The organism is Candidatus Stygibacter australis (genome assembly GCA_030765845.1).
Lineage (GTDB): Bacteria > Cloacimonadota > Cloacimonadia > Cloacimonadales > TCS61 > Stygibacter > Stygibacter australis.
On record JAVCDJ010000028.1, the window covers coordinates 1 to 57,671 of the forward strand.

Annotated in this window: 64 protein-coding genes and 1 pseudogene (1 of these 65 running past the window's edge); 31 read left to right on the forward strand and 34 right to left on the reverse strand. The window is 38.1% G+C overall.

Annotated elements, in window-relative coordinates:
• From RAO94_01310 to RAO94_01370, 13 genes and pseudogenes are all read left to right on the forward strand, one after another.
• A partial coding sequence (locus RAO94_01310; GenBank protein MDP8320966.1) for a DUF2232 domain-containing protein occupies positions 1 to 779 on the forward strand: 779 nt, incomplete at its 5' end.
• A gap of 28 nt (positions 780 to 807) precedes the next feature.
• Complete coding sequence (gene rplI / locus RAO94_01315; GenBank protein ID MDP8320967.1) at positions 808 to 1,254, forward strand: 50S ribosomal protein L9; 447 nt, start codon at positions 808 to 810, stop codon at positions 1,252 to 1,254.
• Between the two features lie 12 nt (positions 1,255 to 1,266).
• Positions 1,267 to 1,836: a hypothetical protein gene (locus RAO94_01320; GenBank protein MDP8320968.1), complete on the forward strand. Its 570-nt coding sequence runs from the start codon at positions 1,267 to 1,269 to the stop codon at positions 1,834 to 1,836.
• A 2-nt stretch (positions 1,837 to 1,838) separates the two neighbouring features.
• Positions 1,839 to 2,126 (forward strand): DUF721 domain-containing protein, encoded by a 288-nt coding sequence (locus RAO94_01325; protein ID MDP8320969.1) that lies wholly within the window; start codon positions 1,839 to 1,841, stop codon positions 2,124 to 2,126.
• Between the two features lie 51 nt (positions 2,127 to 2,177).
• On the forward strand, positions 2,178 to 2,822 hold the full coding sequence (rpe, locus tag RAO94_01330) for a ribulose-phosphate 3-epimerase (protein MDP8320970.1): 645 nt from the start codon (positions 2,178 to 2,180) through the stop codon (positions 2,820 to 2,822).
• An 8-nt stretch (positions 2,823 to 2,830) separates the two neighbouring features.
• Positions 2,831 to 4,156, forward strand: coding sequence for a signal recognition particle protein (gene ffh, locus RAO94_01335; protein ID MDP8320971.1), 1,326 nt, complete (start codon positions 2,831 to 2,833; stop codon positions 4,154 to 4,156).
• Positions 4,157 to 4,228: 72 nt separating this feature from the next.
• Positions 4,229 to 4,453, forward strand: a pseudogene (gene rpsP, locus RAO94_01340) (30S ribosomal protein S16).
• A 143-nt stretch (positions 4,454 to 4,596) separates the two neighbouring features.
• Complete coding sequence (locus RAO94_01345) at positions 4,597 to 4,827, forward strand: KH domain-containing protein (GenBank protein ID MDP8320972.1); 231 nt, start codon at positions 4,597 to 4,599, stop codon at positions 4,825 to 4,827.
• On the forward strand, positions 4,827 to 5,342 hold the full coding sequence (locus RAO94_01350; protein ID MDP8320973.1) for a hypothetical protein: 516 nt from the start codon (positions 4,827 to 4,829) through the stop codon (positions 5,340 to 5,342). The genes RAO94_01345 and RAO94_01350 overlap by 1 nt, the downstream gene beginning before the upstream one ends.
• Positions 5,339 to 6,016, forward strand: a complete 678-nt coding sequence (gene trmD / locus RAO94_01355; protein MDP8320974.1) for a tRNA (guanosine(37)-N1)-methyltransferase TrmD — start codon at positions 5,339 to 5,341, stop codon at positions 6,014 to 6,016. The genes RAO94_01350 and trmD overlap by 4 nt, the downstream gene beginning before the upstream one ends.
• Positions 6,009 to 6,575, forward strand: coding sequence for an RNA methyltransferase (locus RAO94_01360; protein MDP8320975.1), 567 nt, complete (start codon positions 6,009 to 6,011; stop codon positions 6,573 to 6,575). Before trmD ends, RAO94_01360 begins: the two co-directional genes overlap by 8 nt.
• Before the next feature lie 10 nt (positions 6,576 to 6,585).
• Positions 6,586 to 6,933, forward strand: a complete 348-nt coding sequence (gene rplS, locus RAO94_01365) for a 50S ribosomal protein L19 (protein MDP8320976.1) — start codon at positions 6,586 to 6,588, stop codon at positions 6,931 to 6,933.
• 48 nt (positions 6,934 to 6,981) lie between these two features.
• Positions 6,982 to 7,617 carry a hypothetical protein gene (locus RAO94_01370; GenBank protein ID MDP8320977.1) on the forward strand — a complete coding sequence of 212 codons (636 nt, stop codon included), beginning with the start codon at positions 6,982 to 6,984 and terminating at the stop codon, positions 7,615 to 7,617.
• A 67-nt stretch (positions 7,618 to 7,684) separates the two neighbouring features.
• Here RAO94_01370 and RAO94_01375 read toward each other — a convergent pair whose 3' ends face one another.
• The 4 genes from RAO94_01375 to RAO94_01390 form a co-directional block, all read right to left on the reverse strand.
• Positions 7,685 to 7,888, reverse strand: coding sequence for a hypothetical protein (locus tag RAO94_01375; protein ID MDP8320978.1), 204 nt, complete (start codon positions 7,886 to 7,888; stop codon positions 7,685 to 7,687).
• 16 nt (positions 7,889 to 7,904) lie between these two features.
• The gene (efp, locus tag RAO94_01380) at positions 7,905 to 8,465 is read right to left on the reverse strand and encodes an elongation factor P (GenBank protein MDP8320979.1); all 561 of its coding nucleotides are present in this window, start codon (positions 8,463 to 8,465) and stop codon (positions 7,905 to 7,907) included.
• Between the two features lie 107 nt (positions 8,466 to 8,572).
• Entirely contained in the window at positions 8,573 to 9,550 is a 978-nt protein-coding gene (locus RAO94_01385; GenBank protein ID MDP8320980.1) for a porin family protein, read from the reverse strand.
• Between the two features lie 39 nt (positions 9,551 to 9,589).
• Positions 9,590 to 10,258, reverse strand: coding sequence for a gamma-glutamyl-gamma-aminobutyrate hydrolase family protein (locus RAO94_01390; GenBank protein ID MDP8320981.1), 669 nt, complete (start codon positions 10,256 to 10,258; stop codon positions 9,590 to 9,592).
• 613 nt (positions 10,259 to 10,871) lie between these two features.
• On the opposite strand from RAO94_01390, the gene RAO94_01395 reads away from it, so the two are divergent.
• Complete coding sequence (locus RAO94_01395; protein MDP8320982.1) at positions 10,872 to 11,777, forward strand: phosphate acyltransferase; 906 nt, start codon at positions 10,872 to 10,874, stop codon at positions 11,775 to 11,777.
• Complete coding sequence (locus RAO94_01400) at positions 11,767 to 12,225, forward strand: 23S rRNA (pseudouridine(1915)-N(3))-methyltransferase RlmH (protein MDP8320983.1); 459 nt, start codon at positions 11,767 to 11,769, stop codon at positions 12,223 to 12,225. The genes RAO94_01395 and RAO94_01400 overlap by 11 nt, the downstream gene beginning before the upstream one ends.
• Before the next feature lie 20 nt (positions 12,226 to 12,245).
• Here the strand turns inward: RAO94_01400 and RAO94_01405 are convergent, their stop codons facing one another.
• Genes RAO94_01405 through rsmG form a run of 16 tightly spaced genes read right to left on the reverse strand, consistent with a single transcriptional unit; the run spans position 12,246 to position 24,459 of the window.
• Complete coding sequence (locus RAO94_01405; protein MDP8320984.1) at positions 12,246 to 13,337, reverse strand: putative glycoside hydrolase; 1,092 nt, start codon at positions 13,335 to 13,337, stop codon at positions 12,246 to 12,248.
• 21 nt (positions 13,338 to 13,358) lie between these two features.
• The gene (locus RAO94_01410) at positions 13,359 to 13,751 is read right to left on the reverse strand and encodes a F0F1 ATP synthase subunit epsilon (GenBank protein MDP8320985.1); all 393 of its coding nucleotides are present in this window, start codon (positions 13,749 to 13,751) and stop codon (positions 13,359 to 13,361) included.
• A 1-nt stretch (position 13,752) separates the two neighbouring features.
• On the reverse strand, positions 13,753 to 15,144 hold the full coding sequence (atpD, locus tag RAO94_01415) for a F0F1 ATP synthase subunit beta (GenBank protein ID MDP8320986.1): 1,392 nt from the start codon (positions 15,142 to 15,144) through the stop codon (positions 13,753 to 13,755).
• Positions 15,145 to 15,158: 14 nt separating this feature from the next.
• On the reverse strand, positions 15,159 to 16,016 hold the full coding sequence (gene atpG / locus RAO94_01420; protein MDP8320987.1) for an ATP synthase F1 subunit gamma: 858 nt from the start codon (positions 16,014 to 16,016) through the stop codon (positions 15,159 to 15,161).
• 8 nt (positions 16,017 to 16,024) lie between these two features.
• Complete coding sequence (atpA, locus tag RAO94_01425; GenBank protein MDP8320988.1) at positions 16,025 to 17,524, reverse strand: F0F1 ATP synthase subunit alpha; 1,500 nt, start codon at positions 17,522 to 17,524, stop codon at positions 16,025 to 16,027.
• 11 nt (positions 17,525 to 17,535) lie between these two features.
• Entirely contained in the window at positions 17,536 to 18,081 is a 546-nt protein-coding gene (locus tag RAO94_01430) for a F0F1 ATP synthase subunit delta (protein MDP8320989.1), read from the reverse strand.
• Positions 18,082 to 18,558 carry a F0F1 ATP synthase subunit B gene (gene atpF, locus RAO94_01435; GenBank protein ID MDP8320990.1) on the reverse strand — a complete coding sequence of 159 codons (477 nt, stop codon included), beginning with the start codon at positions 18,556 to 18,558 and terminating at the stop codon, positions 18,082 to 18,084.
• 41 nt (positions 18,559 to 18,599) lie between these two features.
• A complete protein-coding gene (gene atpE, locus RAO94_01440) occupies positions 18,600 to 18,836 on the reverse strand; it encodes an ATP synthase F0 subunit C (GenBank protein MDP8320991.1) in 237 nt (78 codons plus the stop codon).
• Positions 18,837 to 18,861: 25 nt separating this feature from the next.
• Positions 18,862 to 19,611, reverse strand: coding sequence for an ATP synthase F0 subunit C (gene atpE / locus RAO94_01445; GenBank protein MDP8320992.1), 750 nt, complete (start codon positions 19,609 to 19,611; stop codon positions 18,862 to 18,864).
• A 19-nt stretch (positions 19,612 to 19,630) separates the two neighbouring features.
• On the reverse strand, positions 19,631 to 20,914 hold the full coding sequence (gene atpB / locus RAO94_01450; protein ID MDP8320993.1) for a F0F1 ATP synthase subunit A: 1,284 nt from the start codon (positions 20,912 to 20,914) through the stop codon (positions 19,631 to 19,633).
• Between the two features lie 2 nt (positions 20,915 to 20,916).
• Complete coding sequence (locus tag RAO94_01455; GenBank protein ID MDP8320994.1) at positions 20,917 to 21,294, reverse strand: ATP synthase subunit I; 378 nt, start codon at positions 21,292 to 21,294, stop codon at positions 20,917 to 20,919.
• Entirely contained in the window at positions 21,281 to 21,562 is a 282-nt protein-coding gene (locus RAO94_01460; GenBank protein ID MDP8320995.1) for an AtpZ/AtpI family protein, read from the reverse strand. The genes RAO94_01455 and RAO94_01460 overlap by 14 nt, the downstream gene beginning before the upstream one ends.
• Positions 21,552 to 22,199: a M23 family metallopeptidase gene (locus tag RAO94_01465; protein ID MDP8320996.1), complete on the reverse strand. Its 648-nt coding sequence runs from the start codon at positions 22,197 to 22,199 to the stop codon at positions 21,552 to 21,554. The genes RAO94_01460 and RAO94_01465 overlap by 11 nt, the downstream gene beginning before the upstream one ends.
• Complete coding sequence (locus RAO94_01470) at positions 22,199 to 23,059, reverse strand: ParB/RepB/Spo0J family partition protein (GenBank protein ID MDP8320997.1); 861 nt, start codon at positions 23,057 to 23,059, stop codon at positions 22,199 to 22,201. The genes RAO94_01465 and RAO94_01470 overlap by 1 nt, the downstream gene beginning before the upstream one ends.
• Positions 23,041 to 23,811 carry a ParA family protein gene (locus tag RAO94_01475; protein MDP8320998.1) on the reverse strand — a complete coding sequence of 257 codons (771 nt, stop codon included), beginning with the start codon at positions 23,809 to 23,811 and terminating at the stop codon, positions 23,041 to 23,043. The genes RAO94_01470 and RAO94_01475 overlap by 19 nt, the downstream gene beginning before the upstream one ends.
• A 9-nt stretch (positions 23,812 to 23,820) precedes the next feature.
• Complete coding sequence (rsmG, locus tag RAO94_01480; protein ID MDP8320999.1) at positions 23,821 to 24,459, reverse strand: 16S rRNA (guanine(527)-N(7))-methyltransferase RsmG; 639 nt, start codon at positions 24,457 to 24,459, stop codon at positions 23,821 to 23,823.
• Positions 24,460 to 24,693: 234 nt separating this feature from the next.
• Here rsmG and RAO94_01485 point away from each other — a divergent pair, with 234 nt between their 5' ends.
• Both RAO94_01485 and RAO94_01490 read left to right on the forward strand, forming a co-directional pair.
• Positions 24,694 to 26,340: a response regulator gene (locus RAO94_01485; GenBank protein MDP8321000.1), complete on the forward strand. Its 1,647-nt coding sequence runs from the start codon at positions 24,694 to 24,696 to the stop codon at positions 26,338 to 26,340.
• On the forward strand, positions 26,334 to 26,675 hold the full coding sequence (locus RAO94_01490) for an STAS domain-containing protein (GenBank protein ID MDP8321001.1): 342 nt from the start codon (positions 26,334 to 26,336) through the stop codon (positions 26,673 to 26,675). Before RAO94_01485 ends, RAO94_01490 begins: the two co-directional genes overlap by 7 nt.
• Positions 26,676 to 26,750: 75 nt before the next feature.
• Here RAO94_01490 and RAO94_01495 read toward each other — a convergent pair whose 3' ends face one another.
• From RAO94_01495 to hrcA, 5 genes are all read right to left on the reverse strand, one after another.
• Positions 26,751 to 27,491, reverse strand: a complete 741-nt coding sequence (locus RAO94_01495) for an RsmE family RNA methyltransferase (GenBank protein MDP8321002.1) — start codon at positions 27,489 to 27,491, stop codon at positions 26,751 to 26,753.
• A 15-nt stretch (positions 27,492 to 27,506) separates the two neighbouring features.
• Complete coding sequence (gene dnaJ / locus RAO94_01500) at positions 27,507 to 28,667, reverse strand: molecular chaperone DnaJ (protein MDP8321003.1); 1,161 nt, start codon at positions 28,665 to 28,667, stop codon at positions 27,507 to 27,509.
• Positions 28,668 to 28,791: 124 nt separating this feature from the next.
• The gene (gene dnaK / locus RAO94_01505) at positions 28,792 to 30,759 is read right to left on the reverse strand and encodes a molecular chaperone DnaK (GenBank protein ID MDP8321004.1); all 1,968 of its coding nucleotides are present in this window, start codon (positions 30,757 to 30,759) and stop codon (positions 28,792 to 28,794) included.
• Complete coding sequence (locus tag RAO94_01510; GenBank protein MDP8321005.1) at positions 30,756 to 31,406, reverse strand: nucleotide exchange factor GrpE; 651 nt, start codon at positions 31,404 to 31,406, stop codon at positions 30,756 to 30,758. Before RAO94_01510 ends, dnaK begins: the two co-directional genes overlap by 4 nt.
• A complete protein-coding gene (gene hrcA / locus RAO94_01515) occupies positions 31,393 to 32,451 on the reverse strand; it encodes a heat-inducible transcriptional repressor HrcA (GenBank protein ID MDP8321006.1) in 1,059 nt (352 codons plus the stop codon). Before hrcA ends, RAO94_01510 begins: the two co-directional genes overlap by 14 nt.
• Before the next feature lie 435 nt (positions 32,452 to 32,886).
• Between hrcA and RAO94_01520 the strand changes: the two genes are divergently transcribed.
• The 13 genes from RAO94_01520 (at position 32,887) to RAO94_01580 (ending at position 46,558) form a co-directional block, all read left to right on the forward strand.
• A complete protein-coding gene (locus RAO94_01520) occupies positions 32,887 to 33,174 on the forward strand; it encodes an acylphosphatase (protein ID MDP8321007.1) in 288 nt (95 codons plus the stop codon).
• The gene (locus RAO94_01525; GenBank protein MDP8321008.1) at positions 33,152 to 34,099 is read left to right on the forward strand and encodes a M23 family metallopeptidase; all 948 of its coding nucleotides are present in this window, start codon (positions 33,152 to 33,154) and stop codon (positions 34,097 to 34,099) included. Before RAO94_01520 ends, RAO94_01525 begins: the two co-directional genes overlap by 23 nt.
• 1 nt (position 34,100) lies before the next feature.
• The gene (locus RAO94_01530; protein MDP8321009.1) at positions 34,101 to 34,421 is read left to right on the forward strand and encodes a MerR family transcriptional regulator; all 321 of its coding nucleotides are present in this window, start codon (positions 34,101 to 34,103) and stop codon (positions 34,419 to 34,421) included.
• Between the two features lie 99 nt (positions 34,422 to 34,520).
• The gene (locus RAO94_01535; GenBank protein ID MDP8321010.1) at positions 34,521 to 35,393 is read left to right on the forward strand and encodes an RNA polymerase sigma factor RpoD/SigA; all 873 of its coding nucleotides are present in this window, start codon (positions 34,521 to 34,523) and stop codon (positions 35,391 to 35,393) included.
• A 91-nt stretch (positions 35,394 to 35,484) separates the two neighbouring features.
• Positions 35,485 to 35,853, forward strand: a complete 369-nt coding sequence (gene queD, locus RAO94_01540) for a 6-carboxytetrahydropterin synthase QueD (GenBank protein MDP8321011.1) — start codon at positions 35,485 to 35,487, stop codon at positions 35,851 to 35,853.
• Positions 35,850 to 36,455: a ribosome biogenesis GTP-binding protein YihA/YsxC gene (gene yihA / locus RAO94_01545; protein MDP8321012.1), complete on the forward strand. Its 606-nt coding sequence runs from the start codon at positions 35,850 to 35,852 to the stop codon at positions 36,453 to 36,455. The genes queD and yihA overlap by 4 nt, the downstream gene beginning before the upstream one ends.
• Positions 36,456 to 36,472: 17 nt before the next feature.
• The gene (dxs, locus tag RAO94_01550; GenBank protein ID MDP8321013.1) at positions 36,473 to 38,341 is read left to right on the forward strand and encodes a 1-deoxy-D-xylulose-5-phosphate synthase; all 1,869 of its coding nucleotides are present in this window, start codon (positions 36,473 to 36,475) and stop codon (positions 38,339 to 38,341) included.
• Between the two features lies 1 nt (position 38,342).
• Complete coding sequence (gene mnmE / locus RAO94_01555; GenBank protein MDP8321014.1) at positions 38,343 to 39,698, forward strand: tRNA uridine-5-carboxymethylaminomethyl(34) synthesis GTPase MnmE; 1,356 nt, start codon at positions 38,343 to 38,345, stop codon at positions 39,696 to 39,698.
• Positions 39,699 to 39,832: 134 nt separating this feature from the next.
• Positions 39,833 to 40,912, forward strand: a complete 1,080-nt coding sequence (ychF, locus tag RAO94_01560) for a redox-regulated ATPase YchF (GenBank protein MDP8321015.1) — start codon at positions 39,833 to 39,835, stop codon at positions 40,910 to 40,912.
• Between the two features lie 2 nt (positions 40,913 to 40,914).
• The gene (locus RAO94_01565; GenBank protein MDP8321016.1) at positions 40,915 to 43,233 is read left to right on the forward strand and encodes a DNA translocase FtsK 4TM domain-containing protein; all 2,319 of its coding nucleotides are present in this window, start codon (positions 40,915 to 40,917) and stop codon (positions 43,231 to 43,233) included.
• On the forward strand, positions 43,230 to 43,835 hold the full coding sequence (locus RAO94_01570) for an outer-membrane lipoprotein carrier protein LolA (protein ID MDP8321017.1): 606 nt from the start codon (positions 43,230 to 43,232) through the stop codon (positions 43,833 to 43,835). Before RAO94_01565 ends, RAO94_01570 begins: the two co-directional genes overlap by 4 nt.
• A 2-nt stretch (positions 43,836 to 43,837) precedes the next feature.
• Positions 43,838 to 44,893, forward strand: coding sequence for a mannose-1-phosphate guanylyltransferase (locus RAO94_01575; protein ID MDP8321018.1), 1,056 nt, complete (start codon positions 43,838 to 43,840; stop codon positions 44,891 to 44,893).
• Positions 44,894 to 44,896: 3 nt separating this feature from the next.
• Positions 44,897 to 46,558, forward strand: a complete 1,662-nt coding sequence (locus tag RAO94_01580) for a SpoIIE family protein phosphatase (GenBank protein ID MDP8321019.1) — start codon at positions 44,897 to 44,899, stop codon at positions 46,556 to 46,558.
• On the opposite strand, the gene RAO94_01585 is transcribed toward RAO94_01580, so the two are convergent.
• The 7 genes from RAO94_01585 to RAO94_01615 form a co-directional block, all read right to left on the reverse strand.
• Entirely contained in the window at positions 46,559 to 47,452 is an 894-nt protein-coding gene (locus RAO94_01585) for a DUF58 domain-containing protein (GenBank protein ID MDP8321020.1), read from the reverse strand.
• Positions 47,453 to 47,665 carry a hypothetical protein gene (locus RAO94_01590; GenBank protein ID MDP8321021.1) on the reverse strand — a complete coding sequence of 71 codons (213 nt, stop codon included), beginning with the start codon at positions 47,663 to 47,665 and terminating at the stop codon, positions 47,453 to 47,455.
• 8 nt (positions 47,666 to 47,673) lie between these two features.
• Positions 47,674 to 49,569, reverse strand: a complete 1,896-nt coding sequence (locus tag RAO94_01595; GenBank protein MDP8321022.1) for a hypothetical protein — start codon at positions 49,567 to 49,569, stop codon at positions 47,674 to 47,676.
• The gene (locus RAO94_01600; GenBank protein ID MDP8321023.1) at positions 49,569 to 50,345 is read right to left on the reverse strand and encodes a hypothetical protein; all 777 of its coding nucleotides are present in this window, start codon (positions 50,343 to 50,345) and stop codon (positions 49,569 to 49,571) included. The genes RAO94_01595 and RAO94_01600 overlap by 1 nt, the downstream gene beginning before the upstream one ends.
• Before the next feature lie 85 nt (positions 50,346 to 50,430).
• Entirely contained in the window at positions 50,431 to 51,204 is a 774-nt protein-coding gene (locus tag RAO94_01605) for an HD domain-containing protein (GenBank protein MDP8321024.1), read from the reverse strand.
• 694 nt (positions 51,205 to 51,898) lie between these two features.
• A complete protein-coding gene (locus RAO94_01610; protein ID MDP8321025.1) occupies positions 51,899 to 53,254 on the reverse strand; it encodes an ATP-binding protein in 1,356 nt (451 codons plus the stop codon).
• Entirely contained in the window at positions 53,244 to 54,620 is a 1,377-nt protein-coding gene (locus tag RAO94_01615) for a sigma-54 dependent transcriptional regulator (GenBank protein MDP8321026.1), read from the reverse strand. The genes RAO94_01610 and RAO94_01615 overlap by 11 nt, the downstream gene beginning before the upstream one ends.
• A gap of 560 nt (positions 54,621 to 55,180) precedes the next feature.
• On the opposite strand from RAO94_01615, the gene RAO94_01620 reads away from it, so the two are divergent.
• Entirely contained in the window at positions 55,181 to 56,578 is a 1,398-nt protein-coding gene (locus RAO94_01620; GenBank protein MDP8321027.1) for a PAS domain S-box protein, read from the forward strand.
• On the opposite strand, the gene RAO94_01625 is transcribed toward RAO94_01620, so the two are convergent.
• Positions 56,575 to 57,078, reverse strand: a complete 504-nt coding sequence (locus RAO94_01625) for an HAD-IIIA family hydrolase (protein MDP8321028.1) — start codon at positions 57,076 to 57,078, stop codon at positions 56,575 to 56,577. The two genes, RAO94_01620 and RAO94_01625, sit on opposite strands and share 4 nt — an antisense overlap.
• Positions 57,079 to 57,088: 10 nt before the next feature.
• Positions 57,089 to 57,671, reverse strand: partial view of an HD domain-containing protein gene (locus RAO94_01630; protein MDP8321029.1) — the 3' portion only. 221 nt of this gene lie beyond the right edge of the window; the window shows 583 of its 804 coding nt (coding positions 222-804); its start codon lies off the right edge, out of view; the stop codon is at positions 57,089 to 57,091.

A 57,671-nucleotide genomic window follows, 5' to 3' on the forward strand; every position in this document is an offset into this window, starting at 1 on the left:
ATTATCAAAAACAGAATATTGCCTATTTTGCAACCTTTGCAGTTTCATCACTGCTATCGGTATTTTTGATTGCTGCGGGAAAGACATCACTTGCTTTGATGGATACTGTGTGGGGAATTGGTCTTACTGCCCTGATATTTTTTTATTATCTTAAAAGTACTCACAATTACCACACAGCTTTTATGTATAGCTCAGGAAATGGTGTCTTATATGGATTTGTCAGACAATTGCTGTATGGGCAGTTCATAAATGATCAAATCAGTGAAAGTAGTTATCAAAGTCTGGAAATGATGAAAGAGATGTTCAAGGACAATCCAGAGTTCTTAACCCTGGCGGAACAATCTACCCAAACCAGTGTCACATTTTTTCATAATCACGGAACAGCTATCTGGTTTATGGTGATTTTCTTTGCTCTTTATCTGGGCTCACTCTGGCTTTCTGCCAGAACAAAAACTAACTGGAATCATGCTGCATTTGCTCTGCCATACTGGTCTGCTTATCTGCTTATTTCAGCTATGCTTTTCTTTTTGATACCTGCAACGAGAACAACAGGAGCAAATCTTTTACTCATAATATTGCCATGTTTCTTGATTCAGGGTATTGCAGTTTCCTTTTATTTCTGGAAATTTACAACAACCAGCAATCGATTTGTGCTTTTCTTAATAATTTCAGTTATATTACTGAATTATATTCTTATTCTCTTACTGATTTTGCTTGGTATTGCTGATCTCTGGTTACAATTCCGGCAAAAGCATCAGCAAAAATTGAAGTCGATGTAAAAAAAAATATTCATATCTGGAGGTATAGATGAAAGTAATATTAAAACAAGATATAAACAAAAAGGGACAGGCGGGTGACGTTATCAAAGTCGCTGACGGCTTTGCGCGTAATTATCTGCTTCCCAGAGGTATTGCCATTGTAGCAAATACCTATAATCTCTCAAAAGTGGAAGCCATTCGCAAAGATGCTGAATTGGCTCGCCTGGAACTGGAGAACAAATATAAAGCTATAGCTGCTCAAGTGGCTGATGTCATTCTCACATTTAAAAGAAAAGCCGATGAACAAGAACATTTATTTGGCTCAGTTTCTGAAAACGACATTGCTGATGTTTTAGCAGAAAAAGGTCTTGAAGTTCATAGGTCTAATATCAAAATGGAAAATCACCTGAAAAGTATTGGTGAATTCCAGGTTGCAATTTCTTTCCCTGGAGATATTAATTCTTCTCTGAAAGTTGTAGTAGAAAAAGACCAATAACTGGAGGTTATAGTGAAGAAGATCCTCAATAAGGTAGTGAATGTTATAGGCTGGCTTGTTCTGCTTTTAGCTTTTTCATCCATAGGCTTTGCTACCAGTAAACCTGCTCAGGGTGTTCCCCTGTATATGCTTTTTTTCCTTCTCGTTTTTGCTGGGGTATATTACTTTGTATCCAAGCAGAAGCATGATCAAAAGAAAGTAGCGGAAAAGAATAGTATTTTTCCCAGAATTATAGGTGGTGTTATATTAGTTATCGCCTTATTAATGCCCTGGTTTGTTTTTGCCAAGATCAATCTCGCACCCTCTACCTATATTATCATTATAGCATTTACTGCTGTAATGATTTTTTTAGCACTTCTGGCAATAAGAATAATTAATCGGGCAGGGGAAAATACTAAACTTCGTCTTGCGGGTTATCTCATCCTCGTTGCTTTGGCTGCGATTCCGGCGATAGCTGCTATATATTTCTTTTTGCAGTATTTCAATAGACCCTATGATGCATTGGGTACAGCTTACTGGTGCACTGTTGCTATTGCGGTTTTCGCCTGGTGGGGATTTTCTTTAGTCGGTAAAAAATCATAGTTATGGCTTTTCGGGCTACCGGTGATTTTCTATATGATCTGATTATCAGAATTGCCGGAGAAGACAACAAAGATTATACCACTATTCTGATGGGATGGAAGAAAATAGTTGGTAAATCTGTTGCTGAAAAAGCAAAACCTGTTAAATATGAAAATAATGTCCTGAAAGTTACTGTATCCAATAATATCTGGTTACAGGAAATGATTCTGTACAAGCATAAGATCCGGGCTAAATACCGGAAAAAATATGGTTTAGATATTCAGGATATTATCTTTTTCGTTAAAACTTAGGTAAATTATGCCGGGGATAATATTATCTCCGGCAAAAAATATGGTATTCTTATGAAAATAGCTCCTTCAATACTCTCGGCTGATTTCCTCAATCTTGAGCGTGAGCTCAAAAAGGTGATCAAAGCTGGAGCAGACATATTACATCTTGATGTTATGGATGGGCATTTTGTTCCCAATCTTACATTTGGATACCCCTTGATCAAAAAGCTCAGACAAAATTTTGATATTCCACTGGATGCTCATTTAATGATCACAAATCCTGAAAGCTATATTCCGCTTCTGGCTGAAATCGGAGTGGATTTCATTTCTATTCATCAGGAAACAGTATATCACCTGCATCGCTATATTCAAATGATCAAGGATTATGGAATCAAAGCCGGGATTGCCTTAAATCCCTCTACCCCGGTTTCTACTATATTCCCAATCATCGAGCATCTTGATTTTGTGCTCATTATGAGCGTAAATCCTGGGTTTGGAGGTCAAAAATTCCTTCCCCTGGTTCTAAGAAAAATCTCTGAACTTAGGAATAAAGCTGAACAATTGAATCCAGATCTGTTAATTGAAGTTGATGGTGGAGTTAATCATATAAATGCTGCTGAACTAAAGAAAGCAGGGGCAGATATTCTGGTTGCCGGGTCATATATATTCGACTCGGAAGATCCATCTATCCCCATTAACCTGCTTAAAAATCTATAGGATAATATATGTTTAATAGTCTCCAGGAAAGATTTGATGTGATTTTCCGAAAACTGAAAGGTAAAGGAAAACTCAATGAAGATAACATCAAAGATGCAATGCGCGAAATAAGACGGGCTTTACTGGAAGCTGATGTTAATTTTAAAATAGTAAAAAACTTTGTTGCTCAGGTTTCTGAAAAGGCAGTGGGACAGGAAGTTATGAAAAGTCTCACTCCTGGTCACCAAGTTGTGAAGATTGTTCACGAGCAATTGATACATCTGATGGGTACTGAGAATTTTAAATTTACTCTTAATGACAATAAGATCAATAAAATTATGATGGTTGGTTTGCAGGGTTCTGGTAAAACCACAACAGCTGCTAAGCTTGCAAATCTCGGCAGAAAAAAGTTCAAAGGTATAGAACCCACTCTTGTGGCTTGTGATGTTTATCGTCCTGCAGCTATTGAGCAATTAACTGTTTTAGGAAAACAACTGGATATCCCCACTTTCACCATAGATACCAAAAATGTTGTTAAAATTGCCAAGAAAGCCTTGAAACAGGCCGAAAACGATAATCATAATCTCATGATCTTTGATACTGCCGGAAGACTTCATATCGATCAAGTGCTTATGAAAGAGCTTAGAGACCTGAAACAGGCTATCCAGCCAGATTATATCTTTTTTGTGGCTGACGCAATGACCGGACAGGATGCTGTTAATATCGCTCGAGAGTTCAATCAGCAACTGGAATTTGATGGAGTGATCCTCACCAAAATGGATAGTGATGCCAGAGGTGGAGCAGCTCTTTCCATAAAAGCAGTTACTGGGAAACCAGTTGTTTTTATTGGAGCAGGAGAAAAGGTCAGTGATCTGGAAGAATTCTATCCCAAGCGGATGGCTGATCGTATTCTTGGTATGGGAGATGTGTTATCTCTCATAGAAAAGGCTGAAACAGCCATTGATGAAGAAGAAGCCCTTAAATTAGCTGATAAAATGAAGAAAAATCAGTTCAATTTAACTGATTTTCTCAACCAGTTAGCTCAAATTAAAAAAATGGGTCCCATGGATCAGCTTCTGGGTATGCTGCCCGGAATGAATAATAATGCCATGAAAAACATTAAAGTTGATGATAATGAAATGGGGAAAATTGAAGCAATTATCCTCTCGATGACTCCTCGTGAGAGAGATAAACCAGCCCTGATAAACGGCAGCAGAAGATTACGCATTGCCAACGGCAGTGGAACTACAGTACAACATGTGAATCGCCTGCTTAAGCAATTTGAGCAAATGAAGAAGATGATGAAAAAATTTAGCAGCCCTAAGTTTATGAAAAGTGGTATGTTGCCTTTTTAATTTTTACTTGACGAGATTAAGACTTAAAAAAAATTTCCTTAATATTCTGGAAATGTAAATAAAGGAGTGTGAATGGTAAAACTGAGACTGAAAAGAATGGGCACTGTAGATAAGCCCTTCTATCGTATTGTTGCTGTTGACTCAAGAAAGAAAAGAGATGGAAAGTACCTGGAATGTGTGGGATATTATGATCCCAAGACAGATCCACTTACACTCAAGGTTGAAGCTGACCGGGTTATATATTGGTTAGGTGTTGGTGCTCAACCTTCTGACACTGTCCGTTCTCTTTTCAGAAAAGCAGGTGTAATGGAAAAATGGCATAACCTGCGCTTTACAGCAAAAACTGATCAAGAAACTGAAATTGTGGATGAAATTGTAGAAGAAATAGTACCTGTTACTGTTGAAACTGAAATTGCCGCTGAAACTGAAGGAGATATCTAATGAAAGAACTGATCGAATTTGTCGTGAAAGCTCTGGTAGACGATCCAGCTACTATCGAAGTTACTGAAGTAGCCGGAGATAAAGTGACAATCTTCGAACTTAGAGCAGATAAAGCAGATATCGGTAAGATCATTGGTAAAAAAGGACGCACCGCTGGTGCTATTCGTACCATCCTCAACGCCGTTTCTGCAAGACAAGGAAAGCGTGCTGTTCTCGAAATTATCGAGTAATGACATTTGATGACCTTGTTCAAATAGGTAAATTAGGAAATTCCAATCGTGCCCCTGAGGGCTTCCTCAGATTTCAGCCTAATTGGAATTTCCATACTTATTTTCTCGATATTAAAGATATTTTTTTGGTCTTTACAGATCATAGAGTGCGTTATGTGACAATAGAAGATATTCGTCAGGATAAATTCTTTTGGATCAAGATTAAGGAAAGTGATGTTATTGAAGAAGTGATTGCTTGTAAATCTGTGCAATACTGTCTCCCGAAATCTTTGGTCAAATCTTCCCAATATCAGAATGATGATGATTTTCTCACTGGTATGACAGTGATGGTCGATAACCTCACTATAGGACAGGTAGTGGAGTCATTCTACAATGGTGCTCATAATACTCTGGTCGTGAATACTACTGATCAGAAAGAAATTATGATACCTATTGTGGATAGATATATTATCTCCATTGACAAATCAAATCATCTTATCATGGCAAAAAACGTTAAGGAACTTCTTGAACTATGATTATTGATGTCATCACTCTCTTTCCTGAAATGTTTTCCTCATTTCTGCAAAGCAGCATCGTTAATCGAGCTATCAAAGCCAAAGCTGTTGAAGTGAGATTCACTCAACTCAGGGATTTTGGTATTGGAAATTATAACCAGGTGGATGATTATCCCTATGGGGGTGGTGCTGGTATGGTGTTGAAACCAGAACCGGTCTATCAGGCACTGCAAGCATTAAAGTTTCAGCAGAATAAGCGCCCTGTTATTTTCTTTACACCACAGGCACCTTTGCTCAAACAAACTGACGTGAACCGGCTTTGCCAGACTGAACAGCTTATCATCATCTGTGGACATTATAAAGGTATTGATCAACGGGTTAGAGACGCATATGTAACCGAAGAATTCTCTATAGGTGATTATGTACTCACAGGCGGAGAACTTCCAGCCATGGTCTTTATAGATGCCGTAGCGAGGTTGCAGGATGAAGTGCTGGGTGATATGGAATCTGCTCTTACGGATTCACATCAGGACGGATTACTGGGTTGCCCCCAATATACAAGACCTGCTGTGTTCAATCAGATGACTGTTCCCGATGTTCTTACCAGTGGAGATCATAAAAAAATCTCTCAGTGGAGACAGGATAAAGCCTGGGAACTTACAAAAAAGATCAGACCAGATTTAATCGATGAATAAACCTAATATCTATCTGGCTTTGATACATCATCCAGTAATTAATAAATTTGGTGATATTATCACTACCTCAATCACCAACCTGGATATTCACGATATATCTCGATCCTGCCTTACTTTTGAGGTTAAGAATTTCTTTATTGTCACTCCGCTTTCCAGTCAGAAAGAGATGATCAGCAGAATTATGAAATTCTGGCAGACTGAAGCTGCAAGTAATTACAATGCTTTCCGCTCTCAGGCTTTAAATATTGTCAGACATGCTGATACTTTTGATGACGTGATTAAGTATATACAAAAACAGGAAAGCAACGATCCAGTAGTCGTCGGCACAACCGCTATTGAAAGAAATGACCAGATCAATTATGGTGATTTCTGTAAAAATTACTTAGCAGGCTCATCTCCCGTTTTACTGCTTTTTGGTACCGGGAATGGCTTGGCTCAATCAATATTGTCCGAGTGTGACCTGATTTTGAAACCTGTTTATGGTTCTGGTCAATATAATCACCTCTCGGTGAGAAGTGCTGCTGCTATTATCCTGGACCGTTTGACTTCCGAAAAATAAAGGAGGTAACATGAATATTATTCATGAAGCTACTGCTGATCAGCTGAGAACTGATCACCCCGAATTCCGAGTCGGTGATACTATCAAGGTTCACTATCTAATCAAAGAAGGCTCAAAAGAAAGAATTCAGGTTTTCCAAGGTATCGTGATGCAAAGAAGAGGTGAAAAAGTCTCTCAATCATTTACGGTGCGTAAGATAAGCAATGGCGTTGCTGTAGAAAGGGTTTTCCCCTTTCATTCCCCACACGTAAGCAAAATTGAAGTGATCAGATTTGGTCGCGTTAGACGTGCAAAACTTTTCTATCTCAGAAGAGTGAAAGGTAAAGCTGCTCGTGTGAAGGAAAAGAAACGCTATTAATCCATATTAGGGAGCGTCAGCTCCCTTTTTTTTATCCTGGAGTTATAAATGAAAATTATTGCCATACTCACATTGATACTGATCATCACCTCTTCCCTATACGCTGTTTCTGATCAGCAGAATAAGTTAAATATTTCCTACCTTGATGATCTTGATCTTAAGCTGGTTGATTCTATAGATCTCATTATTGCTTTTAATAAAACCGCTGAGAATATGAAAGGATATATTGAAGGGGCTGAAGATTTCAGTGAATATCTTTTGGCTCTCACAATGGAGATATCAACTCTCAGAAAAATGATCCAGCAGTCACAAGACCTTGATCCTGATCAAAGAGAAATTACTATCCGAAAAATTATGGAAGAAATGCAACCGGAAAGAATTAAAGTTAAAGAAAATATCGATAATGACCTGGATAAACAGAATTCCAAATATCTTGAGCAAAGACTCGTTAAATTAAGTCAACAGCTTATTTCCTATAAAACTGAGATAATGAAAGAGGAAAACATCATCTCGGAATCTCAAAAGATATCTCAAAATTATCTGGGTACTCATAATAGACATTTTGTTTATCATTTGCTTTATTGCTTCGCTTTGGATTATTCAATTCTTTCAAAAACTAATCGTCAGTTTCTCGTAGATCTCATTACTGCCGTGGATATGAATATCTACAAGCAAAAATTATAATAAAATTATATCAGATATAAAAAAATCCCTCTACATTAGCAGAGGGATTTTTTTTTAAGCTATTGCTTTATTTGCCCTGAAATAAATCTTCTTCATTACATTTGCAAACTTTAATAAATTCATAACGAGGCATCCAGGTACCTGCTTTGGAAGCCCGGTTCCTGATCAGCTTCACTTTCTTGATCTCTGTATTACACTTGGGACACATTACTTTCCCTTCTGTACTTAACTCATGCGCCAGTTTGGCTGCAAATGATCTTCCCTTTGCCATATTATTACTCCTTGAGTTATACTCTTTCTATGTATTCTCCCGTCCTGGTGTCTATACGTACCTTATCGCCCACTTCTATGAAAAAGGGGACTGTCAGGTCTAAACCACGGTCGGTCGTCGCTTTCTTGCCACTTACGGAAGCCGAATTACCCCTCACATTGGGCTCGCATTCCTCAATGGCCTGCTCCACCACTATCGGTAACTCGATGCCTAAAATCTCGCCTGTCGGTCCAAGCTTCATCGCTACTTCCATATTATCTACTAAAAATTTTTCTGCATTCCCTATCGTTTCAGGGGGTACATTCAATTGCTCATAAGTGGTGCTGTCCATAAATACGTAAAAAGTACCATCAAAATATAAATATTCCTTCTTGTGCTTTTCCACCCGAACTTCGTCCAGCTTCTCACTTGTCCGAAATGTATTATCTATAACTTTACCAGTTCTGATATTTTTCAGCTTTGTGCGTACAAAAGCTGCACCTTTACCTGGCTTTACATGCTGAAATTCAACTATCTCATAAAGACCATTTTTAAAATCGATGATCATTCCGTTTCTGATATCTGATGTAGTTGCCATCAGCACTCCTTTTTCCTTCTTACAATTAACTTTAACTCAATTTTTTCCTAAAAAAGCAATAAAATTTTTAACTCTATATCTGGCAAGCAAATTATTCAAATATACCCTTAGCGATATCTTCTTAAACGCTTGTGTTCTGTCTGATGTTTGCTTCCAGAAAATTTGTAGCCCAGGGTAAAGGTCAAATTATGCTGCTTATATTCCCAGGATTTCCGTAGAAAATCCTCAAGCATGTTACCTGATATAAATATTTCATTACTGAAATGCGGTGCATTGATACTTGTAATGCCATATATATAATTCAAATCGAGTATGAACCTTCTTCCTTCCAGACCCGCACCTGATATCAAATTAAATGAAAATCTATTTAATTCATCAAGGTCTATTTTGCCTGAGGTTTCCATAGGCGACTCATAATACGATGCATTTTCCCAATAACTCCATTTTGAGGTTCCCTGCAGGTAGATATTTACTGCTATTCCCAATGAAATATGATGCCGTAAGTTCTTGGATACCTTCAGTTTATACTTTAATACCAGAGGAACCTCCAGGTAATGCAAATGATAATCTATTGAAAGTTTGTTATTGATCTTAGATATCCCCAAGTCGACTTTAAGTATATTTTTCCAGTCTTTGCTGCTGTTATTGACTTTATAGTTAATTTCTGGCTGAAAGCCCAAGTGCTCAGTCAACCGCCAGGACAAAAACCAGCCACCTCTGAATCCAAATAGCGAACCCATGAAAGTTTCCAGATCATCATTTAATTGCTCTCCCTCAACCGCTGAATGCAATCCATCAACCCTTCTGCGCATAGATTTAATATTATTCCAGCTAAGCTTGATCCCATAAGAAAATAGTTCATCGCTTAAAAACCGGCTTGCCAGCCATTTATAGAACTCTTTTTTTTGCTTGAATTCCCTGCCGCTTGGAGCATCCATCAACCTGTCATTCAGATAAAAACTCTCTCCTGGTATGTCATTTACATCATATTTACCTGGAAGATTGATCATTTTATCCTCTTCCTGGGCAAGCATATTCATAGTCAGTATTACAGCTATAAATATCCCTAATAATTTAATGTTCATCTGCGTATTAACACTCTTCTACTTTATAAATTAATTCTTTTATAATTTAATGAAATTTTCAAAAATTACTTTGTTATTAAGTGCTGACATAAATGAAGGTACGGTATTCTTATAATATCTGATCCATTCAGGATTATTTCTGATCTTGCGCTCCCAGGATGCCAATCCATTAAAATAATCATATTCAGGATGAAATTGAAGTCCCCATATCCGGCTATCACGATACTGAAAGCCCTGGATTACACCTTCATCATCTTCTGCAATTATTTCAAAAGCTTTACCCAGATTTGTTACTTCATCAAAATGTGCCACCATGCTGTATACACTCTGAATGTCTCTAAAAAGCTCATTAGAGCTTGTAATGATGCGCCTGAACCCAAACTGCGGGTTAGGCGATCTGCGCACGCAGGATGGACCTTCCAGATACTTGGCCAATAACTGATGCCCATAGCAGATGCCTAATATCGCTTTATGATTATCTACAAAATGACTTATTACTTCAAAAAATCTCGACTCCCACTCGCTACCATTTACGGTTGATAAACCCGAACCACTGATTAATAGATGACTATAGTCTTGCAGATTGCCTGTTTCAGCACTCAGATTCAAATCCCTTACGGGTAGATCAGGATATATATAATCTCTCACACAGCTTTCGAATCGCTGCCGATATTCCTCATTAGTTATAGTATTCAAAATTAAAATCATCTAAGTCCTCCAGTTTCACCTTTATCATACTACTTTTATTGGTCAAGCTCTTACTATTCCTCTTATAAGTCCTATAAGTCCTATACGATCTATAAATCTATCTCAAATTAAACAAAATAATCTTATAACAACTCACCAAAAACAGAATATGAAACGGCAAACAGGTGTAACAACAAAGCACAATCTAACAAAAAAATGTCACTATGTGCTTTGTTGTTCCATCTGATAGCTACTTATTGACATTAGACAAGCTTAAGAGATTCTAATGATATGATATAAACCATATTATAACAAGTTTACATAATATTTAGTTAAAATTAATGGAAAACTTAGTAGAAACAGTTTGATTCAGAAAGAACGTATTATGATAAGGGACAGTTTAATTGTGAAATTTAACCATTATGAGTAAACGAGCTGGATAAGATAGAAATATATAGATTCAACATGAAGATCATCTGGTTGATTAATTGAGATAATTATATCAGAAGTAATGAGTGCCTAAATTAATTCAATCATCTTTCTTAATAGTGCTTAAGACCCTGTATAAAATAAATATCTTGACCGTACTGAAAAGGCAAAAATAATGAAAAAAAAAAATTAATATGGGGGAAACATGATCCAAAATTTTGATGAGATGCTGGATAGAGTGAAAAGCAGTCCTTTAAAAACGATTGTGATCGCTGCTGCTCATACTGCTTCTGCAATGGATGCTGCAATTATGGCATATGATCTTAAGCTGGCTAAATGTATCCTGGTAGGAGAACTGAATATCATCAAGAACTATCTCCAGGAAAAAGTACCAGAGACTGCTTCTGAATATGAAGTTATTGACTGTGGGGAAGATTTGAATGCCGCAGCGGAAACTTCAGTAAGGCTGGTTCATGAGCAAAGAGCGGATTTGATCATGAAGGGTTTGTGCGATTCAGGAACTTTATTGAAAGCAATCCTTGATAAAGATAAGGGACTGAGGACAAATAAGATAATGAGTGATGTACTTGCCTATGAAACTCCAGATAAAATCATGCTGATGGGTGATGGCGGATTTATTCCTCTGCCGGATATTACTGATAAACTTTCCATAATTGCAAATTGTGTTCAGGTTGCACATGCTCTGGGAAACAAATTACCACGGGTAGCAATTCTTACCCATAGTGAAATGGTAAGTTTAAAAAATCAGTCAACTGTGGATGCAGCGATACTTAATGTAATGAACAAACGTGGTCAGATCAAAGGTTGTATTGTTGATGGACCCCTTGCTTTTGATAATGCCATTTCCAGAGAAGCTGCACAGATCAAGGGTATTGATTCTGAAGTTGCTGGAGATGCTGATATTTTAATTGTACCCAACATTGAGGCAGGTAATATTTTCGGTAAAAGTATCACCTATTATTGCAAGTACAGGGTGGCTCATGTAGTATTAGGAGCAAAAGTCCCCGTACTGATCGCATCAAGAGCGGATAGCGCTGAAATTAAGATGCTGACTATGGCTCTAGGGATCATTACCTGCGGTGTCTGTTAGTATTCTGGCTATTGGTAAAACAAAGCAGGACTATCTGATACAGGGGATAGATGAATTTCAAAAGAGATTAAGCCGTTATACTGCTGTAAAGCTAATAGAATTGCCTGATATAAAAACAAAAAAATCTACTGAAGAAGAATTAAAATTCAAAGAAGCTGAATTATTATTAAGGAATATAAAACCCAATGATATATTAATTGCTTTGGATGAAAGGGGAAAAATGCTTTCATCCAAAGCATTTTCTGAATTTCTGGAAAAGCAAATGAGACGAGATCTTGTATTTTGTATTGGTGGTGTGCATGGCTTGGACAAATCGATATTAACCAGGGCGGATTTTGTCTTAAGTTTTTCAAGATTTACTTTTACGCATCAAATGATCAGACTATTATTATTTGAACAGATTTACAGGGCTTTAAATATTTTGCAGGGTGGACAATATCACAAATAACTTGATGTTTCACGTGAAACCTATTGATTTGTATTGAGTTCAGTCAGCCAACCTAAAGTAGTTTGATAATTGAGAGTAGCATTCCATAGGAGATATCCGGCGGCTCCAGCTTCTCGACAGGCAGCAACCTGAGCAGCAATATATTCCTTTTTATAAATGACCAGCCAATTATTAGCCTGAATATATGGTACTACTTCACATCCTGGAGTTAATTTACTCGTAGTTCGTTTAATGCCTTTAAAAATTATGTCATAAGGTTCATTGTGAACATCTTGTCTATAACCGAAACCGTTATCAAAATGTGAAGAATAGATCATAGGGTGAATGACATCAAGATACTTTGACATTCGGCGTATATCCTGTCCGGTCGCTTCAATATCACGCTGATTCTGCCAACTCACAATGGCAAAAATATCGGCAGTGAAATGTACCTTGTTACCCTTATATCGCTTATCCACTTTCCTAAGGAAATCCTCTATGATATCCATCTTCGATTTTGCTACATAAGTGCTGTCCAGGAATAACTGACGATCATTTTCCCGCTGAAATTCAAAGATTGCTTTAGATACATTTCCTTGAGTTGGAAATCTAATATAGTCAAATTGAATTTCATCAACACCTGCTTTTATTACAACATCCATAAGCTTAAATAAATCATTTTGTACATCAACCAGAGATGGATCAAGCCATTGAGGACCTTTGGATGGAATTTCTATCCATCTATTCCCAAGACTATCTTTTGGACAGAATGAAGAATCAACTTTGGCAGCCCGGTTATTATGAAAAGCTACGATCCTGGCAGTAGCCATCATATCTGCAGCATGGATTTTACTTACTAACTCAGGAAGGTTTACTATTAAATCCCCTGGCTTATTGAGTAACGTAGGGCAGTCATTTATTTTAACATATAATTTGCCTTTCATGTCTTTTATATCGAAGACAACATTATTGATACCTGATTGCGCGGCAATGGTTAGAAGGGTGTCAAAATTAGCTCCAGCAACAATATCTGTGCGCAGATACATACCTTGTCTAAATTCAGAATCTGTATTTGAGCCAAATATATTCAGAGTAAAAAGTAGTAAGAAACAGAGGGATATTAATTTCATCATTTATCAGTATAGAGAGAGAAATTAACTAATTGTAATTCTGGCAACTGCTTTCTTGAGAGCATTTTCTGCTCGGCGGAAATCTATATCGCTTTGATTGCTTTTTATTCTTTTCTCAGCTCTTTCTTTGGCAGCTTCTGCCCTTGTTTTATCAACTTCTTCGGCTCTTTCAATTAATTCACAAAGTATGGTTACTACATTATTCTCCACAGTTACATAACCATCATGAAGAGCATATTTTGTTACTTCTTTATCATTATAAATTTCCATCACTCCAGGTCTGATCACAGAAATAAAGGGAGTGTGACCATAAAACACGCCAAAATCCCCGTCTTTGCCGGGGATAATGATGTCATCAAATTCTGTTTCCAGCACTATTTTTTGAGGTTGGATTATTATTAATTTTAACTTTTCCATATTATTTCATTTTTTTGGCTTTCTTTTCAGCAGATTCCAGATTTCCAGCATAAAGAAAAGCCTGTTCTGGCCATTTATCACAGTCTCCTGATATTATTGCCTTAAATCCGTCTATTGTTTCATTTAAAGGCACATATACACCAGGAGTATTAGTGAATTCTTCAGCTACAAAGAAGGGTTGTGAGAAGAATCTTTCCAGCTTACGTGCGCGGTTTACGGTCAGTTTATCCTCTTCTGATAATTCATCCATACCCATAATAGCAATAATATCCTGAAGTTCACGATATTTCTGAATTATTCTTTGTGTTTCACGTGCAACATTATAATGCTCATCACCGATGATCTTAGGATCAAGAATCCTACTGGTACTATCCAGAGGATCAACAGCAGGATAAATACCCAGTTCCACGATTTTACGGGAAAGTGCTGTAGTGGCATCCAGATGAGAGAATGTGGTAGCTGGAGCAGGATCAGTATAATCATCAGCAGGCACATAAACAGCCTGAATAGACGTTATTGATCCATCCTTGGTAGAAGTTATTCTTTCCTGGAGTTCGCCCATTTCTGAGGCTAATGTGGGCTGATATCCAACCGCTGAAGGCATTCTTCCCAATAATGCTGAAACTTCTGAACCTGCTTGAGTAAAACGGAATATATTATCAATAAATAAGAGTACATCTTTCTTGGATACGTCACGGAAGTATTCGGCAATTGTCAAACCAGTTAAACCTATACGTTGACGGGCTCCTGGAGGTTCATTCATTTGTCCAAACACCAAAGCTGTCTTTTCAATCACACCCGACTGGATCATTTCCAGATAAAGGTCATTTCCCTCTCTGGTTCTCTCACCCACACCGGCAAAAACTGAGTATCCACTCTGCTCAACAGCAATATTACGGATCAATTCCTGGATAATTACAGTTTTACCAACACCAGCACCGCCAAAAAGACCAATTTTACCACCCTTGGAATAGGGTTCAATAAGATCAATAACCTTGATCCCGGTAACCAGAATTTCATCATCAGTAGAAAGGTCTTCATAGGCTGGAGCCTGTCTGTGAATAGGTAATCTTATATCAGTATCGGGTTCCGGTTTACCATCAATGGCTTTACCAACCACATTCAGCATTCTGCCTAATACTTTTTCACCAACAGGAACTTCAATTGATTTACCAGTATCGATCACTTCCTGATTTCTTACCAGTCCATCTGTAGAATCCATGGCAACACATCTGACTCTATTCTCTCCCAGATGTAACTGTACTTCCAAGATCAGTTCAGAATCGTCGTCTCTTTTTATCATTAAAGCATTATAGATCGCCGGCAGATGTCCCTGTGGAAATTCCACATCTACTGTGGGACCTATTATCTGCAATAATCTTCCGTTTTTCATTTATTTTCCCCTTATCATTGATTTTGGGCTTCTGCACCAGAAGCAATCTCAATAATTTCATTTGTTATAGCAGCCTGACGGACCATATTGTATTGCAAAGTAAGTGATTGTATCAGGTCAGTGGCATTATCTGTGGCACTATCCATAGCGGTCATTCTAGCTCCCTGTTCCGCAGCAGAAGATTCCAGCAGGATACGCCAGATTTCCACATTAATATACTTATTTGTTAATTCCTCGATCACTTCTTCTTCACCAGGTTCATATATAAAGTCAAGCAGCGATACGCCTTCCAATTCTTCACTATCTGGGATTGGCAGTACCTGTTTGTGGATCACATTCTGCTGCATAATACTTTTGAATTCATTATAAATCACTTCTACCTGATCGTATTCTTTCTGAAAAAACTGCTGTTTGAGATCACTGGCTATCTCAGTTGAAACACTGAAATTCATCTCATTAAAGAGGCCAGTATAAGACTTCAGCATTTTAACATCTCTCTTTTTAAAAATATCAGTGCCCTTTTTACCTATACAGAAAAGGTCTGTTTTAGGATGATCTTTTAAATACTGGACAGCTGCTTTGATCACAAATGAATTAAAGGATCCGCAAAGTCCTCGATCAGCAGTGACCACAACTAATGCTGTTTTAGCATCAGGTTTTGGTTGTTTGAATATCCTTTGATCAGTCTCTTGGGTCTTATATTTAACGGTTGCCAGCATTCGATTAATATTATCAGCATAAGGCCTGGCTTTAATGATGCCATTTTGGGCCTTACGTAATTTAGCAGCTGCAACCATCTTCATTGCATTAGTGATTTGACGTGTATTTCTTATACTGTCAATTCTACTTTTTATATCACGGATATTACCCATTGCGCAACCTAAAATTTCGCTTTAATATTTTCACAGATTTCTTTCATCTTTTCCGTCATCTCTTCTGTAATAGTACTTTTGATGAGTTCTTTCAAGAAATCTTTATGCTGCAGGTCAAGAGTAGTGAAGAGGTCCTCTTCCAAATGGTTAATTTTGCTTAAATCAATATCATCCAGATATCCCTGATTTGCCATAAAGATAATAAATACCTGCTTTGAAACGTCAATTGGTTGATACTGTCCCTGTTTGAGAATTTCCTGAAGTCTTTCACCACGCCTTAACTGAGCCATTGTTGCCTTATCAAGATCACTGCCAAACTTGGCAAATGCCTGCAATTCTGTGAATTGTGCCAGATCAAGACGTAATTGCTTTACTACTGCTCGCATTGCTTTGATTTGAGCACTACCACCCACTCGAGATACAGAAAGTCCTGCATTAATGGCTGGTCTTTGACCTGAATGGAATAATTTACTGCTCAAATATATCTGTCCGTCAGTAATTGAGATCACATTAGTAGGAATATAAGCAGAAATATCTTCCGCCTGTGTTTCTATGATCGGCAAGGCAGTTAAGGAACCGCCACCTAATTCATCATTCAGCTTGGAAGCTCTTTCCAGCAGGCGTGAATGCAGATAAAATACATCACCTGGATATGCTTCTCTTCCTGGAGGTCTGCGCAGCAGCAGAGATATTTCTCTATATGCCACAGCATGCTTGGAAAGGTCATCATAAATGATCAAGGCGTGCTTGCCCTTATCTCTGAAATATTCACCAATTGTGCAGCCTGAATATGGCGCGATGTAATTCATAGAGGCCGGATCAGAAGCTGAAGTACTAACCACAATAGTGTATTCCATGGCATTATTTTCCTGCAATTTCTTTACTATCTTTGCTACTGATGATTTCTTTTGTCCAATAGCAACATAAATGCAGTAAACATCGCTATCTCTCTGGTTTATAATAGTATCTATAGCAATTGCTGTTTTACCGGTTTGACGGTCACCAATGATCAATTCACGCTGACCTCTGCCTATAGGGATCATGGAATCAATAGCTTTAATTCCAGTCTGCAGTGCTTCTTTTACCGGCTGACGCTGGATAACTCCCAGTGCCTTTCGTTCAATAGGCTGACTGATTTCTGATACGATATCACCCTTGCCATCAATAGGTTCTCCTAAAGCATTCACGACTCTTCCCAGGAGGGCTTCTCCTACGGGGATCTGCAAAATCTTATTAGTTCTGCGGACAATATCCCCTTCCTTAACTTTACTGGTTTCACCAAAAAGAATGCAGCCCACATTGGTTTCTTCCAGATTAAGTGCCATGCCCATAACGCCATTAGGGAATTCCAGCATTTCACTGGTCATCACATTATTTAAACCATGCACCTGGGCAATACCGTCACCCACCTGGATAACTTTTCCTGTCTCAGCGATGTCAATCTCGAATTTAAAAGAACTTATCTTTTCCTTAATTATCGAGCTTATTTCATCAGGTTGGATTTTCATCTTAACCTCATTTATACCTGTTTTGGTTGTTTTTTTGTTACAAAGATTTTTAAATTATTCTTGAGTGATCCATCCACGATCATAGTTTCAGATTCTGCATAAAAACCACCCAGCAGCTCTGGATCATACTCGATATCAGCAATTACTTCTTTTTTATAGATCCCCTCTAAATAAGCTATTATCTTATCAGTAGTGGATTTATCCTGCTTGTGTGCCAGCTTCAAACTTACTACCAGAGCATTCTGCTTTTTATAGACTTCATTCTCTAATTCTTTGAGAATATTTACTATCTTATGGAATCGGTTGTGATGGATCAGCAGAAAAAACAGCTTTTCCCACATCTCACTAAAATGCAGATTATCAATAACCTCTCGGATGAGAAGAGTTTTTTGCTCCTTACTAACAAGGCTGGTTTTTAATATTTCAATTAGTTCCGGTTGCTCAATAAAGAGTGCTTTCAAGTTTTCAGCATCGTTCAGGCAGATGTGATATTCTTCATGCTCTATAACTTCTGCAACTGATTTAGCATATTTCTTGATAATTAATAAGTCATTCAACTATTCACCTTCTTTGATGATCGCCTCAATCAATTCCTTATCATGCTTATTATCGACTTTTTTATTGAGCAATTTAGCTGTTAGATCAGACACTAAAACAGCAATATCCTGCTCTATCTGCTGCTGAGCTACTTTCTGCTTATGAGTCAATTGCTCTTCAGTTTCCTGCATTATATGCTTTTTTCTTTCTTTGGCTTCCAATAAGATGTCGTCTGCTTTCAGCTCAGCTTCCTTCTTTGCTTTATGAGTAAGCTGTCTGATATCTTCAGAAGATTTTTTGAGCTCTTCATCTCTCTGTTGCAGTAATTCATCGGCAGATTTATGCTTATCTTTTGCCTGATCTATTTCCTGCTGGACACTTTTCTGTCTTTCTGTCAAATACTGCTTCAAAGGCTTGAAAAGCAGTTTATTAAGAACTATCAGCAGAAGAATAAAATTCAGAATTACGATTATCATCGAATAATCAATACTGATCATGCTAACTTCCTTAGTTACGCTATTTTAATACAATACACAAATCAGGTTGAGAAGATGAGCAGTAATGCGATTACCAGAGAATAAATTCCCGTAGATTCTGATACAGCCTGACCTACAAGCATTGTTCTGGTTATCAAGCTGGCGTGTTCGGGGGCTCTGGCAATACCTTCACAGGCTTTTCCTGCCACAAAACCTTCACCGATACCAGGACCCAGTGCTCCTATTCCCATAGCGATACCTGCACCTAAAAGAGCAGCGGCTCTTGCTAATTGATCCATAGTTTCCTCCGTTTATATTTTATTTCTATTTCACCGAAAAAATTAATAAAAATGATACTACCAGCGCATAGATAGCAGTTGATTGTGATACTGCAGCACCCAGGAACATAGTTCTCATAATATGTGATTTTTGACCCGGGAATTTGCCCACCATTCTGCAGCCCTTTCCTGCCACATTACCGATACCAGCACCAGGTCCAATAGTTCCAATACCAATTGCCAGTCCGGCACCTAAGTATGCTACTGATCTCAAAAGGATATGTCCCGCACTAAGATTGGGGATACTGTCCTGTAATGGTGTAGAATATAATAATAATAGGCTAACAAGCAGAGCAAATATACTGGAAGTCTGAGCTAAGGCCTGACCGATCAGCATATATCCAAGAATGGAATTTGATTGCCGAGGCATTCTACTTATAGCATGACATGCCTGTCCCCCAGCGTATCCTGCTCCGGTAACTGGTCCCAGAGAACCAATTCCCACGGCAATTCCTGCTGATAATAAGGCAGAAAATCTGAACCAGCCACCTTCAACAACATCAAATCCACCAAACATAAGCAAAAGGGCTATAACCAGGGAGAAAATTCCACCTGTCTCTGTAACTGCCTGTCCTATGAACATTGCTCTAAATAATTTATCATGTGAATCTGGTTGTCTCATAATACCATAAGAAGCAGCGCTGGCGATATATCCGACACCGATCCCGCAAGTTATAGAGGCTATGCCTACGCTGAGTGCAGCTCCCAGAAAGGCAGCTATTTGAATCGTTTCCATTGTAAAAATCATATCTTAGTTACTCCGCAATTTCTACACCGATATATGTCAGTGCCAGCATGGTAAAAACAAATGCCTGCACAGTTCCAACAAATATTCCAAAGAATAAATTAAGACCCACAGGTAATACTATATAACTCACTAAGGAAGAAACAACAACGATGATTATGGCTCCTCCCAGGATATTACCAAATAATCTGAACGAAATTGAAATTACCTTGGAAAATTCACTCACAATGTCTAAGGCAGCCAGGGGGTTTTTTATGGGATTAAGATAGTGTTCAAAATGACCCCATAATCCTTTTACTCTGATCGCAGTGAAATGAACTACTAAAATAACTATAATTCCCATTCCCAGAGGGACATTGATATTTCTGGTTGGTTCCATAAACCCGGGAATAGGTATCAATCCCACCATATTGCAAATCCAGATAAATAAAAATATTGTAACAATATAGGGTGTGAAATTTAATCTATCCTGACCGAGAGTGTCAGAAACGAAATCCTCAAAGGTTTTATAGATCATTTCCATGATCAATTGTCCCTTAGAGGGTTTACCGGAAAGACTCTTTTTCAGGAAGATTATTAATAAAAGGAATATTATATCGACAATCAGTAACATTCTTATAAGATAAAAAGCGCCCAAAGCAGAAGTTTCTCCAAATAATGACCTGCATATCTGATATGCCTTGTAGCTGCCGTAAATTCTAGGTAAATGCTCTTGTCTGGATAAAATGGTTTCAGGAATAATGCCTTCAATTACAAGTCGATTTAAGCGGGAAATATCCAGTGGTGTCAAACCAGGAGTTTTTTTCTTTAATTCAGAAAGATAATACTCTGTTTCGGTAGTATGCTCTTTGATATAACCCTTAAATCCTGCTTCGTAAAATTTTGGATTGCTGATCACCTTTTTATTTAATTCATTAATCAATTCAGTTTTTATGCTGGCATTCCAGGTTGTATCAGAGTCTCTCAAATGATTTTTTATGCCAGTATTAAAAACGCTAAAAGCTTTAGACATAACAGGATTGTCACTTGCAAGGTACTCAGTGAATTTCTGGAAATCAGGAATTTCATATAAATGAAGCCGGGTATTTTTGATCAAAAACTCGTCACGTTGGAAATCCTCAGTAATTTTATCCTGAAGATCATAGTGACTCGCTTTATTTCTGATTACCAGCTTTCCTGAATCAATACCGATCTCTAATTCTTTTTTAAATCCAGAACTTATCAGCACTAAAGCAACTTCAATTACTATAAAAATGAGAAAAACCCATCTCAGGTTTCCCTTCTTTTTAGCCATTTTTACTCCTGTTCCTCACTGTCTTTGGGAAACCTGATTAGATATAAGATAAATATCCAAATCTGCCCGGACAGTAAGCCGACACCGAATATAATAATATTCAGGCTTAAAAATTTCACTGCCAAAATGGAACCAGCAATAAGGATCAAATATCTGAAATTAAAATCCTTATATGCCATTAATTTCGCTTTGTTTTCACCCGAATAGAGATTCTTCTCTATTTTAAGCGACATTAACCAGACATTGATGAGACTCAGAAAAGCACCGCAAATCCAGCTCAAACTCTGTCTTGGCATCAGGGGCAAAAAAATTAAAGCAATGATGTTTGTCAAGCTAATTAATCTAAGTAAAACAACTATAAATTCTTTATTCTTTAACACTTGATTCACTTTTTGAAATAATCTTTTTCAGCAATCTGTAGCTTCCAAGCATTCCTGTAAATACACCCATAATGATACCTGCTGCCTGCCATATTTGTCCAATCCCTAAAATTTTCGTAAGGTATCTTGACAAAAAGAACCAGATCAAGATGCTGATGATCATAACAAACCCTAATTGACCAGCCAGGGCAAGATATTTGATGAAACCGTAATCTTTCATACTCATTTCTGCTAATATCTGCTGCTTCTGAATATCTTTATTCTTCATTATTTCCTGTATTTAATAATCTGAATGGATCGATAAACTGTCCATTTAGCTGGATTGAAAAATGCAAGTGTGGTCCCGTGCTGAATCCAGTTGAACCAACTGTGCCAATGACGTCTCCTTTTTCGGCAAAACTGCCAGAAGCAGCAAAAATCCGATCAAGATGTCCATAAAAGGTATAATAGCCGTTAAAATGCTCAATAATAATCAGGTTTCCAAAATATTCATCCTGCTTAAAAACTTCTAGTTTTCCTGCGGCACTTGCTATCACCTCTGTTCCACGGGGTGCTGCCAGGTCAATTCCGGGATGTTTGTCCGAAAACTTCTGACTGACTACTGTTTTAACAGACAAAGGTCTCAGGTCAGGGATAAATCTATTCTCTATCGTTATGCTGTCTGGTTGATAATTGCCACCATTTTGCTCTTTAAGATAATTTGCCAGGATATTTTTTAAATCTTCAGTATTATCCTTAACAGGTATTATCCCATCATCTATGGGATTCTGTTCAGAGAAAGAAGCTGTGTTTGGCAGTTCGGATTTTATGGTTACCAACTCATTTTTGATCTTATAATAATCAATCAGGAAAATTATCCCGATTATCAGAATAATAATAGTCAAATAGCAGCAGGTTTTGTTCATTATTTATTTTTCAAAGCGTCCAGTATCTTATTCATTTCCTCCCGGGAATTGAAAAAGAAACTTATCCTGCCTTTATCATTTTTTTGAGTGATATTAACCCGGCAGGAATAACTGCCATGAAGTTTATTTTCCCATTCTTTCAGATGGATAGATATCTCGCCACCACGCGGTTTAGCTGGTTTATCAACATTTTTCTTTTCGATTGCTTTCCGGGCATATTCTTCTGTCATTCGCACTGACATCTGCTTATCGAAAATCAGGTTAGCAAAGTCCTGCCGGCTGCTTTCGGGAACCTGTAATATTGCCCTGGCATGACCGGAAGTAATTTTTCCTTCCTGGATCATTACTTGTATACTTTCATCAAGTTTGAGGAGCCGGATCAGATTTGACACAGTAGTCCTTTCTTTTCCCACCACTTCACTAATTTGAATATGAGTGAGTCCAAATTCTTCGTTTAATTGCTGATATGCTTTCGCTTCTTCAATAGCATTTAGATCTTCTCTCTGAATATTTTCTATAATGGCGAACTGCAATTGTTCTTGAGGAGTAATACTACGAATGATAACCGGTATCTCTGGAATATCTGCAAGCTTGGCTGCTTCCAGGCGTCGTTCCCCGGCAACTAATTCATATTGGCTGTCAGCATTTTTTGTAACTATTACAGGTTGAAGAATACCATTTGTTTTCATTGATTCAGCCAGCTCAGCAAGTTTCGCTGCATCAAAAAATTTCCGAGGTTGATACCTGTTAGGAATAATACTATCTATTTTAAGAGTAGTAATACCAGTTGTGCGGTCAGTGGATTCTGGTCCACTGGAGAACAAAGCCTCTAATCCTTTACCTAAGCTTTCTCTTGACATCTTTTTACCACTTCCTTTGCTAAATCTAAGTAACCTTTTGATCCTGTTGAGGAAATATCATAATGAAAGATAGATTTCCCGAAACTGGGACTTTCAGACAGCTTAACACTTCGATGTATAACTGTGTCAAAGACCTTATTCTGGAAATATCTACGTACCTCGCGTGCTACTTGACGAGATAAATTCAAACGACGGTCAAACATAGTCAACAGGATCCCTAAAATATTTAAAGAGGGATTCAGTGACTTGCGAACCATATTAATGGTTGTCATCAGTTGAGCAACGCCTTCCAGAGCATAATATTCACATTGAATCGGTACAATCACTTCATCACAGGCAGTTAAGGCATTAACTGTTAATAAGCTTAAAGAAGGTGGGCAATCAATGATGATAAATTCATAATCAGCTTCAATAGAATCTATGGCAGATTTCATTTTAGTTTCACGCATAAATTCTCGAACGAGCTCAATTTCCGCTCCAGAAAGATCTACACTGGCCGGAACCACATAAAGGTCTTTTAATGCTTCATAATCGCACGTAACTTCATCTATGGTTTTCTTGCCAATTATAACATCATAAATATTAGCTGAGTTTTTATTAATATCCAGACCACTTGAACTATTTCCCTGAGGGTCAAAATCAATCAGCAAAGTTTTTTTCTCAAAGATAGCCAGTGCTGCTGATAAATTTATGGCAGTGGTTGTCTTCCCAACTCCACCTTTTTGATTCACAATCGCTATTACTTTTGCCATTTACCTTTTTTATGTTCCACGTGGAACATCTTCCTTTTTCAATTCTATCAAAGTTCTTGTTCCCACTAATTCATGTGAGATATTATGCTTAAGAGCATTTGATAATATCTCCATATCATCCAGCTTCTTTGCTTTATATATAAATAATTTGCCTGCTCTACTGCTGAGTTTATTCAACTCTCGCCAATATTTCTCTTCAATTTTAACTGAACGGCAGACTATTACATCAAAGTAATTATGCCAGCTTTTATCTAATAATTCTATTCGAGAACAAATTGTTAGACATTCATGCAGGTCAAGCTTTTTTATTATCTTTTTCACTGCTTCCATCTTTCGTTGACGAGAGTCCAGCAGATACATATAGCTCTCGGGGAAAATTATTTTTAAGGGAATTCCCGGTAATCCTCCCCCAGTTCCAAAATCGAGAATTGTTTTACCATTCAAAGCCATGATTCCCACAGGTAAAAGACTATCCAGAATATGATTAAGCCAGATATCCGTTACATTAGCTTTTCGTGATATCAGATTTATCAGTTTATTAGTCTCGATAAGTAGCTTTACATACTGGTCAAGCAACTGCATTTTCTTGTCAAGATCAGCAATTCCATTTTTTTTTAAAAAAACTTCTACAATATCTTTACCTTCCATAAAAACTCCTGCTGCAATTGTTTGCACCTTTCCCCTACTGTCAAGCTTACTGATAAATGATCTGGAGATTATTATTATTTAACTTTTAAGCAATATGATTAAAAAGAAATCTGCTTAAATTCATTTACTGGCAAAAATTATCTTTTATATTGACTATATTCTAAGATATCTAAAACTTTGAAAAGCAGATGTTAGGTTGTGTGAAAAATGGTAGATAACTTGATAAGGCAGGATATGTCCAAAGTAAGAAAGAATTTTGAGAAACTTCCAATAGATGTTCTATTCGTAGAAGATGAGGAAATGATGCGAGATTCTATTGCAGAAATAATGAGGCGAAGAGTAAATAATGTACTTGTTGCCGGTAACGGACATATTGGTCTTGAATTGTACAAAAAACACCATCCACACGTGATTATAACAGATATTCGTATGCCCATAATGACTGGATTGGAAATGCTGGAGAAAATCAGGGAAATTGATGAAAATGTTAAAGTTATTGTTGTATCTGCTCATAATGATACCCAATATTTTCAGCAGGCTATTAATTTGGGAGTTGATGGATTTTTACTTAAGCCAATTAATGTAAACAATGTTATTAAGCAGATCTCCAAAATTACCAGACAGTTAGTATATCAGCAAAAAGCTCTGGAATTTGAAGATAAGATCCAGAAATTCAATGAACTTATTTTCCAGAATAAAGCTCGTGCTTCTGCGATGCAGACCTCAATGGCTCCATCCTGGCTCTTGTCTGAAAAGAAATTACTGTTTTCTTCAAATTATATAGTTGATGAAAGGACACCCAGTGGTGATTTCTTTGATATTATTCCCATTTCTGAAACTCGTTATATTGCTTATATGGGTCACTTCCCGCATCAGGACATCAAGGGTACACTTTTTATGCTCACCATTAAAGTCACCATGGACAACATTATAAAAAATGAGCTGGAAATGGCTTCTCCGGGAGTTATACTTGATCGACTCGTGAGTATCCTGGGAACAGATAATATTACAGATAGTATGGAACTGCTGGTGTGTTTAATAGATTCTGATTTTGAGTTTGTCCGATATGCAAAAATAGGTTCAGTGAATATTCTGCAATATGATTTGGCATCGAACTCTTTTTGTGATCTGGAGAAAGCGCAGATTTCATTGAATTCAGATAGCACAGATGAATTGGAGAAACCTAAGAGCTCCTTTGAGGAGCAGGAATTTTCCTTTAATGATCAGAAGCTAAATATCATATATACTTGTGAATTACAGAATTATAGTTTAAACGAGAAGAAGCTGGGGTTAGATGGTATAAAACGGATTATTTCAGAAATTGATGATCCAAATTCGTTCCTGATGCCATATATATTTAACGAAAAACTTTTAAAAGAGGGTTATACCTCAATCACATCAGATTTCTCTTTTGTACTATTTAGAACAAATAACCTGATGCAGAATGTAGATAATCGTTTTCTGGTAACATTTAAATCTGTTCTTACCAATACTTCCCATATAAGGCGGCAGTGCGAAAAATTTATCCTGGATAACACGGGACAGGATGATCTGGCATTTGAAGTTGAACTGGTTATTGCTGAAATACTCACAAATGTGATCGTGCATGGCTTAAAAAACAAACCGGACACGATGGTAGTGCTATCGCTGGTAATCACTGACAATGTAATTATCAGTATTTGGGATAAAGGTATTGAATGGATAATACCCATATTAAAAAAAGAAGATGCATTTGATCTGGTGGCAAACGATGCCACTTCTGGAAGAGGGTTACCTATTATTGTTACCCTGTCTGATGAAATAACAAGAAAAAGAATTGATTCTATAAATCAAACACGGATTATATTCACTATTGACTCTGATAAGGAGAGCTTATGTTAGACATTACTTTCAATCTAAATGAGAATATTGGAATTGTAAAAATTAGCGGTGAGCTTGATGCCTCTAATTCAAAGGATTTACGAAAAGCATTTGATGATTACTTTTTGAGAACTAACAAGTTTATACTTGATTTTTCTGATCTACAGTTTATGGATAGCACCGGGCTGGGAACTATCATCAGGATTTTCAAAGTTACAGAACAGAAAAATGGTTATCTTTGTATCGCTAATCCCCGTAATAAAGCCGCCCGAGTATTAAAAATGACTCAGGCGCATAAAGTGATAAATATTTTTGAGACTTTTGAAGAGGCTTTATCTAAATTGCAGGGCTCTTAAGAATAGGTTAATTTAATTCAAGAATTTCCTTTTTCTGAAAGCCCTTAATCACTTTCAATTCCAATTAGTTATATATTAATAATAATCTTTGTTTAAATTATAATTCAATCCCGATAATTGTGATAAAGCTGCAATTGCAGCAGTTTCTGCCCTTAAAATATGATTACCTAGAGAAAATGATATCACCTCTTCTTTGCTTAAGAATTCCTTTTCCTGCTGAGAAAATCCACCTTCCGGTCCAATGATAATCCCTAAAGATCCACCAGGGAATTGGTTCTTGATCTCGAATAATGAACGCTGTCTCTCGGTTTCCAGTGCAACTACAGGTACAAAACCGTCTTTCCGCATCAGGTCAGGAATTTTTCTAAGATCAACACATTCGTTAATCAGTGGTAACCAGGCATTATCACACTGTTTCATTGCTGCTATGGCAATTTTGTGAAATTTATTCTGTTGGTTAGCTGAATTTTTCCGAATAGTACGCTCTGTTTCCAGAGGATAAAATCTTGAACACCCCAGCTCAGTTGCTTTTTCAATTATCAAACTGTCATGTTTATTTTTTAATAAGGCAAATGCGAGAGCCATCCGGGGTTCACTTCGTTCATAAGTCTGACGGTTTTCAATCTCGATCAGCAAACTTCTTCGCTCTATTTTCACAATCCGGCAGTCAGCAAGTAGTCCACAGCCACTTGTGACCAGAATGGTATCTCCTTCACGCTTTCGCAGCACCTGACTTATATGGTGAAATTCCTCACCTTCAATGCTATACTGCCCTTCTTGTGAATCGCAAATGGCTGGCACATAATAACAGGGCACTTGTCTGATCTCTAACTAAATTATATTAAAAAGATGCTTGAATTTACTAAAGAAGCTCTTCTTGGGCTCATATTTCTTTTCTTTATCTATTTCGGCAAGTTCAGTGTACAATTCTTTTTCCCTACCAGTAACCTTTGTAGGGATCATTACGATTATGTGCACAAACAAATCCCCACTATATCCGCTATTGAGGTAGGGAAGACCCTGTCCTCTCACGCGGAAGGTTTTCCCTGATTGAGTTCCGGCAGGTACTTTCATTTTAACTTTTCCAGACAAAGTGGGAACTTTAATTTCGCAGCCAATTACTGCCTGAGAGACTGTAATGGGAAAATTGATCCTCAAATTACTTTCTTCCCGGTCAAATTCAGGGTGTTCCTTTTCTTTGATGTGTACCAGGATATCTCCATTTTCTCCACCATTTTTGCCTTTATTACCTTTACCTCGGAGTCTGATATATTGTCCTTCTGCTACTCCGGCAGGGATTTCCACTTCAAGTGGCTTTAATTTATTTACTCTGCCTTCACCGTGGCAAACCTTGCACTTCTTTTCTATCAGTTTCCCTTCACCATTACAGGTGGGACATCGCACCACAGTTTGCATCTGACCAAATAATGAACGGGATGTCTGCATAACCTGGCCAGTACCTCGGCATTGAGGACAGGCTTGAGTTTTTCCATCTTCTGATCCACTGCCATGGCAATGATCACAGGAATCTTTTATATTTATCTTTAGTTTTTTCTTCACGCCTTTAGCAATTTCTTCCAATGTCAGGGATAATGATAACTGCAGGTCTTCACCTTTATTACGACGGCTGCCTCCACGGCTGCGTCCCATACTGCCACCAAACAAGTGCTCAAAAATTCCTCCAAGCCCTTCACCACCAAAGATATCATCAATATCTGAGAAATGAGAAAAGTTACCCCAGTCAAAGCCACTGCCACCAAATGCGCCTTCCAGTCCAGCATGACCGAATCTGTCATACTTACTGCGTTTATCAGCGTCGCTCAGCACTTCATAGGCTTCCGAAGCTTCTTTAAAATTCTTTTCGGCTACTTTATCATCAGGATTTTTGTCAGGGTGATACTTCATTGCAAGTTTACGATATGCTTTTTTGATCACGCTTGCATCTGCTGTTTTATCAATACCCAGCACTTCATAATAATCTCTTTTTTCCATTATTTATCCCTTATAAAATTTCCTTATATATCTTGTAGCTAACCAGATACATCAATGATCAGCTACAGGAGATACAAGAAAATAGGCAATGCACCATTAAGCGCATTGCCTATATTACTATCAGTTATTTATCGTCGTCAACTACTTCAAAATCAGCATCAACAGGACCTTCTTCAGGTTCTGCCTGCTGCTGTCCACCTGCCTGTCCACCCATTTTGCTGGGATCAAAATCTGCATTATGAGGTCCTTCACCACCGTCAGCCTGTTGTTGTTTCTGCATATCAGCATAGAGTATTTCACTCATTTTCTGTGCTTTCTTGGAAAGTTCTTCTTTAATGCTTTCATATTCTTCTTTGGTTCCAGCTTTTTCCATTTTTTCCTTAGCTTCTTTCACGGCAGCTTCCACTTTGGCTTTTTCATCAGCAGGAATTTTTTCACCATATTCAGAAAGGCTTTTTTCAACTGAGAAAATAAAGGTGTCAAGTTCATTATGAGCAGTCACTTTTTCCTTCTCCAATTTATCGCTCTCAGCGTGTGCTTCTGCATCTTTTACCATTTTTTCGATTTCTTCTTCATTCAAGGAGCCTGTTCGCTCAATGCGGATAGACTGTTCCTTTCCTGTTCCCTTATCTTTAGCGGACACATGCAATATACCATTAGCATCGATATCAAATGTAACCTCTATTTGAGGTGTTCCCCGGGGTGCTGGTGGGATATCTGTGAGATCAAATTTGCCCAGTGTACGGTTATCATTTGCCATGGAACGCTCTCCCTGAAGCACGTTTATGCTCACTGCCGGCTGATTATCCGCTGCTGTAGAAAATACCTGGCTCTTATTAGTGGGGATGGTGGTATTACGTTCAATAAGCTTGGTCATCACTCCACCTAATGTTTCTATACCCAGTGAAAGAGGAGTTACATCGAGCAGAAGCACGTCATTAAGACTTTCGTCTCCACCCAGAATTCCACCCTGAATTGCAGCACCAACTGCCACTACTTCATCAGGATTAACGCTCTTATTTGCCTTCTTACCAAAATATTTCTCAACTGCTTCCTGTACTGCAGGAATTCGCGTACTGCCACCTACCAGCAAGATCTCATCTATGTCACTGGGGTTCAATTTTGCATCTTTCAAAGCTTTACGGCAGGGTTCTATTGATCTTTCCACCAGGTCTGCTGTCATTCGATTAAATTCTGCTTTGCTCAGATCAAGACTCAAATGCTTGGGACCAGAGGCATCAGCTGTTATAAACGGCAGATTTATATTTGTGGTTCCTGTACCGGATAATTCCACTTTTGCTTTCTCTGCAGCTTCCTTGATCCGCTGTACTGACATAGCATCACTGGACAGATCTATCCCTTCCTGCTGTTTAAATTTATCCATGATCCAGTCCATGATCTTCTTATCAAAATCATCTCCACCCAGGTGAGTATCTCCGTTTGTAGAAAGAACTTCTACAACACCCTCTGCTACTTCCAGAACCGATATGTCAAAAGTTCCGCCACCAAGGTCATAAACTGCAATTTTCTCTTCTTTTTCTGAATTTAATCCATAAGCCAAAGCTGCGGCTGTAGGTTCATTAATGATGCGTCTCACTTCCAGTCCGGCGATTTTTCCTGCATCTTTTGTCGCCTGGCGCTGAGCATCATTAAAATAGGCTGGTACAGTGATCACTGCTTCAGTGATTTCCTGACCTAGATGTGATTCTGCAGTTTCTTTCATTTTCCTAAGTACCATAGCCGAGATTTCCTGGGGTGAATAATCCTTATTTTCTATGGGAATATGCACAACTGCTTCTTTAAATTTTCCACTTCTTATCTCATAATTCACGTTTGAGATCTCTGATTGTACTTCATCGATCTGGCGTCCCATAAAACGCTTGATAGATGAGATTGTATTACGCGGATTGGTAACAGCCTGGCGCTTTGCCAATTGTCCCACCAATCGTTCATTATCCTTTGTGAATGCCACTACTGAGGGCGTAGTACGAGATCCTTCCACACTCTGGATCACATTAGCCTTACCACCTTCCATCACGGCTACGCAAGAATTTGTGGTGCCTAAGTCTATTCCTATGATTTTACCCATCATATCCTCCTGTTTCTATTTTTTTTTTTATCAGCTTTCTTATCAGCAGTTTTTTCTGGTTTTTCACCATTTGATACTGCCACACGTGCTGCTCTTATCAATTTGCCGTTCATCAGATAGCCATTCTGAATAGTTGCGGCAATTTTGTTCTCTTTCAGCTCAGAAGGGATATGGGCTAATGCCTCGTGATATTCAGGATTAAAGTCCCGTTTATCAGTTTCGACCTTTTCCACTCCTTCCCTTTTAAGAATATTTGAGATTTGATTATAGATCATCTCAATTCCTTTCTGATAATGTTTGGCATTGCCTTCATCATGATCACCTGCCAAAGCCCGTTCAAAATTATCTGTCACATCACATAATTCCAGGATCAGACGCTGATTAGCATTTTTTATCCAAGTTGATTTTTCTACAGTACTCCGCCGTCTGAAATTCTCAAATTCTGCTACGGATCGCAGCCATTTATCCTTCATTTCCGCTTTCTCGCGTTCCAGCTGCATAATTTTTTCCAGCAATCCCGTTTCCTCTGTTGAATCAACTATTTCCACATCCACTATTTCATTTTCAGTAGTTTCTTCCACCAGATCCTGCTGCTCTTGCTGTAATGCTTCCTGTTTTAATTTTTTATCTATTTTACTAGTTTCTGACATTTTGCTTCACCATCATCCCTTTCTTCGTAGTCTCGGTTATTGTTCTGGCGAAATCTCTCACCAGGGGTATATTTTTTTTATAATTCATCCGCACTGGTCCCACAATCCCGAGGTAACCCGGTACGCCATATATCTCATATTTAGCATAGATCATGGCATATTCAACCAGTTCTGGTCTGACAAGGTCTTCCCCCATTAAAATGGAATAATCCTTATCACTTTCATGTCTTTTCATCAGATTTATCAGATTATCCTGACGCTGAATGAATCCTAAAAATGATAGTATTGATTTGCGCTCATTAAATTCAGGCTGCTCCAGGAAATTCATGTTACCGTCAAAATGAATATAATAACTCGAAATCTGACTTAATGCATGATGTAATCCCCGTAAAAAATTCTTGAATAAGGCACTCTCTCTGCCTATTTTATTCTGGATTTCCTGCAGATATTTATTTTGAATGTCATATATCCGCAATCCTCCCAGTTCTTCATTGATATGACGGACAATGATCTTGAGTTGACGAGGATTGATCTCACTCTCAACATTCAGGATCACAGTCTTATCAAGCCCGGAATCCAGACTGACCACAAAAAGAAGTTTGCGGGGAGTAATATGGAATACATCCAGCTTTTCAAGATAACCAAAAGATATCTGAGGTTCAGCCACAAATGAGAGCTGATCTGTTTCTTTTGCCAGCACTTGCATGATATAATGCAATGCCATAGGTGTATCACGGTAATATTGCACCAGCAGATTTCTCAATAATTCATTCTCTTGAAAATGCTGAGCCTCAAACTCCGGATTGACCATTCGTAAATATTCCCGATAACCCATGATCGTTGGGATCCTGCCTGCTGAGGTGTGCGGCTGAAAGATCATATCTTCCTTTTCAAGTTTATTCAAATCTATCCGAATTGTGGCTGAAGAACAATCCGGTAAATATTTACTGCAAATCTGCTTTGATGATACCGCTTCCTGATGCTCGATATATTCCTCTACCAGGAATCTTAATACCTCTCTGCGTCTTATATCATTCTTTTTCATCACCAATCACATCCTTTATTTTAGCACTCTAATCAACCACCTGCTAATTCCAGTGACATTCAATAATTTAAAGAAAAACTGTCAATCTAAAAATAAGAGTGCTAACTTTTTCTCCCCCTATACGTAAACTGCCCTGAAAACACTTACCTGACTGCTCTTGATCTCCAAATGGATTTCTTGCGGAACAACAAAGCACGTACTCACATAAAAATGTCACTATGTGCTAAGTTGTTACTCGAGTAGTCCACTAGATGACAGTAGATGAATATAAGTGATGGTGATATGGCAATTTAGCTGTTTTTTATATAAAATTAGTATTCCAAAGAGTAAAATTATAGTTACAAAAGATGAATAATTTTGAAAAGAAACTAAATATTTACAGGAAATATTTGACAAAGTACTGGTAGAGATATAAATGAAGAAAAAGGAGTAGAAATGTCAGAGAGCAACCTTAATCAGGAAATTCGGGGGGAATATATTATTTCAGGACGGGTTCAGGGAGTAGGTTACAGGTACTTTGTTCTTCAGGCAGCTTATAAATATAATATTCGTGGAAGAATAAAAAATTTGAGCAATGGCACAGTGAGAGTGAGAGCAATAGGTAGTGATCTGCAAAGTTTTGAAAATGAGCTCTGGCAAGGGTCAGTTTTTTCTACAGTAGAGCAGGTAAAGAAATCAGAACTACCTGAATCATTGGGATATGCGGATTTCTCCATCGAATAGTCTTTTATTACTTCTTTTGATCACTATTTTGGTGAATCTGTCAGGGATGAGCAGTAGACCTTTATATGTTACTCCTTCAGATAAATATTATATCGTGAAGCCCGGAGATACTCTCAGCCTGATCACTCGTCAGTCAGGAGTTTCCGTAGCCAATTTAAAGTTATATAATAATCTTGATAGTGACAGGATTGAGATTGGTCAAAAAATCTATTATGCACCGCACCAGGCAATGAAGCGCAATTATATCACAGAACGTAAGGTGCCACCAGATGGCAGGCACACTGTATCAAAGAGTGAGGATTTACCCTTGATCGCCAAAATGTATGGTCTTGATCTGCTGGATCTCGTGCATTATAACAAGATAACCAGTTGGGAATTAACTCCCGGAGATGTGATATATCTGAACGAGAAGGGACTTGATAAAGAATCTCTGACAGAAAAGAAGACAGAAAAAGCAGCTGTCCCCAGGCAACCGATTGCATCAACCAGTAAGCCCAAACCGAAACCAGTTAAAACCCGGGAAAAAGACAAAAGCTCCAAAGCTCCTGATATGCTTCAGCATCAACCAGTGGAAAATTATACGATCACCTGCCGTTTTAATAAAAAAGAGCGTCACCAGGGGATAGACCTGGCAGCACCTCTGGGCACTCCAATTTATGCAGTATTAGATGGGAAAGTAATCTATTCCGGCGTACAGAAAGGTTATGGTAATCTAGTAATATTGGAGCATCCTGATCGGGTGATGACAGTCTATGCACATAATGAGGCAAATATTGTGGAAGCAGGAGAAAGCGTTCAGGCAGGAGATAAAATAGCCTCGATGGGTTCAACGGGAAGATCGACGGGAAATCATCTTCATTTTGAAATCAGAAAGGCAGGTCAACCGCTTGATCCTGAACCTTATTTAAAGATTCAAGGAAGATAGAATGAATGAGAAAGAATTTTATTATATAGGCGAAGTTGCTAAGCAGATAAATATCCATGAGCAGACAATACGTGAATATGAAAGGCGGGGATTGATCAAACCTCAGCGTAGCAATCGCAATACCAGAATATTTTCCAAAAAAGACTTGCTTCAAATAGAAATAATAATCACTTTGACTCAAGAATTGGGAATAAATTTATCTGGAGTAAAGCTGGTAATGAAATTGGCAGAGATCAGCAAAATGAGTGATGATGAGCTTCTCGATTTTGTTACAGACAATATGCCTGAATTTCAGGAATTTGCCCCTAAAACAAAAAGTTGACGAGATAACGTATTAAGATAAAATTGCTGATTAGATTAGAGAAATTGGTAATTTTATCTAGGATATGGGGTATTCTGGAAGGGAATAAGGAGATGGTGAATGAGTGAAAATGTGTTTGAAGATCGGGGTTTGCAATCATATTTAAATGAGATTGCGCAGGTCGATCCGTTAACACGTGAAGAGGAAGAGAAATTAGCAGTTAAAGCCCAGAAAGGTGATAAAGAAGCTATAAATAAAATTTTGACAGCAAACTTGAAGTTTGTGGTACGCGTAGCAGCACGATATCAAAATCGTGGACTTACCTTAAGCGAATTGATAAGTGAAGGTAATCAGGGTTTGATCAAAGCCATAGAGAAATTTGAACCTGAGCGTCACAATAAATTTATTTCCTACGCTGTCTGGTGGATCAAACAGCGTATCATCAGTGCCTTAACAGAGAAAAACAATCTAATTCGTATGCCTCTTGATAAAGTAAATCTGTTGAATAAAATAAATAAACAAAAAGAAAGGACCTACAGTATTACTGGTAGTCGTCCTGATGAGCAAGAAATATCTGAAGATACTAATGTACCTCTGAAGCATATTAAAAAAGTAAAGATGCAGGAGATCAACACAGTATCTATTCATGATAAAAGCCACAGTTCACATCAGGGTCAGATTGATTTTGATAATTTTTTGAGAGATGTATCTATTGCTGATCCCAAAGAGCTTTATCTGGCAAAAAGGCGCGATAAGAAGATAGAAAGGGCATTGAACGAATTGCCGGCTCGAGATTCTTTTATAATCAGAGAATATTTTGGTCTGGAAGGTAAAAAGGGTAAAAACTTTGCCCAAATAGCCGAAGAGCTTGGTTTATCAAGGGAGCGGGTGCGTCAAATCCAGAAAAAAGCACTTGAAAGAGTGTCAGAGACATTGGATTTTGATTATGAAGATGAATTTATCTATAATACAAATTCCACTAATACACCGTAACGAGGTAAATTCCGTTTGAAAGGCTTTTCTAAAGAGAGAAAAACTATACAATACAAAAGTTACGTATTCTTATGAAAAACGGAGGTTGTTCATGTATAAACTGAATGTGATATCAGAATTTTCTTCAGCTCACAGGCTGGAAGGATATCAGGGAGCCTGTCATAATCTTCATGGGCATAACTGGAAAGTTCGAGTTGGCGTTCTGGCATCCCAGGTTGATGATATCGGTATGACACTGGATTTTGGAGTGGTAAAACAACATTTAAATTCCCTGATGGCAGAGCTTGATCATGGTTATCTAAACGAAATGGCGTGTTTTGAAGGGATGAATCCTACATCTGAGAACATTGCCAAATATATATTTAATCGTCTCAGTGAAGTGTTGAATGGGGATTTTGTCCGGGTAGCAGAAGTTGAGATCTGGGAGAGTGAACGCTCCTCAGTGGTATATTTTGAATGATCAGAATAGTAGAATCTGAATTTTTAACAAGTGCTGTCACGACAGATCAGTATCCAGCCAGTCTTTTTGCTGAATTTGCCTTTGTGGGCAGGTCAAATGTTGGGAAATCTTCGCTCTTGAACACGCTTTTAAACCGTAAAGCACTGGCAAAAGTTAGTGGACAACCAGGAAAAACCCGATTGGTGAATTTCTTTAAGGTAAGGTTCAAGGCAGAAGAAGAGGATGGATTTTTCACGTTAGTGGATCTCCCTGGATATGGTTTTGCCAAAGTGAGTAAAACGGAACGTGATAAATGGAAAGTAATGATCAATGAGTATTTCAGCACCCGTTTACAGTTACAGGCAGTATTTGTACTCGTGGATATTCGTCATAAAGCAGATCCCAAAGATATTGATGTAATCCGCATGCTGTCTGAAATTGGTAAAACCTGCTGTGTTATAGCCACAAAAAGTGATAAAATAGCCATTTCCAAACAACCGGCAAGGTTGCGTGAATTAAGATCTGGATTAGGATTGCAGCAGGAAAAGATATTTGCCTTCTCTGCTTTGAAGAAAAAAGGTGTTAATGAAGTCCTAAAATGGCTTGATAGTATCGTAACTTAGGAATAAGAGGTTTTTTAATGATATTAGAAAAGATAACCAGCCCGGAAATGATAAAGAAATTAAGTATCAGTGAATTACGGGCTTTGGCAGAAGAAGTGCGTAAACGCATTATTGAAGTAACTGCCAAAAATGGGGGACATATAGCTCCCAGTCTGGGAGCAACAGACCTGGCAATAGCACTGCTGCACGTTTTTGTACCAGACCAGGACAGGATAGTGTGGGATGTGGGACATCAAAGCTATGCCTATAAAATTTTAACAGGTCGTAATGACAGATTTGACACTTTACGTGAATATGGCGGTATAAGTGGATTCAATCGGATAAGTGAAAGCAAATATGATGCTTTTGGAGTGGGGCACAGCAGTACATCAATCTCAGCAGCTCTGGGGATCACCATGGCAAAAGAATGTCTGCAAGAACCGGGTCTGGCAATTGCGGTGATCGGTGATGGAGCACTTACGGGCGGAATGGCATTTGAAGCCTTAAATCATGCCGGGCACCTTAATAAGAATCTGATTGTAATATTGAATGATAATAATATGTCAATTTCACCCAATGTGGGAGCATTGCAGAAATATTTTGCTGATTTTCTGGTGAGCAGGTCATATAATAAGTTAAAAGGTAAAATCTGGGATATTTTGCAGAATCTGCCTGCTTCAGATCATAATAAACGGAGGATTTTACATTTTGCTCAGAAATTTGAGGGGAATATTGTTAGTACCTTTGCCCCGAATATAATTTTTGAGGATATGGGTTTTAAATATGCAGGACCAATTGATGGACATAATATTGCCCAACTCACCCGTACTTTCCGCAGAGCACGTGATAATATGGAAGGCCCCGTTCTTTTGCATGTGATTACCCGCAAAGGTAAGGGTTATGTACCCGCAGAAGCAAATGCCGCCAAATTTCATGGATTGGGACCATTTCAAGTGGAAACTGGTGAGTGCCTTAGTAAATCTGAAGTTACTTATTCAAGGGTATTTGGAAATAAATTAACTGAGCTTGCCCGGGAGAATGAGCGCATCGTGGCTATTACGGCAGCGATGACCGATGGTACGGGATTATCTGAATTTGCCAAAGAATTTCCAGACCGGTTTTTTGATGTAGGAATTGCTGAACAGCATGCAGTCACCTTTGCAGCAGGTTTTGCTACTCGCAAAATGAAACCAGTTGTGGCTATATATTCCACTTTTATGCAAAGAGCTTATGATCAATTGATCCATGACGTGGCTTTGCAGAAATTGCCAGTAGTGTTCTGTCTTGATAGAGCAGGACTGGTGGGAGAAGATGGGGCAACGCATCATGGCAGTTTTGATATCTCATATCTGGGATTGATACCTGATCTTGTGGTTATGGCACCCAGCAGCAGCGATGAGTTGGAAAAAATGCTTTCCTTTGCCTGCAATTATGAGTCTGGTCCTGTGGCAATCCGTTATGCTCGTGGCTTAGCACCACTATGCAATTCAAGAGAAGCAGAGATCATTCTGGGGAAATCAGTCGTAGTATCTGAAGGTGAAAAGGTTGCAGTGATTGGAGTTGGAAATTATTTCTTTGAGGCAGAAAAACTGGTGAAGATGATCAGGGATAAATATCAAATTGAACCTGTATTGATCGATCCCCGTTTTATCAAACCCCTTGATACCGAATTGCTTGAAAATTTGAAATCCCAAGTGGACATTGTGATAACTCTTGAAGATAATGCCTTGAAAGGTGGTTTTGGTATGAATATCAGTAATTACTATTGTAATACCGACATCAAGGTATATTCATTTGGTCTTCCGGATGAATTTATTACCCATGGCAAAATAGCAATTCTTAAATCCCATTATGGTTTGGAAGCGACTCACATTTTTAAAGAGCTTGAAGAGAAGGACATATTTTAGAGTGAATTTTAATCAGGATACAATAGCTGCTCAATCGACTGCTGCCGGTAAGGGAGCAATCCATATAATTCGTTTGAGTGGAGCTGATGCCATCAAGATTTGTGATAAAATATTCAAAGCCCAAAAAACTTTGGCAGAAACTCCCAGCCGCTATGCGACTTTTGGCAAGATATATGCTTGTGAACAATTAATTGATGAAGTGCTTATTACAGTATTTCGAGCTCCTGACAGTTATACCGGTGAAGATGTTGTGGAAATATCCTGCCATGGCAATCAATATATTGCAGCTCAGATACTGGAAAATATCCTTCAATTTGCCCGTCTGGCTGATCCTGGAGAATTTACACAACGAGCCTTTCTGAATAATAAACTTGATCTTACCCAGGCAGAAGCTGTGGGAGACCTGCTTTCTGCATCTACGCGCTTTTCACATAAAACTGCTATTGATCAGATGGAGGGCCGGCTCAAACAGAAGATCAGTAATATTTTAGATATTATTACTGAGATCCGCATTGCGCTGGAATTAGAGATAGATTTTCCTGAAGATTATCAGGAATCAATTTCTTTAGAGGATATTGAAACTAAGATTTCCAGATTAAAAAAAGACCTGGAAATGCTAGTGAAAAGCGGTAGAGATGGAATGATCTTGAGGAATGGTTACAGGGTAAGTCTGGTGGGAAGACCTAATGTTGGTAAATCAAGTATTTTTAATGCTCTGCTTGATTCAGAAAGAGCTATTGTCACACCAGTGCCGGGAACAACCAGAGACTATTTGGAAGAGGCTATTGCTTTATCTGGTTTTTTGATTGTTTTTTATGATACTGCAGGATTGCGGGATTCGGAAGATGCTCTGGAAAAACTGGGAATGGCTCGCAGTATGGGTATAATTGATAAATCTGACCTGGTGATCTATGTAACTGATTCTGAAATGCAGGATAATGAGATAAATAAATTAGAAGAGACAGTAAAAAATAAAAAACTGCTCAAAGTACTTAATAAAACTGATATTATTGCACCTACCCTTATCAGTGAATACCTCCGGCAGGATTATATACCATGTTCAACGGTTATCTCAGATGGACTAAATGAGCTTAAAACTGCCATATTACAGGAAATCAATATCAAACCGGAGGAATTTAAGGTTCCACCTTTGACTAATACGCGTCAACTTGCTGCTGCCAGAAAAGCTCTAAATGAATTGCTGCAGTTTCAGGAAACCTTGAAATCTGAAGGAAGTATTGAGTTCTTGGCTTTTGATCTTTTGCAGGTAAGTAAGGCACTTGAAGAGATCACGGGAGTGATAACCACAGATGATATTCTGGATAAAATTTTCTCCAGTTATTGTATTGGTAAATAGATGCATCCGGGAGCATTCACTAAATTTAATTGACAGTTATTGTAAGAAATTTTAATCAAATACTGGGTGATGAAGATGATTTTTCAGCTACTGAGGTTATCTTTAAGAATTGGAAAAAAAGAGGAAAAATTAAAATGAAAATTGGATTAATCGGTTTACAAAACTCAGGAAAAACCACAATATTTAATGCCCTTACAGGTTTGGAAGCAGAAGTTACCTCATATAGCAGTCAAAAGCTTGAACCTAATATTGGAGTGGTGGAAGTTCCAGATGAAAGAATTGATTGGCTTTCAGATCATTATCAACCCAAGAAAACAATATATACTCATATAGAATTCACTGATTTTGCTGGACTAAATTCCGGCAGTAAGGATGGCGAAGCGTTCTCAGCAGAATCTTTAGGTTTGATAAAAACCTCAGAAGCACTTGCGCTGGTGATCAGAAATTTCAATGATGAAATTATCGCTCAAAGCCAGGGTGATCCCGATCCCTTATCAGATATTGAACAGATCATGGAAGATATGATTATCAGCGATATGATCATTGTTGAAAAAAGACTGGAAAGGATCGTGAAAGATAAAAAAAGAGGTGTTAATCTGGCAGAATTGCAGATAGAAGAACACATTCTCTCCCGGATCAGTGAACAGCTGAATAATTCCACACCAGTGCGAGACCTGGAATTTAGTGTTGAAGAAGCAAAGGCGATCAGGGGATTCAGATTGCTTACCGAGAAGCCAATTATGATAATCCTGAATTCTGATGAAAATAATTTCGGAAAAAATGATGATCTTATTAATAAAATAGAAGAAAATTATCGTGTTATTGAATTAGCAGGTAATTTTGAAATGGAATTAAGCAAACTAGACAGCGAAGAAGCTGAGATGTTCATGGAAGATATGAATATAAGCGAATCTGCTGTTAACCGCTTAATTAGATTTTCTTATGATATGCTTGGATTGATCAGCTTTTTTACTGTTGGTAAAGATGAAGTGAGAGCCTGGACAATCACGCGGGGTGATAATGCTGTTCTGGCTGCTGGAAAAATTCACTCAGATCTTGCTCGTGGCTTCATCCGGGCAGAGTGTTTTCATTATGAAAAACTTAAGGAACTAGGTTCGGAAAAAGCATTAAGAGAAAAAGGACTCTTCAGGTTGGAGGGCAAAAATTACATCGTACAAGATGGGGATGTTATTAATATAAGGTTTAGTGTGTGATTATGGATGAAAAACAGACAATTAATTTTAAATCAATAATTATCTGGCTACTACTCTTGATTTTATCAATTTTATTGCTGGTGGCAATCAGTGTAGATAGTCAGAAGATTATCACAGATTACGATAATATTATCCAGAGTGGTATGTCATTTCTGGATGTGGTAAAGATGGATTTCCCAGATGTGAGTAACCCAATTGGGCCTTTTGGAGCCTGTATGAGCTATTGGCTCAGCTATCTATTTGGTAGAATACTCTGTATTTCTCTCCTGCTGGGTATGATAATGCTCTCATTTTTTAATATTTTCACATCTAATCAGGAAAATATCCTTAGTAAGATAATCTGCTTTGTGATCATGGCATTCTTTGTGAATATCATTGTGATCACAGTAACTCATAAGCAGTCTCAGATACCAGGTTTGTTTACTAAATTCTTCAGAACTTTTCTCAATAACATGTTTGGTACCGCAGGAACTATCATTATTGCTTCAGTGATAATTATTGTGATGGTGATAATAATATTTGAACTGGGACTTATCTGGCGCTTCTTCTGCTGGCTTGCTAAAATCTTCAGCAGTTTTTTTGGGCTGATATTCAAACCACGTAAAAAGATAGAAATAGAAGGAAAACCTGCTCCCAAAGCACGAAAGCCCAAATTAATAATTCATTCAGAACCGGCTGAAGATATTGAAGAAGATCCTCAGATAAGTTTGGATATTGAGGAAATAATTGAGGAAATTCCTAAAAAAAAGGTTAAAACTCCTCCAATTAATAATACTCCTCCTAAAAAGGAAGAAAAGAAAGTTTTAAAACAGGTTAAAAGACGTGATAATCCCAATAATTATCAACCACCTGCTGATGGAAAATATCATCTTCCCAAAATCCCGAATTTTCTGCAGGAGTCTTCTGCTCAAATCTCTGACCGCAAATCCATAGAAGATAATATTGCCAAAGTAAGTAATGTCCTGCAGAATAAACTTGCTGAATTCCAGGTAGAAGCAACCGTAAAAAATGTCAATATTGGACCTATAGTAACGCAATATGAACTGGAACCTGCACCGGGAGTTAAAGTAAATACTTTTAATAACTTATCAAAAGATCTGGCGCTGGCACTCAAAGCCACAAGTCTGAGGGTGGAAGCTCCTATCCCGGGAAAGGGATTTATTGGTATTGAAGTACCTAATGACCAGCGTGATATTATTTATCTGCGTGATATTATGCTTTCACCACAGATGAAGAAGATGAAGAGTAAACTTGCTTTTGCCCTGGGAAAAGATATAGCAGGAAATCCTGTAGTAGCGGATCTTGCACGTATGCCGCACCTTTTGATAGCAGGTGCCACTGGTTCAGGGAAAAGCGTCTGCGTAAATTCCATTATTGTAAGTCTGCTGCTGCGGAGCACACCTTCGGAGCTTCGTCTTATTCTCATTGATCCCAAACGCATTGAATTAGTCGGTTATGAAGGTATTCCTCATCTAATTCAAAACGTGGTTACAGAAACTGATCATGTGATGATGGCGCTAAATTGGGCAGTCACTGAAATGGAAAGAAGATATAAGCTGCTGCAGAATTACACAGTAAGGAATCTGGAAGATTATAATAATAAGATCAGAGAATTAAAGTCAATTGGAGAAGAACCGGAAGATAATGAACTTCCCTGTATTGTGGTGATCATTGATGAATTCTCAGATCTGATAATGACGGCTACAAAGGAAATAGAACGCCCGGTAACCCGTCTGGCACAGATGGCTCGTGCGATAGGAATACATTTGATCCTGGCTACACAGCGTCCTTCCACAAAGGTTATCACCGGTTTGATCAAGGCAAATTTTCCTGCGAGAATAGCATTCAAGGTTTCTCAAAAGATCAATTCACGAGTTATCATGGATTCTAATGGTGCTGAGCAATTGCTTGGAAAAGGTGATTCTCTCTATCTGGGTCCAGGAAAAGCCATCCCGGAAAGAATTCATGGAGCTTTTGTATCAGATGATGAGATCAATGATCTGGTAGATTATCTGAGAGTGCAGCCCAAACCAGAAAACGATATTATAATTATTCAGGAAGAAGGTGCGGCTTTGGTAAATTTCGATTTTGATGACGATTTATTCCCGGAAGCTGCCTATGCTGTAGTTACCGCAGGATCTGCTTCGGTTTCAATGCTTCAGCGTCATTTTAAAATTGGATATGCCCGAGCAGGTAGATTGATCGACCTGCTGGAACAGGCAAATATTGTTGGTCCACATCTGGGCAGTAAATCAAGAGAAGTGCTGGCAGATTTAGAAGATCTGGCAAGATTGGGCTACTTGCCTGAGGAGTTATTATGAAGATTTCCATGATATTACTATTCCTTATTATTTCACTTTATTTATCTGCGGATCAATTGGATGATATTTATAATCAGATCATCGATGAATACAGTAAAATTTCTTCGTTTGAAGCAACTCTTATTCAGGAAAACCACTGGTCAGAGATTGATCGAACAAAATCAACAACCGGGAAAATATATTATAATACTGATTCACTATATGTTTCCTATGATCCTCCCGATGAACAGGAATTATTCGTCCAGGAAAACACTGTGATCATGCACGATAAGAAGAGTGGACAGGCGATTTATATGGATAAAGGAGATTTTTTGATCCGACCTTTAAGTATAATCAAATCTTACTGGAATGAAAGTGAAAAACAATTGCTTCCAGTTCAGGATGATTTCATTATGTTATTAATAAAAAGAGCTGATGAAGAAATTATAATCAGCTTGAAATCAGGACTGATCACTTCATTACTTATTACTGATAAAGACAATAATTCTGTAAAATATCAATTTCTTGATGAGAAAATTAATTCTGTGCTTCCCAAAAGTATCTTTATACCGGCATTTCCTGAGAATACAAATATAATAGATAACCGCACAAACGGAGAATAAAAATGATTGCTCTAATTATGGCAGGAGGAGTTGGCTCCCGATTTTGGCCCCTTTCCAGAGAAGATAATCCCAAGCAGTTTTTGCCCATCGTTAGCACAGATTCCATGATAAAGCTTACTGTAGATCGACTGCTCAAAATAGTATCAATTAAAGATATTTATATTGTCACTGCCGCCAGACAGGCTGAATTGGTAAAATATCATCTTCCTGAGCTTAATCCCCAAAATATCATTATTGAACCTTTTGGAATGAATACTGCCCCATGCATTGCACTAAGCTTAGCCTGGCTGGGAAATAAGTATCCTGAAGATGAAACCATGCTGGTAGCTGCTGCAGATCATTTGATCACAGACACAGATGAATTCTATAAATGCGTGGATATTGCCCAGGCTGCTGCCAGGCAGGATATGCTGGTTACATTTGGTATTACACCTACGTATTCAGCAACCAGCTATGGATATATAGAAAGTGGTGAGCAAATAAATAATAATTCATTTCAGGTAGTTAGCTTCAAGGAGAAACCTGATAAGAAAACAGCCCAGGAATATCTGGAGAGAGGTAATTTTTTCTGGAATAGTGGTATGTTTATCTGGAATTTGAAGACAATAAGAGAAGCATTTATCACGCTGCAGCCTGCAATCTGGGATTTACTGGATAAAATTAAAGCTATTTGGCAAAAATATGAAAGAGGCAGTGATTTCACATCTCTTTATAAGCAAATGCCGCGTCTCCCCGTTGATATTGGTATCATGGAAAAATCAGATAATATTGCGGTTATCCCGTCAAATTTTGGCTGGAGTGATGTGGGCAGCTGGAAAGCACTATATGACATTTCACCTAAAGACAAGGATAATAACGTCTCAAAAAGAGAATTTCTTGCTATTGACAGCAAGGATAATTACATTTTTTCAGATAGACTGGTAAGTTTGATTGGAATCAATAACCTGGTGATAGTAGAAACTGAAGATTCACTCCTGATAGCAGATATGGAAAGGTCAGAAGAAGTTAAAAAACTGGTCAGCTATTTAAAGGATAATAATCTGAACGGTTATTTATAAGTGATGACAGAAAGCATAAAAAAGCAGATAATCAATTTGAAAGTCCTGCTTTGCGAAGATTCAGAAAATACATTGCATTCTCTGAAGAACATCCTGATCCGCAGATTTACTAAGGTGATCACTGCTGAAGATGGGTTATCCGGGCTACAGAAATACAAATCAGAAAAACCTGATCTGATCATTACTGACATTAGAATGCCGCAAGTTACAGGCCTGGAAATGATTAAAACAATCAGAGAAGAAGACAGTCATATTAAGATCATTATCATTTCTGCTCACAGAGATATTAAATATTTTATGGAAGCTATAGATTTCCATATCAGCGCATTCATCAGCAAACCGGTAGATTTTAAGATTTTTGAAAACCATCTGAAAGAGATTTCTGCTGATATACTTTTGCAGCAAAGGATCAAAATCGCAGAAGAAAAGCAGATTGCCATCTCCAAGCAGCAGGAAAGAATGTTTTTGGAGATCAAGCAGGATCTTTCTTTGGCTCGCACTGTACAGGAATATCTCCTTCCCGAATGGTTGTTGATAAGTGATGAGTTGATCTTTTCAACAGCCTATGTTCCTTCTCTGGATGTTGGGGGTGATCTTTTTGGGTATCATGCAGTTGATAAAGATAATTATGTCTTTTATCTGGGTGACGTATCAGGGCATGGACTAAAGGCTGCCATGCTCATGATGGCTGCAAATGCTACAATTAATATGCTAATTGATCAGGCAAAACCGGATATCGTCCCTTCACAGATACTTAATTTGCTCAATAAAATACTCTGTAAGTACCTGTTTATTAATAATAATTATATGACTATTATTCTGGGCACAGTAAATGTTTCCACAAATGAAATCCGCTATATTAGAGCCGGGCATCCTGAAATTATTGTTTATGATCATCAGGAAGAGAAAGCCAGGCTCATAGAAAATGATAAGGGGAATATCCCGGTAGGTTGGCTGCCAAATCATCTATATTCTGAAACGGATGAAAATAACCTCCTTATTAATGATGATCAGACAATATTTATTTATACTGATGGCTTATTTGAATGCACACTTCCTGATAATTCACGCCTTGGTCAGGAAGCTCTTCTCAAAGTATTAAATGACAAAATCCCTGGTACACATCCTTTTACTGCATCTTTGGAAATTATGGAGCATATTAAAATGTCGGGCTATGACATCAGCCAGGATGATTTCACTCTTGTATCCTTTTTTAAAACAAAATCCTTCTCTATGAAGGGTATCAGGGAATATTATCAGGCAGACATTCCTGAGGATCTTGAACTCGAAGATATCCAATGCAGTGATTTTTTATTCCAATACACTAATAACAAAGCATTTGCCAGGTTATTTGAGCGTGATATCAATCGTTTATTCAGTTCAGAAACTTTTCAGGGTGAAAGTAATTTCATTTCAGGTTTTCTTCTGCTTCAAGTATTTGATAATGGTAATGTAGAGTGTCATTTCTGGTTAAAAACTTACAATTCGAATGAAAATGATGTTTATCTTTATGATCAATCGCTGATGCAACCTTTGACCAAGGATCAGATTGTTTTGCAACTCAATGCACTGGATATTAAATCTGAAGGTTATTTAAAGAAGGTAAAATTTAAAACTCTGGGTGAAATACTCCAGGTTATATGTCTGCTTGACCCTAAAATTTGATCAATACAGTCTTGATCTTTTCACCAGATAGTCGAGTAGATTCTTCTCAAACGGTGTCGATGTGGTAATAGGATTATACTCGATTCCAGCTTCATAACATCGTCTTTTAAGTTCTTTGGTATAATTCCCATATTCCTGCTGATAATCCCTTCTGATCATCCAGGGATTTACGGTTATCTTTTCTTTAGTCTCAGCATCGATGAATTCTGTCTCCCGTTTGAAATCAAAATCAAGCTCATCCTGATCCTGAATATGAAATAGTATCACTTCGTGTTTCTGATGTCTGAAATGCTGTAAACCCGAAAATAGCTCGTCAAGATCATCCAGCATATCAGAGATGAGAACGATCAACCCTCGCTTGCGCACCTGCTCTGCCAGTTTATGAAGCACTTTTGCTGTACTGGTTCTATCACCACTTTCCAGATTATATAATTTCTTGAATATCTCATCCAGATATGAACGGAGTGATCGGGGAGGTAAATAAGAAGTAAGTTCATTATTATAGGTAATTAAACCCACAGCATCCTGTTGGCTCATCATCAGCCAGGCAAGTGATGATGCCAGTGCCTTGCCGTATTCAAGTTTATTCATTTTGCCCTTTCCATAGCCCATAGATGCACTATGATCAAGCAGAATATAGCTCTTCAGATTCGTTTCTTCTTCATAGCGCTTGATGTAATAGCGGTCAGTTTTGCCAAACACCTTCCAGTCAATATGTGCCACTGGATCACCTGGATTATATTGCCGGTGATCAGAGAATTCCACACTGAATCCGTGGTAAGGTGATTTATGCAATCCTATTTTAAATCCTTCCACTATCAGACGTGCACGCAAAGAAAATTTATTCAAAGTTGCAATAAATTCGTCTGATAAATAATTTCGATTATCTGCCATCTACTTCCGCTTTTTTTGTCGCCCGTTTTCTTCACCAGTACTTCTATCTGCACCGCTAATTATTGCTGCGGGGAATAATATGGCATAAGCCACGACGAGCAATATTGGGGAAATCGTATTATCTCCGGTTCCCATGATCAGATACCCGATCACAGTCACAATAATGGCAATCACCATTAATATCGTATTCAGTTTGCCAAATACAAATCGCATCCTGCCTCCTAATATTTTTCTTTTATTAATGTCATAAGTTCTTTTGCTCTTTCCTGGAATTCCTCTTCTCCCTCAAATCCGCTTAACAAGTTTAGATACATCAGGGCTTCATCATAAAGTTGGGATTCATAGAGGATTGCTGCATAATGATAAAGAATTTCAGCATGTCCCATGGCTATATTATCAGTATGCTTCATTGCGTTAAGTGCATCATTATATCTCTCCATCCGGTAAAAAAGCCAGCCCAGACTATCCCAATACATAGCATTTTCTGGTTCCATCTCAAGTGCTTTTATCAGGTTGTTTTCTGCTTCTGAATATAATTCTTCTTCTTCCTCAACCGCAATTTGATAGCCATAGAAATTTAATATATTACCATTATCTGGATAATGCTCAACACCCCAGCTTAAGACGGGTAATATCTTCTCTTCATCAGATTTATCGACATATATTCCAGCCAGTGCTATCACTCCCTGGGCATTCAATTCACCAGATTCAAATGAGCTTTCCAGATATGGTAATGCCTTATCTTGATCCTGTAGATAAAAATACATCAAACCAGTAAGCATACTGTCACCATTGAATTTGGAAATAATGAATTCAATATCTTTATCTTTATAAACAGAAGCTACTGGTGCTACCAGATCATTATCTTTTATATATTGATTATCTACCAGTGAAAGCAGTTCTTCACCGCGTTCACGCTCTCCTCTGGTTAGATTAAATATACTCAATAAGAACATCCCGGAAGCTTTATCATCGGTCAATTTATAATAATTTTCCAGAAATTCTGATAATAATTCCTCAGTATCATTGTCAGTCATTAATCCTATTATCAGTCCCATTTTATCCAAAACATTTTCTATCTTCTCAAAATTCTCCAGGGCCTTTGTCCAATTCCCAGCCTTCATCTCCAGTTCCCAGAGACTGCCATAAAAAGATGGATAATATTCATCATCAATGAACCCGGCAGCCAACAGCAGATCTGCAGTCTGATGACTTAGTTTATAATTTCCTGCTTGCAGAGCAGATAGAAATAGTATTCTCATAACCATAGAATCACCAGTAGAACGGCATTCTTCTTCCAGATTAATCACTTTCTCAAATTCCCCGGACTCATAATACACACTGATCAGGTACTTAAACAGCCCCACTGGCAGATCAGCTTCATTATCCTGACGATCAGAAAGCAGTTCTATAGTTAAATCCCAATCATCAAGCAATTGATTTAGTGCCACTACATTCGTTAAAGATTGCATACTGCGCCAGTGATGATATGCTTTCAATAATAGATCTCTGGCTCTTTTTTCCTTATGAAGTGTTTTATATATATCTATTATCTCATAAATGATGTTTTCTTCTTCGGTTTTCCATTCTCCAGCAATTGCCTTATTTAAAAGCAGCGTGTCAGCAGGGGGATAATAACTATTCCTGAATAAAAAATAGCTTAGATACTGTTCTCTTTTGGCATCGGCTCCCAGACTGCCAGCAAAATATTTATCTGCCAGTTCGATATCTCCCTGAAATATACATGCCTGGGCCAGGTTGTATAAGATCTTGTTGCTGTAATATCCAGATTCATACCATTCACTGCCCAGACGGATCATATAATCAGCTATAGTGCTGTCCCGTCGGGCCTGACCTTTCAAATAATCAAATATCTTCTCTTTCAGATAAACACTTTCCGGACTGTTTTGTTCTGCCAGTCGCACCAGATCAAAGGCTGTATCATAATTACCCTCTAAGCGCATATATTCAGAACTGGAATAATAGATCATCGATTTCAGATAATTCAGATCTACCGGTTTTGCCTGTTTTTCTGAGGGCTTCTGATGTATGTCCTTATTGACTGCACAACCCGAAAGAACCAGCAGTAATAGTAACAGGTAATTAAATTTCTTCATTATATCTCAAAATAATATTTTAACCTGATTGATCGATCTGCCAGACTGGTATCTCCCCGATTGCCCAACAGGTCATTAAATTTCATCTGAAGATATAGGTTGGAATTAAAATATACTCCCACTCCGGCATTCAAATAGCCTTTGTTGAAGTATTCTTCGTCATTCATGACAGTTTCCAGCCATTTTTCATCTTCATTGATTGCCATGTCATATTCCAGACTCATCACCACTACATCACCGATGGTCTTATCTATTCCCGTAAAAATATTCAAGTGACGGTCATTTTCAGTGTTTTCCAGACTGTAGTTCATGCCCAGATGTGTTCCTAAATTCCCTAAAAAGCCAAAATTCTTGGTCATGGTAAAAAAGAAGCCCTTAGATTTGATGTCATAACGTCTTACTTCGTCCCCATCCTCGCTTTCCTTATAAAACCTGCCGTGACCCTGAGAATCATAGCCTAGCGCCATTGCAGGCATATTTATCGTCTCATCTATGATTCTGAATTTACCGTAAAATTCCACCTGATCATGCCATTCCGGGTCATTATTGCCAACCACGTTTTCTGCTCCGTAACTCACACCGATCATTATTCGGTCTATTATTCCTACCCGAACTCCCAGAAGTAAACCATTGTCTTTATAAAATTCAGTAAAGATATCGGTTTGGCCACGCTGCAGCATACCCGCTGTGGGTGAATCCACCAGGGTATCCATCTCATATCCGCAAAGGGGAAAGATCATAACCAGCACTATCAATAGAATTATATGCCTCATCATTACCTCCTGTATTGCTCTTTATACAATTTGTAAATTTATCTAACTGTTTTTTATAGTCAAGACTTTTGAACTAAAGTGAAGATAACTATAAAAGTTTTTGCTCAATATAAACCCTGATCATCTGAAATATTTCCCCTAATCCTTCATCTGAAGGAAGAGAATCCTCGATCATTGATAGATAACCACGCTCTTTGAACAATCGGATAGTAGGGATGAAATTTACTTCAAATACCCATCCCGCCTGAAGCAGCTTGAAATCATTCAGGTTTTTGATCATTTTGAAATCCACTGGTTGTCTCTGCTTAACCGATTCGTATACTATCCTGCTCACGTCACCGGTTTCCGGCAGGTCAAGCTCCAGCGTCTCATTTCTACCTAAATAACGGATTTTATAATAATCAGTTACCACTTTGAAAATATCTAGCTTATCTGCATCACGCAGAAGTTTACTGTAAAAAATCAATTCTTCCGATTCGTTTTCAGGTATCGTGAGTTTATTGTGATATTTTATTGAGTTGAGCACAATTTCCCGAATGCCTTGCGGAAGGTCCTGCAAAATTTCCTTTTCTATAATGATCTCCACTCCCAGCTCAGCATGATCAATTGATTTCGTATCACTAAAGGTGCCATAGCGCCGATATTGCTCGAATCTACCTATGTCATGCAGCAAACCAATTATCTTTGCCAGATCAAGCCTGGTCCTGGTTAATCCCAATTCTATGCCAATCTCATTTATATCTGATACTACTCTCTGCGTATGCTCTATCTTCAGGATGATATTATGCCGGTCAGTTCCTTCTGCATAATCAGATGTATATTCATCAAACCAGTTTCTCAGGTTTTTATATTCCACTTCCATTCACCGCCTTATCATATTTATCACTCTCATATCTTAACAGATACCAATTAAATCCCGGATAAAATTTTGACAATATATATCCTAATATATCAACATTGTACATCAAGGGGCAGACCTATGTGTCTGCCCGGGGTAGGAATTGGGGGTGGGGGGGGGGATAATAATCCTGATTAGAAGAGGGCAGACACACGGGTCTGCCCCTACGGAGTGGCGGGAAATTTCTCAATTTTCTCAAAATTGATAATTTATCTGTGGAAACGTTATAATAATAACTGAAAACAGAAATGAAGCTTGAAGTTGCGAATATTAAAAATAGTACACTTGTAACCCACAGGGAACCTACTGTAGGGCCACTGCCTTATATTTGAGGGAGAAAAATACAGTTAAAATAAAATATATCAGGTAGTTAGGCGGAAATACCTGATAAATAGCCCAAATCAGGGAAAATAGAACAATTGATTAAGTTAAAGATACATGCTAAAACATAAAAGATATTAGAGAACAGTTGTTTAGGTAAAAAGGCACTAGTCAGATGCACAATTATGGGATGGAGATACTTCAAGTAAGCAACTTACTGCTGAATTATCAGGATATATACTTATTGTAATGTCAAAATATAACCTATAGGGATCATAAGACCTATAATACTAATAAAAAGTAATCACTTAGGTCATAAGATAGGAGTGATATTTGATTAGAATTTCAGGGTGAAGGTGGTGGCTTGATAGGGTTTGGATTCTACTGAGATGGAGCCACCGTGGATACGCATGATCTGACGTGAGAGGCTGAGCCCAATACCTGAGCCATTTGATTTGGTGGTAAAAAACGGGATGAAGATCTTATCAATTACATCTTTAAGAATGCCAGCGCCATTATCTGATACCTGGATAGCTACGCGTCCCCGATTTTCCAGGAAAGCGCAAAGTTCGATTTTGGGATTTTCAGATCCTTCAACAGCATGACAGGAATTTTTGAGAAGATTTAAGAGAACCTGCTCTATCTGTTCCTGATCGACGGTAAGTTCCAGTGAATGAGGATCAATGTTTGACGTAAAGATGACATTTTTGTTTTTGATATCTTCATCAAGCAGATTGTGAATATTCTTGAAGATATTGCTAACTGGTACAATAGCAAACTTTGGTTTGGGGATTTTAGTCAGATTACGGTAAGATTCCACGAAATGAATTAAGCCAGTTGACCTTTTATTGATCGTGATCATGGAACTGCGGATATCGTCAATGGTTTCATTATCAAGGGGCAATGGGTTACCATCATCATCTTTTGCTTCATTGAGCAGATGATTTACAGTTGACGAAAGAGAGGCGATAGGGGTTATGGAATTCATAATTTCGTGAGTAAGCACTGAGATAAGTTTTTGCCAGGCAGCCATTTCCTGTTCTTCGAGTTCAGATTGGATATTTTGCAGAGAGACGAGTTTTATGGCTCTATCTTTGAGTTTAAATTCGGTAGCATACATGGCCAGCTGCATGATATTATCATTATCAGCTATCTGGATGAGGGTGCGGTCACCAGTAGAAAGCGAGAGAAGAGTATAGGGTAATTTTTCATTTAATGGGGCAAGTTCCGAGATATTTTTCAGTCGATGCACCTGGAACAGCTTTTTGGCAGCATTATTGGTCATTTCAAGTTCACCATCCTGATTAAAGGCAATAAGTCCAATGCCTATGTGCTGAATAACATTTTGCAGATAATGATAGTTTTCTTCCTTATCAGAGCGAATTTTCTGGAAATCGGCAATAACCAGGTTAAATACTTTTTTTAGTTCATCATACTTGGAACCCAGACCTTCAATCTGAAAGGAACGGGAGAAATCAGCATAGCGGATAGATTCCAGAAAAGTGGTGAGATATAGATTTATCTTCTGAATATAGCTGAAAAGTGAAATGAACTGGATAATGGTGGTAATTGCCAGAAGTACTGGTGTGATATGGTAACTGAGCTCGCTGATAGAATAATAAACTAGAAAAAGATTGGCAGAAATCAGTAAAAGGCGGACAATACAATTGAGTTTGAAGTTTTTATAGATCATATCTTTTTAACCTTCTATATAGTGACGCACGGGTTAAACCAAGTTCCTTGGCTGCTGCGCTGATATTTCCGTTTTTTTGCCGCATCACTTTCTGGATAAGTGATTTTTCCACATCTTCTATATTGAAGCTGTCGATGCCAATTTCCTCATGATGCTGATCGGTAGGGGAGAGAATAAAATTATCAGGTAATAGAATCTGACAATCGCTCAGAATAACAGCCCTCTCCAGAGCGTGCTGAAGTTCCCTAACATTACCAAGCCAGGTGTAATCCTGGAGTTTTTTTAGGGCAGAACTGCTGATAGAGCGAATATCTTTTTTATATTTGTGAGCAATTTTGGGGAGAAAATGATCAACCAGCGGTTTGATGTCATCAATTCGTTCTCTCAAAGGAGGAATTTTTATTTCCACGGTATTTATCCTGTAAAGCAGGTCACGTCGGAAAGTGTTTTCACTCACCATCTGATATAGTGGCATATTAGTGGCGCAGATGAGGCGTACATCAACAGGTACTGGATGATTAGCTCCCACGCGGGTAACCTGGCGACGCTCGATCACTGTGAGTAATTTAGCCTGTAATGGGAGTGAAAGATTGCCAATCTCATCCAGGAATATGGTTCCGCGGTCAGCAACTTCAAAGCGTCCTGGTTTGCTGGCTTTGGCATCAGTGAAGGCACCTTTTGTGTGCCCGAATAGTTCACTTTCAAACAGGGTTTCGGTTATTGCACCAAGGTCAACTGAGAGGATTAGTTTATCTTTTCGGCTGGAATTACGATGCAGGGCTCGGGCAACAAGTTCCTTTCCAGTACCGTTTTCTCCCAGGATAAGCACATTTGCATCAGTGCCGGCAACTTTTCTGATCGTGTTAAATACTTCCTGCATGGGCTGTGAGCGTCCAATGAAATCACGAAAAGACCGATCTATTGTATTAGAGAGTTCTTTCTGCTGAAGACGCAATTTGCTGTTCTCTTCTTGCGAGTGTTTCAGCTTAAGAGTTGATGATAGTGTAGCAAGCAGTTTTTCATTCTGCCAGGGCTTGAGCACAAAATCCACCGCACCACGGCGGATTGCCTGCACTGCCCTTTCCACATCTCCATAAGCTGTGATAAATATCACGATACTTTCTGGATTGATCTCCAATATCCGATCCAGCCAGTGAAATCCTTCCTGACCACTAATCGAATCTTTGGTGAAATTCATATCAAGCAGAATAAGATCAAAATCCTCTGCTTCCATTAATTCAGGGATACGGTCAGGATTTTTTTCCAGAACTACTTTACCAACCTGATTCTTGAGCAGCAGCTTAAGGCTGAATAATATGTCTTCATTATCATCAACTGCAAGGATTTTGGCTGTCTTATCTATCATTGAAACTCCTTTTTAAGCAATTATCAGAGATCAAATCTGCGAAAGCCTTATACATGATAAGCAAATATTTCGTCAACAAAAAGTGTTCGTAAGCGTACAGTAATTAAAAATACTATATTATCTTGTAAAAGCTGGCATCCCCCTGTTTTTTTATATATTCAGGGCATGTTTATAATAGATAATTGACCAGATAAGTAGGACTTGCAGCGCTGATGGTACTCCGGAAGTGCGGCGAGAATTACGGGCAGTTATCAGTTGCTGTCTATGTATTTATCCTCAGCAGTTTTTTTATTCGCAGGAATGGGTGATAGTGGTCGTCATCTGCGCCGCACCTGTGAGTACACCGGCGCTGCACAATGGGCATTTATATCTCCGATGGCTCTTCGTTTCACCGGAGGCTATGCGTCTTTATCCCCTACCGGGGAATAATTAAAAAAACAGCTGAGATTATCCATTAAATTTCGGGGGGATGCTTAATTATCTTGTAAAAGTATTTGACAGTTTACTGCTATTTGGCATAAACTAATTTTGAAGGGTTTTTGGGAGAAAGTGAGGAGAAAATGAGAAATACTGATCGTGAATATTTGAAAATTATTGAGAATCCTGGAGATCTGGTAGTGATCACTAATTCTGATTACGAAATTATTTATGCTAACAAATCATATTGTCTTTTATTCAACGAGACTTTGCAGGATATGGAAGGGACGCGAATATTTACTCGTGTGTTTTCAACAGATATTGAAAGGGTGAAAGTTAATCTTGCGATTCTAACTCCCGCGAATAGTACAATTAGTTTTCAGGAAGAATTGTTAATAGAAGATAAAGCTATCTGGGTGGACTGGAATGTAAAGGGTTTTTTTGATAATAATGGAGCATTGCGAGAAATTATCGGTTCTGGAAGAAATATCACTGAAGGTAAGGAAAATGAAAACACTTTGGATCTATTCAAATATTCTCTGATGTATGCCCGGGTTGGTACTTACTGGCTGAATGAATCCAAAGAGCTTCATTATGTGAATGATTATGGTTGCAAGATGCTGGGTTACAGCAGAGAGCAGATGAATGAATTTAACTGGGAAGATATCATTCCTGACAGTTATCAGGAAAATAAGGAAATTTTCTGGCAGGAAGTTCAAAACGAGGATTTTAAGAAATATGATACTGAACTTATGCGAAAAAGTGGCGAAAAGCTGCTGGTGGAGATATTGATCCATCATCAGGAATTTTCTGGAGTAAATTATAAATTTGTATTTATCAATGATATCAGTGAAAGAAAACAATTAATGGAAAAGCTGGAATCTAATGAAATCAAATTCAGGAGTTTATTTGAAAATTCTCCCATTTCTCTCTGGGAGGAAGATTTCTCAGAACTTAAGCGTTATTTAGATAATTTACCATTTGAAACCCCAAAAAACCTGAAGTCCTATTTTGATGAGAATCCAGAGGAATTATTTAAATGCGCAGAAATGGTGAAAGTGATCAGAGTTAATACAAAAACCGTAGAAATGTTTGAAGCTAACTCAAATCATGAATTTATGATCTCTTTGAATAAGATATTCACGGAATACTCAACAAAGACAATGCAGGATGAGATATGCTGGCTTTATTCCAATAAGGGATCATTTGTAGCAGAAACTGAGGAACTAACCTTCAATGGTAATTTAATGAATGTGGAAATTACTGTTAATATAGCTCCGGGTTATGAAAAAGACTGGGAAAAAATATATGTAGCAATCGTGGACATCACAAAGCGGAAAAAAGTGGAAAACGAGTTACGAATGCATCGTGACCATCTGGCAGAGCTGGTTGAAGAAAAAACAGCTGAGATACAAAAGAAATACAATGAGCTTAACCATCAGTTTAGTGTCATGGTGAATAGAGAATTCAGGATAAAGGAACTCAGAGACGAAATCAAGGAACTTAAAGAGAAATTAGATATATTTGAAAACCTTCATTAACGAAAGAAAAAATCTGTTGCCCAGCTAAATTGAATACCTGCATTAAGGGCACATTGCTCGTCAGTATCCCGGTCACCCACCATTATGCTTTTTGTCCAGTCAATGATAATCCCCTGCTGCCAGGCTTGAAGTTCGCACTGAACAAGCATTCCGATATCAGGTTTTCGCAATAAAGAACGGTGATTGTAGGGGAATATTTTTCCTCCCGGCATTTGGTAGCAGGAAATGATCATATCAAAAGGGTCATTTGTGAACAGTTCTCCAGTATACTTTAGTTCTGCTTCATTATCTTCCGGCGTTTTGTGTCCATAGGCAATTCCACCCTGATTGGAGATACCGCAAATTAGGAATCCTTCATTTTTATAGCCCCAGATGGTTTCTTCTACGCCATCAAACAGGACTATATCAGCAGGACTATTGATATAATCTCCTTTCTTGCTGTAGCGGACAGTATCATCCAGATCAAGGCACAATGCTGGTCTTAAAACATAGTTTACCATATTACCTTCTTTATAAGTACTGCTTCATCTCTCTCCCGATCACACCAGCAGTGAGTTCGATATATTTCTTTACAGGGCTTGATTGGATCTTGGGATAAAGCACTTCTTCGATCTGGAAGAAACCCACAGATTCAACCATTTGCACCTCTATTTTAATCGGTCTGATATCTCCTCTTACAATTTTTACCTTCTTGATGGCACTGGAGGAATATCGGTGAATATCTCCACGTCGGGCAATATCAGCAAGTTTAAGAGAAATTCTTGCTCGTCCCTGCTCCATGTCGCAACCATCACCAATCAGTACCAGTCCAGCTTCCAACGACTGGATTTTCTGGGTTGCCATATGTCCCAGAATACATTCCAGTATTATAGAGCGTAGGATCACACGCTTGGTCATATCATCTGAATAATAATTCTCTAATATCCGGTTAACTATCGGCAATGCTAAATTAACGCCCATAAATTCATGCTTATCTCGAGATACTGTCATGCCAATATCATGCAGCAAAGCGGCAATCAACACCACTACCCTGCTATCGTCATTATCACCAATTCCCTCGCTTTTAAGATTAAGGTCAATGCCGGCATCAATC

What these genes read in the sequence shown, in the direction of transcription:
- RAO94_01625 (MDP8321028.1), bottom strand. Translation starts at nt 57,078, where the DNA reads ATGGTAAACTATGTTTTAAGACCAGCATTGTGCCTTGATCTGGATGAT.
- RAO94_01530 (MDP8321009.1), top strand. Translation starts at nt 34,101, where the DNA reads ATGAATGAGAAAGAATTTTATTATATAGGCGAAGTTGCTAAGCAGATA.
- hrcA (MDP8321006.1), bottom strand. Translation starts at nt 32,451, where the DNA reads ATGAAAAAGAATGATATAAGACGCAGAGAGGTATTAAGATTCCTGGTA.
- RAO94_01620 (MDP8321027.1), top strand. Translation starts at nt 55,181, where the DNA reads ATGAGAAATACTGATCGTGAATATTTGAAAATTATTGAGAATCCTGGA.
- atpE (MDP8320991.1), bottom strand. Translation starts at nt 18,836, where the DNA reads ATGGATCAATTAGCAAGAGCCGCTGCTCTTTTAGGTGCAGGTATCGCT.
- atpD (MDP8320986.1), bottom strand. Translation starts at nt 15,144, where the DNA reads ATGAAAAACGGAAGATTATTGCAGATAATAGGTCCCACAGTAGATGTG.
- atpF (MDP8320990.1), bottom strand. Translation starts at nt 18,558, where the DNA reads ATGATCAGTATTGATTATTCGATGATAATCGTAATTCTGAATTTTATT.
- atpE (MDP8320992.1), bottom strand. Translation starts at nt 19,611, where the DNA reads ATGGAAACGATTCAAATAGCTGCCTTTCTGGGAGCTGCACTCAGCGTA.
- RAO94_01520 (MDP8321007.1), top strand. Translation starts at nt 32,887, where the DNA reads ATGTCAGAGAGCAACCTTAATCAGGAAATTCGGGGGGAATATATTATT.
- RAO94_01510 (MDP8321005.1), bottom strand. Translation starts at nt 31,406, where the DNA reads ATGTCAGAAACTAGTAAAATAGATAAAAAATTAAAACAGGAAGCATTA.
- RAO94_01490 (MDP8321001.1), top strand. Translation starts at nt 26,334, where the DNA reads ATGTTAGACATTACTTTCAATCTAAATGAGAATATTGGAATTGTAAAA.
- dxs (MDP8321013.1), top strand. Translation starts at nt 36,473, where the DNA reads ATGATATTAGAAAAGATAACCAGCCCGGAAATGATAAAGAAATTAAGT.
- RAO94_01535 (MDP8321010.1), top strand. Translation starts at nt 34,521, where the DNA reads ATGAGTGAAAATGTGTTTGAAGATCGGGGTTTGCAATCATATTTAAAT.
- RAO94_01375 (MDP8320978.1), bottom strand. Translation starts at nt 7,888, where the DNA reads ATGGCAAAGGGAAGATCATTTGCAGCCAAACTGGCGCATGAGTTAAGT.
- RAO94_01390 (MDP8320981.1), bottom strand. Translation starts at nt 10,258, where the DNA reads ATGATTTTAATTTTGAATACTATAACTAATGAGGAATATCGGCAGCGA.
- dnaJ (MDP8321003.1), bottom strand. Translation starts at nt 28,667, where the DNA reads ATGGAAAAAAGAGATTATTATGAAGTGCTGGGTATTGATAAAACAGCA.
- RAO94_01360 (MDP8320975.1), top strand. Translation starts at nt 6,009, where the DNA reads ATGAATAAACCTAATATCTATCTGGCTTTGATACATCATCCAGTAATT.
- ffh (MDP8320971.1), top strand. Translation starts at nt 2,831, where the DNA reads ATGTTTAATAGTCTCCAGGAAAGATTTGATGTGATTTTCCGAAAACTG.
- queD (MDP8321011.1), top strand. Translation starts at nt 35,485, where the DNA reads ATGTATAAACTGAATGTGATATCAGAATTTTCTTCAGCTCACAGGCTG.
- RAO94_01615 (MDP8321026.1), bottom strand. Translation starts at nt 54,620, where the DNA reads ATGATAGATAAGACAGCCAAAATCCTTGCAGTTGATGATAATGAAGAC.
- RAO94_01610 (MDP8321025.1), bottom strand. Translation starts at nt 53,254, where the DNA reads ATGATCTATAAAAACTTCAAACTCAATTGTATTGTCCGCCTTTTACTG.
- RAO94_01585 (MDP8321020.1), bottom strand. Translation starts at nt 47,452, where the DNA reads ATGGCAGATAATCGAAATTATTTATCAGACGAATTTATTGCAACTTTG.
- ychF (MDP8321015.1), top strand. Translation starts at nt 39,833, where the DNA reads ATGAAAATTGGATTAATCGGTTTACAAAACTCAGGAAAAACCACAATA.
- RAO94_01465 (MDP8320996.1), bottom strand. Translation starts at nt 22,199, where the DNA reads ATGAACAAAACCTGCTGCTATTTGACTATTATTATTCTGATAATCGGG.
- RAO94_01470 (MDP8320997.1), bottom strand. Translation starts at nt 23,059, where the DNA reads ATGTCAAGAGAAAGCTTAGGTAAAGGATTAGAGGCTTTGTTCTCCAGT.
- rpe (MDP8320970.1), top strand. Translation starts at nt 2,178, where the DNA reads ATGAAAATAGCTCCTTCAATACTCTCGGCTGATTTCCTCAATCTTGAG.
- RAO94_01345 (MDP8320972.1), top strand. Translation starts at nt 4,597, where the DNA reads ATGAAAGAACTGATCGAATTTGTCGTGAAAGCTCTGGTAGACGATCCA.
- RAO94_01595 (MDP8321022.1), bottom strand. Translation starts at nt 49,569, where the DNA reads ATGAAGAAATTTAATTACCTGTTACTATTACTGCTGGTTCTTTCGGGT.
- RAO94_01580 (MDP8321019.1), top strand. Translation starts at nt 44,897, where the DNA reads ATGACAGAAAGCATAAAAAAGCAGATAATCAATTTGAAAGTCCTGCTT.
- rsmG (MDP8320999.1), bottom strand. Translation starts at nt 24,459, where the DNA reads ATGGAAGGTAAAGATATTGTAGAAGTTTTTTTAAAAAAAAATGGAATT.
- RAO94_01590 (MDP8321021.1), bottom strand. Translation starts at nt 47,665, where the DNA reads ATGCGATTTGTATTTGGCAAACTGAATACGATATTAATGGTGATTGCC.
- RAO94_01410 (MDP8320985.1), bottom strand. Translation starts at nt 13,751, where the DNA reads ATGGAAAAGTTAAAATTAATAATAATCCAACCTCAAAAAATAGTGCTG.
- RAO94_01395 (MDP8320982.1), top strand. Translation starts at nt 10,872, where the DNA reads ATGATCCAAAATTTTGATGAGATGCTGGATAGAGTGAAAAGCAGTCCT.
- atpB (MDP8320993.1), bottom strand. Translation starts at nt 20,914, where the DNA reads ATGGCTAAAAAGAAGGGAAACCTGAGATGGGTTTTTCTCATTTTTATA.
- efp (MDP8320979.1), bottom strand. Translation starts at nt 8,465, where the DNA reads ATGGCAACTACATCAGATATCAGAAACGGAATGATCATCGATTTTAAA.
- RAO94_01485 (MDP8321000.1), top strand. Translation starts at nt 24,694, where the DNA reads ATGTCCAAAGTAAGAAAGAATTTTGAGAAACTTCCAATAGATGTTCTA.
- RAO94_01475 (MDP8320998.1), bottom strand. Translation starts at nt 23,811, where the DNA reads ATGGCAAAAGTAATAGCGATTGTGAATCAAAAAGGTGGAGTTGGGAAG.
- atpG (MDP8320987.1), bottom strand. Translation starts at nt 16,016, where the DNA reads ATGGGTAATATCCGTGATATAAAAAGTAGAATTGACAGTATAAGAAAT.
- RAO94_01605 (MDP8321024.1), bottom strand. Translation starts at nt 51,204, where the DNA reads ATGGAAGTGGAATATAAAAACCTGAGAAACTGGTTTGATGAATATACA.
- RAO94_01385 (MDP8320980.1), bottom strand. Translation starts at nt 9,550, where the DNA reads ATGAACATTAAATTATTAGGGATATTTATAGCTGTAATACTGACTATG.
- rplI (MDP8320967.1), top strand. Translation starts at nt 808, where the DNA reads ATGAAAGTAATATTAAAACAAGATATAAACAAAAAGGGACAGGCGGGT.
- yihA (MDP8321012.1), top strand. Translation starts at nt 35,850, where the DNA reads ATGATCAGAATAGTAGAATCTGAATTTTTAACAAGTGCTGTCACGACA.
- trmD (MDP8320974.1), top strand. Translation starts at nt 5,339, where the DNA reads ATGATTATTGATGTCATCACTCTCTTTCCTGAAATGTTTTCCTCATTT.
- atpA (MDP8320988.1), bottom strand. Translation starts at nt 17,524, where the DNA reads ATGAAAATCCAACCTGATGAAATAAGCTCGATAATTAAGGAAAAGATA.
- RAO94_01460 (MDP8320995.1), bottom strand. Translation starts at nt 21,562, where the DNA reads ATGAAGAATAAAGATATTCAGAAGCAGCAGATATTAGCAGAAATGAGT.
- RAO94_01350 (MDP8320973.1), top strand. Translation starts at nt 4,827, where the DNA reads ATGACATTTGATGACCTTGTTCAAATAGGTAAATTAGGAAATTCCAAT.
- RAO94_01325 (MDP8320969.1), top strand. Translation starts at nt 1,839, where the DNA reads ATGGCTTTTCGGGCTACCGGTGATTTTCTATATGATCTGATTATCAGA.
- RAO94_01570 (MDP8321017.1), top strand. Translation starts at nt 43,230, where the DNA reads ATGAAGATTTCCATGATATTACTATTCCTTATTATTTCACTTTATTTA.
- RAO94_01600 (MDP8321023.1), bottom strand. Translation starts at nt 50,345, where the DNA reads ATGATGAGGCATATAATTCTATTGATAGTGCTGGTTATGATCTTTCCC.
- RAO94_01575 (MDP8321018.1), top strand. Translation starts at nt 43,838, where the DNA reads ATGATTGCTCTAATTATGGCAGGAGGAGTTGGCTCCCGATTTTGGCCC.
- RAO94_01370 (MDP8320977.1), top strand. Translation starts at nt 6,982, where the DNA reads ATGAAAATTATTGCCATACTCACATTGATACTGATCATCACCTCTTCC.
- dnaK (MDP8321004.1), bottom strand. Translation starts at nt 30,759, where the DNA reads ATGATGGGTAAAATCATAGGAATAGACTTAGGCACCACAAATTCTTGC.
- RAO94_01525 (MDP8321008.1), top strand. Translation starts at nt 33,152, where the DNA reads ATGCGGATTTCTCCATCGAATAGTCTTTTATTACTTCTTTTGATCACT.
- RAO94_01565 (MDP8321016.1), top strand. Translation starts at nt 40,915, where the DNA reads ATGGATGAAAAACAGACAATTAATTTTAAATCAATAATTATCTGGCTA.
- RAO94_01405 (MDP8320984.1), bottom strand. Translation starts at nt 13,337, where the DNA reads ATGATGAAATTAATATCCCTCTGTTTCTTACTACTTTTTACTCTGAAT.
- rplS (MDP8320976.1), top strand. Translation starts at nt 6,586, where the DNA reads ATGAATATTATTCATGAAGCTACTGCTGATCAGCTGAGAACTGATCAC.